We start from the raw sequence: 57,671 nt of genomic DNA, 5'->3' as shown, positions 1-57,671 counted from the left end.
CTGCTCGGCGCCTACTGCCTCTCCGAGCCCTCGTCCGGTTCGGACGCGGCCTCGCTGCGCACCAGGGCGGTCCGGGAGGGCGACGGCTGGGTGATCACCGGCACCAAGGCCTGGATCACGCACGGCGGCGTCGCCGACTTCTACACCGTCATGGCGCGCACCGGTGAGGAGGGGCCGCGCGGGATCACCGCCTTCCTGGTGCCCGCGGACGCGGAGGGCGTGAGCGCCGCGGCGCCGGAGAAGAAGATGGGCATGAAGGGCTCGCCCACCGCCCAGGTCCACTTCGACGGTGTGCGGATCCCGGACGGCCGACGCATCGGCGACGAAGGGCAGGGCTTCGCGATCGCCCTGTCCGCGCTCGACTCGGGTCGGCTCGGCATCGCGGCCTGCGCGATCGGCGTGGCTCAGGCGGCCCTCGACGAGGCGGTGGGCTATGCCACCGGGCGGCAGCAGTTCGGGCGGCCGATCGCCGACTTCCAGGGGCTGCGCTTCATGCTCGCCGACATGGCGACCCAGATCGAGGCGGGCCGGGCGCTGTACCTCGCGGCGGCGCGACTGCGCGACGCCGGACGCCCCTTCGCCAAACAGGCGGCCATGGCCAAACTGCACTGCACCGACACCGCGATGAAGGTCACCATCGACGCCGTCCAGGTCCTCGGCGGCTATGGCTACACCGCGGACTTCCCGGCCGAGCGGTACATGCGCGAGGCCAAGGTCCTGCAGATCGTCGAGGGCACCAACCAGATCCAGCGGATGGTCATCGCCCGTCACCTAGCGGGTCCGGAGACCCGCTGAACTGACCCGGTCTGACCTGCGGCGCCGCGAGCCGGACCCACTCCGGGTCGTGGCGCCCCGGAAGGGTCCGGCCGCGGTTGGCCCAGGTGCGCATCAGGTCACGGTAGATGGGCGGGTCCTGGGGCGGCGGCGGTGCCGGACGGAAGGCGGACGGAGCCGACGGAACCGATTCTGCGACCGGTGCATACGTACGGGTCATACCGGGGCAACGCGGAGGCCGGTGGCCGGGTCACCGCTCCCCGCAATCGAGAGTGAGTTCGCGGACGTCCGGCCGGACATCTGGCCAGTCGCAGCGGTCTGACATACCGTCAGCCAACTGCCGACAGGGAGGTTGGCCATGACCGACGACCGCCCCGTACCGCTCGACGAGTACCCCGTGCACCAGGTGCCCCTGTCCATGAAGTACGTCGCGACGGGGGACCGCAACGCTTACGACCGCTGCATCTTCCACGTCCTCGACCACGACGGACGCGCCCTGCTGATCCTCGGGATCGGCGTGTACCCCAACCTCGGGGTGATCGACGCCTACGCGACCCTGCGCCTCGGCGACACCCTGCACGCGGTGCGCGCCTCGGACGCCCTGCGGGACGACTCGCGGACGAACCTGGCCGTCGGCCCGCTGCGCATCCTCGTCGAACGCCCCCTGCGCGACTTCGTGTTGAGCTGCGCGGCGGCCTCCGACGACCCGGACGGGCTGTCGTACGAGATCACCTGGAGTGCCGACTTCCCGGCGCTCTGGGAACCGCACCACCTCCAGCGGCGGGGCGGCCGGCTCACCCTGGAGGGAAGGCGTTTCGTGCAGGCCGGTCACTGCGACGGCTGGATCCGGGTGGGCGGGCGCGAGCTGCGCGTGCGGGGCTGGACCGGGACCCGGGACCGCAGCTGGGGTGTGCGGCCGGTGCCGGGGGAGGAGGGCGGCCGGTTCGCCGAGGAGCATGGGACCGCGGGCTTTCACTGGATCTGGTGTCCGGTCCGCTTCGAGGACCGCTTCCTCATGGTGATCGTCCAGGAGGACGCCGACGGCCACCGCTCGCTCAACGACGCGACCGTGGTCCGCCCGGGCCACCGCGACCGCCAACTCGGCTGGCCCCAGCCCGAGATCACCTACCGCCCCGGCACCCGCCACCCGGAACGCGCCCTGGTCCACCTCGGCGACATCCGCAAGCCCATGGAGCTGGAGGTGGAGATCCTCACCTCCTCACCGCTCGCGCTCGGCGCCGGCTACCCGCCTGCCGACGACTGGCAGCACGGCACCTGGCAGGGCCGCGACTGGACCGACCGCCGCACCTACGACCTCGCCGAGCCGCACCCCCTGGCCGCGTTCGGCGTCACCGACCACGCGGCCCGATTCCGGCTGGACGGCCGGATCGGCCACGGCATCTTCGAGCACGGATCGTTCGGACGGCACGACCCGAGCGGCTTCACCGGCTTCGACTCGGTGGCTCCGTAAGACGGCCCGGAGACAAGGGAGTTGACGACGTGGCCACGGCACCCCGCCCCCGCACCACCACCCGCGACCCGGAGGAGCTCGCCCGCCGCCTCACCGCCTGGCTCGGCACCCGACTGCCCGGCGCGAAGGCCGTCGGCGTGACGGTCCCCGCCTCGAACGGCCTGTCCAGCGAGACCCTGCTCTTCGACATCGAGCACCCGGAACCGCCCCTGCGTTCCTGCGCGTTGAGGCTCGCAGCGGATCCGTCGGCGTACACGGTCTTCCCGGTCTACGACATGGTCCGCCAGTACCGCACGATGGAAGTGGTGGGCCGCTTCTCGGACCTTCCCGTTCCGAAGGTGCAGTGGCTGGAGGAGGATCCGGGCCCGCTCGGGGCACCGTTCTTCGTCATGGAGCGCGTGCAGGGGCGCGTACCGCCGGATGTCATGCCCTACACCTACGAGGGCAACTGGCTGCACGCCGCGAGCGACACCGAGCGCGAACACCTCGAGAGCGCCACGGTCGGGCTGTTGGCACGCCTGCACGACCAAGTCCCGGTGCGGGAAGCGGCGTTCCTGGAACTGCCCGGTAAGGGCGACGCGCTGCGCCGCCATGTCACCGCCCAACGCGCGTACTACGCCTGGGTGGTGGACGGACTCGCCCGCTCACCCCTCATCGAGCAGGCCTTCGACCGGCTGGAGCAGCTCTGGCCGGCCGACCCGGGCGCGCCCGTCCTCAACTGGGGCGACGCACGCATCGGGAACGTGATCTACGACGGCTTCGACCCGGTCGCCGTCCTGGACTGGGAGATGGCGGCCCTTGCCCCGCGCGAGGTCGACCTCGGCTGGACCGTCTATCTGCACCGCTTCTTCCAGGACCTGACGGTCGCCTTCGGTCAGCGCGGACTTCCCGACTTCCTGCGCCGGGACCGGGTCGAGGCCCGCTATGCCCGACTCACCGGCCACACACCGCGCGACATGGACTTCTTCACGCTGTACGCCGCGCTGCGGCACGCGATCGTCATGCTGCGTATCGCTTACCGCCAGGCGTTCTTCGGCGAGGTGGACCTCCCGGCGGACCCGGACACACTGATCCTGCACCACGGCAGCCTGCGAGCCATGGTGCAGGGCAGCTAGGGGGACTGAGCGGGACGGCTCAGGCGGCCTGACGGCGCATCACCGGCACGCGCATGGGGCGCGAAGCCGGGCCACCGACGTGCGAGAACGGCTGGGTCCGCCAGTCGAGTCCCTGAGGGAGCGTCAACAGGAGGGCGGTCTCCTGCTCCTGGGGCTCCGCCGACTCGTCCGCCGACCGGGCCTCGGAGGCCTTGCGGCCCGTACCGGCGCAGACGGTGAGGCCGAAGGGGTTCCACGGCGAGGCGCACAGCGCGTGCTCCGGCAGCACCTCCTCGTCCGCCAGCAGGGCGATGGGCTGCGCGCAGTCCGGGCAGATCACCCGGTACATCTCGAAGGTGTCGTACGCGTCGAAGTCGTCGTCGAGGGCGTCGGGTTCGACGCCCTCCGGCTCGGACTCGGCAACCGCCTGGAGGCGCTTGGGCGCGGTACGACCAGGACGCTGAAGACTCTGCATTGGGTTCTCCCCCTCGGACTGGGCCGTGACGGCGCTGCGGCCTCGACCACAGCAAGCACTTCCCGTCACGTCATCGCGGTAATCACGAGAACATCACGGAGGCCGTTCGGTGGGTGTGGCCTTCGTCACATGCCGCTCGCAGATGCCCGTGGCGGTCGTTTTGTCCCTCAGGCCGCTCACAGGCACCTCTCGGTCACATCACGAACCGGGCATGACCTGGGGCGCTCAGGTATCCGGGGAGATCAGGTGCACTGTAGGTTCTTGCGCCATGGAGGAGCTGGACCGACAAATCGTGCAGCTGCTCGTCAAGGACGGGCGGATGAGTTACACGGACCTGGGCAAGGCCACGGGCCTGTCCACCTCGGCCGTGCACCAGCGGGTGCGACGCCTGGAGCAGCGTGGTGTCATCCGCGGGTACGCCGCGGTGGTCGACCCCGAGGCGGTGGGCCTGCCCATGACCGCCTTCATCTCGGTGAAACCGTTCGACCCCAGCGCCCCCGACGACATCGCGGACCGCCTGGCCGGCGTCCCCGAGATCGAGGCGTGCCACAGCGTGGCGGGCGACGAGAACTACATCCTGAAGGTTCGGGTGGCGACCCCGCACGAACTGGAGGAGCTGCTGGCGAGGCTCAGGAGCCTGGCGGGGGTCTCGACGCGTACGACGGTGGTGCTGTCGACCCCGTACGAGGCGCGCCCGCCGCGCATCTGAACGAAGGGGGACCGCGTCCACCCGCACTCCGACGGCGCGCGGCCCCCTGCGAAACTGTCCCCATGAGCGAACCGAAGACCGTCCTCCTCCGCCGCGGCGAGGTCCACAGCCCCGCCGACCCGTTCGCGACAGCGATGGTCGTGGAGCGAGGGCAGGTCGCCTGGGTCGGTTCGGAAGGGGCCGCGGACGCCTTCGCGGACGGCGTCGACGAGATCGTCGACCTGGACGGCGCCCTGGTCACCCCCGCGTTCACCGACGCCCACGTGCACACCACCGCCACGGGCCTCGCCCTGACCGGCCTCGACCTCACCGGCGCCTCGTCCCTGGACGCGGCCCTCACGCTCGTACGGGACTTCGCGGCCGCCCGCCCGAACGACCGCGTCCTGCTCGGTCACGGCTGGGACGCCGCCCGCTGGCCCGTCGGACGCCCGCCCACGCGCGCGGAGCTCGACGAGGCGACAGGTGGCCGCCCCCTGTATCTGAGCCGCATCGACGTCCACTCGGCGGTCGTGACGACGGCACTCCTCGACATGACGTCCCTGGGGCTCCTGGACGGCCCTCTCACGGGCGACGCCCACCACGCCGTGCGCGCCGCGGCACTCGGCTCCGTCACGCCCGCTCAGCGCACCGAGGCGCAGCGCGCCGCCCTCGCCCACGCCGCCTCCCTCGGCATCGGCACGCTTCACGAATGCGCAGGCCCCGAGATCTCCTCCGAGGACGACTTCACCGGGCTGCTGCGGCTTGCGAGCCAGGAGCCGGGCCCCAGGGTGGTCGGCTACTGGGCCGAGCAGGGCGATGAAGGCGTTGCCAAGGCACGGCAGCTCGGTGCGCTGGGCGCCGCCGGAGACCTCTTCGTCGACGGCGCCCTCGGTTCCCACACGGCGTGCCTGCACGAGCCGTACGCCGATGCCGACCACACCGGGATCCCCTACCTGGACGCCGCCGCCGTGGCCGACCATGTCACCGCCTGCACCGAGGCGGGCCTGCAGGCCGGCTTCCACGCGATCGGCGACGCGGCGGTGGGCGCCGTGGTCGAGGGCGTCCGCGCCGCCGCGGAGAAGCTCGGCCTCGCCCGCGTGCGTGCCGCCCGGCACCGCGTCGAGCACGTCGAGATGCTCACGCCCGAAGCCGTCGCCGCCTTCGCCGAGCTCGGTCTGACCGCCTCCGTCCAGCCCGCCTTCGACGCCCTGTGGGGCGGCGAGGACGGCATGTACGCCCGGCGCCTGGGCCGGGAGCGGGCGAGCCGTCTGAACCCCTTCGCGGCCCTCCTGCGCGCCGGTGTGCCGCTCGCCTTCGGCTCCGACAGCCCCGTCACCCCCCTCGACCCGTGGGGCACACTCCGCGCGGCCGCCTTCCACCGCACCCCGGAGCACCGCGTCTCCGTACGCGCCGCCTTCACCGCGCACACCCGCGGCGGCTGGCGGGCGATCGGCCGGGACGACGCGGGAGTCCTGGTGCCCGGCGCCCCCGCGGACTACGCCGTGTGGCGCACCGACGAACTGGTCGTGCAAGCCCCCGACGACCGGGTCGCCCGCTGGTCCACCGACCCCCGCTCCGGCACCCCCGGTCTGCCCGACCTGACGCCGGGCCGTGACCTCCCGGTCTGCCTGCGGACCGTGGTCGGCGGACGGACGGTCTTCGTACGGCCGGGCGAGTGATCTCCGGGGGTGGCGCGGTACGGATGGCCCGCCGCCACGCTGTCGCGCGACCTGCGCATCCTCCGCTCTGACCAGGGCGTTGGCGACAGACGTGCAGGTCAAACGACTGTTGACAGCCGACGGCAGGGGGCCGGTAGGTTCGGCCGGGTCCACCACCGGACGCCCGACCGGGGAATCTCCGCCCAGTCGTCGCAGCGCCGCTGGGTCAGGGACGGTGTGCCGCACCGGGGCACCGTCACTGGGAGCCAGGCCCAGCGCTCGCGCCACGGCGAGGGGACGTTCCGTCCGGCCGGGGAGGTGTGACCCGGGTGGGGCCCGGGCGCTCAGTAGACAACGGCTTTCGGTCGACCCGCAGCCAGCGGGCCCCAGGTCGGCCCGAAGGGCGCCGGGCCCCCATCCGCAGCGGGGGCGGCGATTCCGCCATGATGGCCGAAAATATGAGTCTTACCCCACTCTTGAGAAAACAACACCAGCATACGAACGCCTTGTCACGTCGTCGCAGGCCGTGCGCACTATGGTGGACGTCTGCGCAATGACTCAAAGGGGCAGCAGTGAACGACGGCGACGGGACCCTCACGGGCCAGGAGAGGCGATTCGGCCCGCTCGGGACGGCGTTGGTGATCATTCCGACCTTCAACGAGGCGGAGAACATCAAGGCCATCGTCGGCCGGGTGCGCAAGGCCGTCCCGGAGGCCCATGTCCTCGTGGCCGACGACAACAGCCCCGACGGCACCGGCAAGCTCGCCGACGAACTGGCCGTCGGGGACGACCACGTCCAGGTGCTGCACCGCAAGGGCAAGGAGGGCCTCGGCGCGGCCTATCTCGCGGGCTTCCACTGGGGCCTGGAGCACGGCTACGGCGTCCTGGTCGAGATGGACGCCGACGGCTCCCACCAGCCCGAGGAACTGCCCCGCCTGCTGACCGCCCTGAAGAACGCCGACCTGGTCCTCGGCTCCCGCTGGGTGCCCGGCGGCCGGGTCGTGAACTGGCCCAAGTCGCGCGAGTTCATCTCACGCGGCGGCAGCCTCTACTCACGCGTGGCACTCGACCTTCCGCTGCGTGACATCACCGGCGGCTACCGCGCCTTCCGCCGCGAGACCCTCGAAGGCCTCGGTCTCGACGACGTCGCCTCCCAGGGCTACTGCTTTCAGGTCGACCTCGCCCGCCGCGCGGTCAAGGCCGGTTACCACGTCGTCGAGGTGCCGATCACCTTCGTGGAGCGCGAACTCGGCGACTCCAAGATGAGTCGCGACATCCTCGTGGAGGCCCTGTGGCGGGTCACCACCTGGGGTGTGGGCGAGCGGGTCGGCAGGATCACCGCGCGGGGAAAGCGCGCACAGCCGTAGGCCTACGGCCGCACAGCCGCGGCTGATCGTCCCCTTATCCCGTGCTGAGCCGCACCCAGGCACACTGGACGTATGACGACAGGCGCTCCGACCCCCACGTACCCCGTCCGGCCCCGCCGTTCCCGTATGCGCACCTTCCTGCCGCTGGGCGTCGCCGCCTGGCTGGTGCTGGAGATCTGGCTGCTGACCGTGGTCGCGGGCGCGGCGAGCGGATTCGCGGTGTTCCTGCTGCTGGTCGCGGGCTTCGTGCTCGGCTCGGTGGTCATCAAGCGGGCCGGCCGCCGCGCCTTCCAGAACCTGAACGAGGCGCTCCAGCGGGGCGGGGCCCCTTCGAGTTCGGGCAGCAGTGGCAACGGCCTGATGATGCTGGGCGGCCTGCTCCTGATGATCCCCGGCCTGATCTCCGACGCCGTGGGCCTTCTCCTGCTGATCCCGCCGGTCCAGAAGGCCATCGGCCGGTATGCCGAGCGCACCTTCGACCGCAAGCTGCGCGAGGCCGCTCCGGGCACCCTGGGCGATGCCTTCCAGCAGGCCCGTATGCAGCGTCCCGACGGCAAGGTGGTCCAGGGCGAGGTCATCGTCCGGGACGAGCCGGGCGACGACACCCCGCAGGAGCCACGACCGCCGCTCACCCGCTGAGGCAGCCGCGGGCTGCCGTGGGCAGCACAAACCGCGGGCGCGGTACGTGAATCACGTACCGCGCCCGCGGTTACTTGTATGCGCTGTGTTCCCGCTCAGGCCGACTTGCGGCTGTCCCGGGGATGAACAGCGATGTTCATCGCCCCGGAACGCAGTACCGCCAGACGTTCCTCGAGGACCTCTTCGAGTTCCTCTCGGGTACGTCGTTCCATCAGCATGTCCCAGTGCGTACGCGCGGGCTTGGCCTTCTTCTCTTCAGGGCCGTCGCCGTCCACGAGGAGTGCCTGGGCCCCGCAGACCTTGCACTCCCACTCCGGCGGGATCTCCGCCTCGACCGAGAAGGGCATCTCAAAACGATGTCCCTTCTCGCATGCGTACTCCACGGCCTGGCGCGGGGCCAGGTCGATGCCGCGGTCCGTCTCGTAGCTGGTCACCACGAGGCGCGTGCCGCGAAGAGCTCGCTCACTCATGAATCGTGCCTCCCGGGCTTGTCGCCCACAGGACAGGTGTCGCTGTCGTCGTCATCCGGTCAACGTCCGGTCGGCGGTAAAGATTCCCGTTCCGGGTCCCGTCCCGGGCAATGCATCGCCGTCGTAGCCGCCCCTTGTTGTACCCACCAGCGCCCGGTTTGTCACATCTGCTAACAGATGTCACCCAGCGTTTCGGCATCTTTGACGCGCAGTAACGGTACGCCTGGCAGGCCAAACGCGTACACTACAGCGCTTTGGTGTTGAACGCTAAATCCTTTCGGGTACGGGGTTGCCCGCGTCGCTGATCGCCCGCCGTACCGGGACCCGTGCGAGCAGGGCGAATCCGATGACGAAGAAGGCCACCAGCGAGATGATCGCGTCCCGATAACTTCCGGTTACCTGGTACGTGATCCCGAACAGGAGCGGGCCCAGCCAGCTCATGCCGCGGTCGCTCATCTCGTACGCCGAGAAGTATTCGGCCTCCTTGCCGGGCGGGACGAGATGCGAGAACAGGGAGCGGGACAGGGCCTGGCTGCCGCCGAGGACGAGTCCGATGCCGGACGCCAGGACGAAGAACCACACGGGTGCGCCGGCGGGCAGGAAGTATCCCGCGCCCAGGACTGCCGCCCAGGCGACCAGGGATCCGAGGATCGTGCGTTTGGCCCCGTGCACGCGGGCGATCCGGCCGAGCGCCAGCGCCCCCGCCACTGCGAGCACCTGGACCAGGAGCACGGCCGCGATGAGCGTCGACTGCCCGAGACCCAGCTCTTCCGAGCCGTAGATCGACGCCTGGGAGATCACGGTCTGGATGCCGTCGTTGTAGACGAGGTAGGCGAGCAGGAAGGCGAGGGTGAGCGGGTGGCGGCGCATGCCGCGCACGGTGGCCGCGAGCTGCCGGAAGCCGGGAGCCGTCGCTTCCTTCGGTCCTTCTTCGAGGGAGCGGCGATCCCGCAGCCGGCGTAGCGGAATCAACGCGAAGGCGCCCCACCACAGCCCGGCCGAGGCCAGACAGATGCGGACCGCGGCGCTCTCGGAGAGGCCGAAGGATTCGTGGCCCGTGTAGAGGACGAGGTTCGCGACCAGGACCAGGGCGCCCGCCGCGTAGCCGAAGGCCCAGCCCTTGGAGGAGACGGCGTCGCGTTCCTCGGGCGGGGCGATCTGCGGGAGGTAGGAGTTGTAGAGCATGGTGCCGACGGCCGCCGCGGCGTTCGCGACGACCAGCAGGACCCCGCCGAGGAGATACCGCTCGCCGCCCAGGAAGAACATGCCGGTCGTCGCCGCGGCCCCGGTGTAGGCGGCGGCCGCCAGGAGGGGCTTCTTACGGCCGCTGCGGTCGGCGGCGGCCCCCACCAGGGGCATCACCAGCACGGCCACGATCACCGACAGGGACACCGAGTAGGCGAAGAAGGAGCCGGCCCGCACCGGGATGCCCAGGGGGTGGACGTATCCGTCCGCGTCCGCCGCGTGTTTCGCGACCGACGTCAGATAAGGACCCAGGAACACGGTGAGCACGCTCGTCGAGTAGACGGAGCACGCCCAGTCGTAGAAGTACCAGCCGCGCTGCTCGCGCCGCCGGTCGGCGGCCTCGTCCGCCGAGCCCGCCCGCACGGTGTCGGTGCCCACCCGTGCCCTCGCTTCCCCGTGAAGGTGCCGTGCGCGGCCCGGGGACGGGACGGGTCAGACCCAGACGCCCCGCTCCTCCATGACCTTGCGCAGTGTGTCGATGTGATCGGTCATGATGCCATCGACGCCCAGGTCCAGAAGCCGGTGCATGCGCTCGGGTTCGTTGATGGTCCACACGTGCACCTGCAGCCCGCGCGCGTGGGCGGCGCGCACGAAGCGGTGGTCGACCACCTGGATGCCGGACTGGGTCTCGGGCACCTGTGCGGCGACGGCCGAGCGGCGCAGTGCCGCCGGGAACCCCCACGAGCGCAGCCGCAGGTTCAGCACACCCCGGGTGCCGTACGACGTCGCCAGGCGCGGCCCGGCCAGCCGCTGGGCGCGCATCACCCGCGCCTCGGAGAACGAGCCGACGCAGACGCGGTCCCAGGTGTCGGTGCGCTCGATGAGGTCCAGGAGCGGCTGGAGGGCGGGCCCGGCCTTGATGTCGACGTTCCAGCGGGCCTCGGGGAAGGTCTCCAGGAGCTCTTCGAACAGCGGCACCGGTTCCTTGCCCGCCACACGCGCGTGCCGTACGTCCGCCCAGGACAGGTCGGCTATCCGGCCCGCCCCGTCGGTCACCCGGTCCAGGGTCGCGTCGTGGAAGGCGACCAGCTTGCCGTCCGCGGTGGAATGGACGTCGGTCTCCAGATACCGGTAGCCCGCCTCGACCGCCCGCCGGAACTGGAACGCGGTGTTCTCCAGGCCGTCCGCCGCCCCGCCCCGGTGGGCGAAGGGGATGGGGCCGGGATGGTCGAGGTAGGGGTGGCGTATCCGCGAGGTCACGGACGCAGTATCGCTCCCCGCGGTTGCCCGGTGGCAACGACCGTGCTGCCGTCGGATGCCGGAAGGACGGCGAACACGCGCAGGAAGAGCTGGGCGAGGGGGCCGATGGACACCGCGTAGAGGACGGTTCCGATTCCGATGGTGCCGCCGAGGGCGAATCCGGTGACCACGACGGCCACTTCGACCGCGGTCCGCATCAGCCGGATCGAGCGTCCCGTCCGCCGGTGCAGCCCGGTCATGAGGCCGTCCCTGGGGCCCGGACCGAAGGCTGCGGCGATGTAGAGGCCGGTGGCCACGCCGTTGAGGAGGATGCCGGCCAGCAGGAGGGGGATCCGTACGGCGAGACCGTGCACCTCGGGCACCGCGGCGAGGGTGGCGTCCATGGCGATGCCGACCACGAAGACGTTGGAGACCGTGCCGAGGCCCGGCCGCTGACGCAACGGGATCCACAGGAGCAGCACCGCCGCGCCCACGATGATCGACACGACACCGATGGACAGGCCCGTCAGCTCGGCGAGGCCCTGGTGCAGCACGCCCCAGGGCTCCAGGCCCAGGCCCGCCTCGACGAGCAGCGCCGAGCTGGCCCCGTAGAGGGCGAGTCCGACGTACAGCTGGATCAACCGTCGTCCGAGACGGCTCTGCGTGAACAAGGCGGGTCCCCCTGTGGTGGTAGTGGCCTGATGCATGACACCCTGTGGCTTGGGATGGCACGCCATCCATGGCCAATTCGGGGAAGGTGGACTGATTTCAGTGGCGCAGTGGACCTCGGCGGTGGGTGCGGCGCAGCTCGCCCGGCTGCTCAACTCCCAGCAGGACCGTCCGGCGGGCCCCGGCACGCGCCGCCCGCCGGCCTATCGCGCGCTCGCCGACGGCATCCGCCTGCTGGTCCTGGAGGGCCGTGTTCCGGTGGCCGCCCGCCTGCCCGCGGAACGCGAACTGGCCCTCTCCCTGTCCGTCAGCCGTACGACCGTGGCGGCGGCCTACGAGGCGCTGCGGGCCGAGGGTTTCCTGGAGTCCCGGCGCGGCGCGGGCAGCTGGACGGCGGTCCCGGCCGGCAATCCCCTCCCGGCGCGCGGACTCGAACCCCTCCCGCCCGAGGCCCTCGGTTCGATGATCGACCTGGGCTGCGCGGCACTGCCCGCGCCGGAGCCGTGGCTGACGCGGGCGGTGCAGGGGGCCCTGGAGGAACTGCCGCCGTACGCCCACACGCACGGCGACTACCCGGCGGGTCTGCCGGCCCTGCGGACGATGATCGCCGAGCGGTACACCGCGCGCGGCATCCCGACGATGCCCGAGCAGATCATGGTCACGACCGGGGCGATGGGCGCGATCGACGCGATCTGCCATCTGTTCGGGGGCCGGGGCGAGCGCATCGCCGTGGAGTCCCCGTCCTACGCGAACATCCTTCAGCTGATGCGGGAGGCGGGCGCCCGGCTCGTGCCCGTCGCGATGGCGGAGGGGCTGACGGGCTGGGACGTGGACCGCTGGCGGCAGGTGCTGCGGGACGCGGCGCCGCGGATCGCCTACGTCGTCGCCGACTTCCACAATCCGACCGGTGCGCTGGCCGACGAGGACCAGCGGCGGCGGCTGGTGGAGGCGGCACGGTCCGCGGGGACCGTGCTGGTGGCCGACGAGACGATGACCGAGCTGTGGCTGGACGAGGACGTCTCGATGCCGCGGCAGGTGTGCGCGTTCGACCCGGCCGGCTCGACCGTGGTCACCGTCGGCTCGGCCAGCAAGGCGTTCTGGGCGGGGATGCGGATCGGGTGGGTGCGGGCGGCGCCGGACGTGATCCGCAGCCTGGTCGCCGCGCGAGCCTATGCCGACCTGGGCACGCCGGTGCTGGAGCAGCTGGCCGTGAACTGGCTGTTCAGCACCGGGGGGTGGGAGCAGGCCGTGGAACTGCGGCGGAGCCAGGCCCGGGAGAACCGGGACGCGCTGGTCGCGGCGCTGCGCAAGGAACTGCCGTCGTGGGAGTTCGAGGTACCGCAGGGAGGCCTGACGCTGTGGGTGCGGGCCGGGGGGTTGTCCGGCTCGCGGCTGGCGGAAGTGGGCGAGCGGGTGGGCGTACGCGTGCCGTCGGGACCGCGGTTCGGGGTCGACGGCGCCTTCGAGGGCTATGTACGACTGCCCTTCACCGTCGGAGGAGCGGTGGCCGACGAGGCCGCGGCGCGACTGGCCGCGGCGGCGCGGGCGGTGGAGAGCGGCGGTTCCGGGGGCGGGGAGGCACCGCGTACGTTCGTCGCCTGACCGGAGCGGCCGGCGGGCACTGTGCGACGGACGGCAACTGCGCCTACTCAGGGGCGCGGGGAACTGTGCGATGAGCCCCCACGCAGCCGCGGCCGCATGACTACCGCGGGAACGGAGCGGGCGGCGGGCACTGTGCGAGGGACGGCAACTGCACCTACCCAGGGGCGCGGGGAACTGCGCGATCAGCCCCCACGCAGCCGCAGCCGCATGACTACCGCGGGAACGGAGCGGGCGGCGGGCACTGTGCGAGGGACGGCAACTGCCCCTACCCAGGGGCGCGGGGAACTGCGCGATCAGCCCCCACGCAGCCGCAGCCGCACGACTACCGCTGAGGGTCACGGCGCTTCCGCGGCCACCGCTTCCGGCTCTGCTTTCGACAGGACCGGCTCTGCTTCCGCGGGGGCCGATTCCAGTTCCGCCTCCGAGGGGACCGCCTCCGCATCGGCAGGAGTCGTCCGGACCGGCAACAGCGCCAGCACCGCCTGCCGGTCCGCCTCGCTCGTCGCGTCGTCGTACGGATCCGGAGTCGCCGGCACCTGGAGACGGTGAACCGGCCCCGTCCCAAGCCGGGCGTATCCGCGTCCGGGCGGGACCTGCGCCGCCGGGGTCGTGTGCGGGGGCGCACCCAGAAACGCCTCCAGCTGGTCCGGCGTCGCCGGGCCCAGCACGACACGCGCGCGCGTGTGCTGCCGTACCGGATCGCTCAACGTCTCCGCGCCGTCGAACTGATCGGCCACCACCACCGTGACATTCGCCGCACGACCGTGCCGGAGGGGGACCTGGAGGAGGGACTGCGGATCCTTGCGGCCGTCCGCGGCGGCCAGGTGGGTGAAGGCGCTCGGGCGGTCGAGGAGGATCCACAGCGGGCGCGCGGTGTCGTCCGGCGATGGCCGGCCGGCCTGACGGGCCTGGTTGGTCGCGATGAGACGGCGCTCCGTCTCGGTCGCCGCCCACTCCAGGCTCGCCAGTGCTCCCGCCAGTCCGCACTCGACCGAGAGGACCCCGTCCCGCCCGGTCAGGCATGCGTACTCGCCGGTGCCGCCGCCGTCGACGATGACGACATCGCCGTACTGAAGGGCCTGGAGCGCGATCGAGCGCAGCAGCGTCGAGGTGCCGCTGCCCGGCTGGCCCATGACCAGCAGGTGCGGCTCGGTGGAGCGGATACCGGTGCGCCAGACCACCGGCGGGACGTCGCGCTGTCCGTCGCCGAAGCCCAGCGGCAGGGTGCGCTGGACCTGGGTGGGATCGGTGAAGCCGAGGACCGTCTCGCCAGGGGCGGTGACGAAACGCTGGGCGGCGATGTCGGTGGGCAGCGGGCCGAGGACGGTGACCGTGAGCTGGTTGCCCTCCTCGTCCCAGGTGAAGTGGTACTCGCGGCCGCGGCCCGACTTGGCGTGCAGCAGCTGCTCGACGCGGGCCCGGGCCTCGGCCTCGCCGTCGGCGAAGTACGCCGGGTAGCGGATCAGCAGATGGGTGATGCGACCGGTGCCGTCGAAGTCGTACGCCGGGAAGGCCTTCTCCCACTCGCCGCCGTGCGCGTACAGCGGGGCCGGGTCCTCGGCCGCCGAGAAGTACGGGACGAGCGCTTCGTACAGCGACTGGAGGCGCTGAGTCTGCGACTCGTCGGGTCCTTCCGGCTCCGGCGGCTTGCGGTCCCGGCCCTGCCAGGCCGCCGCCGCCATCAGGCTGATGACGGCGAGCAGCGGACCGTACGGAACGAGCGCCACGACCAGGACCACCGAGGCCACCAGGAAAAGCAGCGGCCCGCGCTTGTCCTTGGGGGACTCGGCCCACTTGCGCCGGCCGACCGAGGCCAGCCGGCGCAGACCGCGTGTCATCGTGATCAGCGGGTGGAGGACGTCGGTGGCGCTGTCGGCCGCCGTCCGGGCCAGCTCCCGGCTCCGGGCGATCTGCGCGCTGCCAGTGCTCAGGATGCGGGGGAGGGGGCGGCGGGCCACTGCTGTCTCCTGGAGGTGCGTACGGACGGGAGGGGCGGCGTCAGAACTTGATGCCGCCAAGGAGGCTCGCCAGGCTCTCGCCGCCGGCCTTGATGCTCGGGGCGATGGCGGTGCTGGCCAGGTAGAAGCCGAACAGCGCCGAGATCAGGGCGTGCGAGGCCTTGAGCCCGTCCTTGCGGAAGAAGATGAAGACGACGATGCCGAGCAGTACGACGCCCGAGATGGAGAGGATCATGTGGTGCTCCTGGTTCGTGGGGACAGTCACCATGAGTACTTCCAGGATCACAGCATGTATCCATACGACAAAAGGTGCAAATGGTTGAATTTCCTGGGATTTCACTTGGTTGGCAGAGTCGTGGTGTCCTTACGTCCGGCACTTCGGGTCATGTGCGGCGCGAGCCAGTACCCTTGCGATTCACCTGAACGGTTGTATGAGAGGCGGACCGGCCGATGACTGAAGCCCCCGACCCCGAGGTCGTGGAGCTGGCGACCAAGATCTTCGATCTGGCCCGGCAGGGACAGACCGAGGCGCTCGTGGCGTACGTCGACGCGGGTGTTCCGGCGGGCCTCACCAACGACCGCGGGGACTCACTCGTGATGCTCGCCGCCTACCACGGTCACGCTAACGCGGTACGTGCACTCGTCGCCCGCGGTGCGGCGGCCGGCGGCGTCAACGACCGGGGGCAGACGCCCCTCGCCGGGGCTGTCTTCAAGGGCTCCACGGACGTCATCAAGGCCCTGTTGGAGGGCGGCGCCGATCCGGCCGAGGGCACCCCCTCGGCCCTCGACACGGCCCGGATGTTCGGCAGGGCGGAACTGCTCGAATTGTTCGGCGCACACTGATCCGTATGTTCTGACCAGCGAAAACACTAATAACGGGGGAGGCGGTACAGGGCCGCCGAAATTTCGGTCGCGGCAGATGGAAGTGCCGAGTCATCATGACGTCGTGGTTCACGGACGTGATGGCAGGGCAGGTGATGCCGCACCGCGCGGACCGTGATGCGGTCCGCATGGGCCACCGACGAGAGGCAGAGGAAGATGGCTTGCAGCAAGCAGGAAACGGCGGGCGCCCCGACGTGTCGTCACGCGGCCAGGTAATGCACGTCCCCGGTTGCGTCGACGCTTGATGTGAGGCTGTTTCCCATGTTCGATCCGGTCATAGCGCCCAGCGGTACGCTGCTCGGCCTGCTCCAGAGGGGCCGCGGCGACGGCACACTGCACGCGCTCACCGCCCCGCGCGCCGAGGCGCTCGCGGCCCTGAACCACTGCGTGCTGCGCGATCCCCGCCACGACTGGCAGGTGGAGAACCGCTCGCTGTACTACGCCCGTCTTTTCCTCGACCTCAATGGCGAGCTGGACGAGATCGAGGCGCACCTCTTCGAGGTGGACGACGTCTTCGACACCGAGGAGTCGCGCACGGGCCTCGCCCTCGCCGTCCTCGGCCACCTCGCCTCCTACGGCAGGCGCGACGCGCTGGAACTGCTGCGCAGGTACGCCGCCTCGGGCTCCAACTGGGCCTGGGCCCTGGACGAACTGGCGCTGCGGGACGACGACGCCGGTCTGCGTGCCCTCGCCGCACCCGTGCTCGCGCGTTTCGCCACCGATCCCGAGGGCGAGGCCGAGCTGGCCGCCGTCGTCCGCGATGCCTTCGAACCGAGGCCGTGGCGGCTGTGGGCCGACGATCCCCGCGAATCCGTCTCCACGCGTGTGCGTGCCGCTCAGGAGGCCGGCTGTTTCGACCGCTGGCAACGCCAGATGCGACCCGCCGGACCCCGACCCGGGTGGAGCGTGCAGGCCGTCTTCGAGTGGGCCCAGCAGGGCGTCGAGCGGGGCGCCGCGCTGTATGTGCCCGCCGCCCGCTGTCTGTCCGCCGTCGCCGGCCCCGAGGACCGGGCCGAGATTCTCGCGGCGGCCAAGGACGGCAGCGACGGCGCCCGGGCCACCGCTCTGCGCTATCTCACCGACAGCAATGATCCCGACGCCTTCGATCTGATCGAGCTGGCCGTCGTCACCGGCTCACCGGTCGTCGTGGAGGCCGCTCTCGACTCGTTCGAACGTATGCGCAGTATCGCGGCCGTCGACCGCGCGCGTGGCTGGGCCCGACGGCCCGATCCGCTGGGCGCCGCCGCCGGACGCATGCTCGCCTGCCTGGGCGGCGCCCAGGACCGGGATTTGGTGCTCGCGGCCCTCCGGGAGGCCGTACGGGGCGAGGGCCCCGACGCCCCCACCCTGTGGACCCTCGTCGACGGCACCGGACGCCTCGGCATCGCCTGTGCCGCGCCCGTGCTGCGCCACATCTACCGGGAGACGGCCTCCTCCCATCTCCGTGGCCGCGCCGCCCGCGCGCTCGCCGCTACCGACCCGTCCTTCGCCACCGGCTTCGCCGTCGAATGCCTCTGGGACTGCGAGGAGACCACCCGCGAGATCGCCGCCCGGCACGCCGAGACCGGAGACGCCCGGGTCGTGGAGCGACTGCGTCGGCTGGCCGCCGATCCGGCCGAGGAGGCCGAGGTCCAGACGGCCGTCCGCAGCCGTATCGGACCGGACACCCCGGCCATGTGACACCACCCTCGGGTGTGGACCTCCGAGCCCTGCCGACCCGCCCGGTGAACTCGGGGTGACTCGCGGGTCAGGCCGGCATGGACACGGTCTGACCTGCTCGGGTGCGCAGCGGAACGCTCACGGGACGTTCATCGCTCGCAAAGATCCACGTTGACGCGGCCACGCCCAGTGCGGCGAGAACACCCGTATGCGTGTCGTCATAGTGACCGAATCCTTTCCCCCCGATGTGAACGGCGTGGCCCACTGCGCGCTCCAGACCGCCCGGCACCTCGTAGATCGCGGTCACCTTCCGCTCGTCGTCGCGCCGGCCACCGCGTCCGGCCCCGGGCCCGGCGTGGACGCCCTCGCGCCGTGCCCCGTCGTCCGTGTCCCCTCCCTCCCCCTCCCGGGCTACCCCCAGGTCCGCGTCGCCCTCCCCAGCAGGCGCGTGGCCGCGGCGATCGTCGAGCACCGTGCCGACGTCGTCCACCTGGCCAGCCCCTTCGTCCTCGGCGTCCGCGGCATGGCCGCCGCCGCCCGGCTCGGCATCCCCGCCGTGGCCGTCTACCAGACCGACCTCGCCGGATACGCCCGCACCTACGTGCACGCGGGAGAAGCCGCCGCCTGGCGCCGTATCCGCTCCGTCCACGCCGCCGCCGACCTCACCCTCGCCCCGTCCAGCGCATCCCTGCACGACCTCGAGACGCACGGTGTTCCCCGGGTCAAGCTGTGGCCGCGGGGCGTGGACACCGTCCGCTTCCGCCCCGACCTGCGCGACGAGGCGCTGCGTCGGCAACTCGCCCCGAACGGCGAGATGATCGTCGGCTACGTCGGGCGGCTGGCGCCCGAGAAGCACATCGAGCTGCTGGCCGACGCGTGCCGTCTGGAGGGCGTCAAGGTCGTCGTGGTCGGCGACGGGCCGAGCCGGCCGAACCTGGAGCAGGCCCTGCCCGGCGCGGTCTTCCTCGGCCGCCGCATGGGCGACGAACTGGCCCGGATCTTCGCCTCCTTCGACGTCTTCGCGCACACCGGCCCCTTCGAGACCTTCTGCCAGACCGTGCAGGAGGCCATGGCGAGCGGCGTGCCCGTCGTCGCGCCCGCCGCCGGCGGTCCGCTGGACCTGGTCGCCCACGGGCGCACCGGGTTCCTCGTCCCGCCGCGCGACCCGGCCGCCGTACGGGACGCGGTGTGGTCCCTGGCCGCCGCCCCCGAGATGCGCGCCTCGTTCGGAGCCGCCGCGCGGGCCATGGTCGAGGGGCGCACCTGGGCGGCCGTCGGCGACCAGCTGATCGGCCACTACGCCGCCGTCCTCACCGGCCGGAAGACGGCGGTGGCGGCATGAGCGGAAAGTCGCTGCGGATCGTCCGCCTCGCCAACTTCGTCGCTCCCGCCTCCGGCGGCCTGCGCACCGCCCTGCGCGAGCTCGGCAAGGGCTACCGGGCGGCCGGACACGAGTCCGTGCTCATCGTGCCGGGCGACCGCGCGAGCGACCGCCTGACCGAACAGGGACGGATCATCACCCTGCCAGGCCCGCTGCTGCCCGGCACCGGCGGTTACCGCGTCCTCGCCGACAAGCGGCGCGTGGCCCGGATCCTGGAGGAGCTCGCCCCCGACCGCCTGGAGGTCTGCGACCGTACGACCCTCAGGTGGACCGGCAAATGGGCCCGGCGCGCCCGCGTCCCCGCCGTGATGGTCTCCCACGAGACCGCCGACGGCGTGCTCCGCACCTGGGGCCTGCCGGAAGGAGCGGCCCGGCGTGCCGCCGATGCCCTCAACGTCCGTACGGCGCACACGTACGCGCGCGTGGTGTGCACCACGGAGTTCGCCGAGCGGGAGTTCGTGCGGATCGGCGCGCGCAACGTCGTACGGGCCCCCTTGGGCGTCGATCTGGTCGAGCGCCGCCCGGCGCTGCACGACGAGGGACTGCGGGCCCGCTACGCGCGCGAGGCCGAGACGCTCCTCGTGACCTGCACCCGGCTGTCCGTGGAGAAGCGGCCCGGCACCGCGCTGGACGCCGTGGAGGCGCTCGTACGGCGCGGTCGGCGGGCGGTGCTCGTGGTGGCCGGGGACGGGCCGCTGCGGCCGCGCCTGGAGCAGCGGGCCCGGGAGCGCGGGCTGCCGGTCACCTTCCTCGGACACGTCTCCGACCGCGGGCTGCTCGGCGCGCTCCAGGCCTCCGCCGACGTGTGCCTGGCCCCGGGGCCGGCCGAGACCTTCGGGCTCGCCGCCCTGGAGGCCATGGCGTGCGGTACGCCGGTGGTGGTGAGCGCCTCCTCCGCGCTGCCGGAGGTCATCGGTTCGGCCGGGGCCGTCGCCGCCGACCGCGGGGAGGCCTTCGCGGACGCCGTGGACATGCTGCTCGAACGTTCCGAGGCCGAACGCCGCGGGATCGCACGCGCGCGTGCGGAGTGCTTCGGCTGGGACACGGCGGTGCGGGCGTTCCTCGCCGCGCACGACGCGGAGGTCTTCCTGCGGCGCTCCGTACCCGGAGGCGTGGCATGAGCGGGGGCGCGTCATGAGAGGCCCGCGCTTCGTCGCCCTCGGTGACTCCCTCACCGAGGGCGTGGGGGACCCGGTGGGGGACGGGTGGCGCGGCTGGGCCGCGCTGCTCGCCGACGGGCTCTCCACGGCGGACGTGGACTTCACCAACCTCGCGGTGAGCGGAGCGCAGACCCGGGACGTGCTGGAACGGCAACTGCCCGCGGCGCTCGCGCTGCGGCCGGACGTCGTGTCCGTGGTCGTGGGCGTCAACGACACGCTGCGCTGCACCTTCGACATCCACGCCGTGGCCGCCCGGCTCGACACGATCTACGCGGCCGTGCGCGCCCAGGGAGCGGTGCTGCTCACGGCCTGTCTGCCGGATCCGGGCACGATGCTCGGTCTGCCCGGGGCGTTGGCGCGGCCGCTGGCTCGGCGGCAGCGGGCGGTGAACGCCGTGGTGCACGCCCTGTCCGACCGTTACGGAGCCCTGCACCTGCACGCCGCTGAGGGGGCCTGGACCACCGAGCGTGCGATGTGGAGCGCGGACCGGTTGCACCCCAGCGAGCGAGGGCACCGGCAACTGGCCGTGCGGTTCCATGAGGTGCTGGTGGAGCGGGCGGTCGCGTCCGGAGCGGCACCCTCGCCCGAGCCGGAGTTTCCCGTGCCCACCAAGTCGGCGAGTCTGTGGTGGCTGGCCACGGCGGGGACCGGGTGGGTGGTGCGGCGGTGTACGGATCTGCTGCCGCAGTTGGTGACGTTGGCCGTGGACGAGATGCGGCACCGCGCGCGGGGGACGAGTGGGCGGCTCGACCTGCGGGCCGCGCACGCGGTGTCCGTGGCGTTGGCCGCGTTGTCGGTGGCGTCGGGGGAGCAGCAGGTGGAGGCGGCTTGAGCGGTGCGGTGGGTGCGGGCGCGTCGTGGCCGGCACCCGCGGTTCCCCGCGGCCCCGAGGGTCAATACGTCCGGCGCCTGCGAACCTCTGTGAAGCGCACCGGAGTCCCCGGCACCGCCTGGGCTGCCGCCGGGAGGTCTGTCCCGCGGACCACTCCGATCACCGGGTAGCCGCCGGTGGTCGGGTGGTCGGCCAGGAAGACCACCGGTCTGCCGTCGGGTGGGACCTGGACGGCGCCCAGGACCATGCCCTCGCTGGGGAGTTCCCCTTTGAGTCTCCTCTCCAGGGCGGGTCCCTCCGTGCGCAGGCCGATGCGGTTGCTCGCCGAGGACACCCGGAACGTGCGAGAGGTGAAGGCCCGCACCGCTTCCGGGGTGAACCAGTCGTCCCGTGGGCCCAGCGTGACGTGCAGGACCAGTTCTGCGGGGGGTGCCGGCTGCGGCGCCGTGTCCACGCACGTGTGGAGGGAGTTCGGGGCGCCCAGGGGCAGTACCGCACCGTCCGTGAGAGGGGTCGGGCCCAGGCCCGACAGGAGGTCCGTGGAGCGGCTGCCCAGGACCGGCTCCACGGTGATTCCGCCGGAGACGGCCACATAGCTGCGCAGTCCTGAGACGGCCGTTCCGACGGTCAGCAGTGCTCCGGCCGGCACGTGTACGGGTGCGCCCCAGGCTGCCGGGCGGTCGTCCACCGACACCCGGCAGGGGGCTCCCGTGACGGCCACGGTGACCGTCGAACGGGGGCGCACCGCACAGCCGTTGAGGGTGGTCTCCAGGACGGCCGCCTCGGGGCGGTTGCCGACCAGACGGTTGGCGAGCGCCGCGGCGGGGCCGTCGAGGGCGCCCGACCGGGGCACGCCGAGGTGGGCGTGGCCCGGGCGGCCCCGGTCCTGGACCGTGGTCAGGGCTCCGGACCGGACGACGAAGAGGGCGCGGTCCGTCATGTCGCACCCACGAAGCGCACCCGCGTACCCGGTGACAGCAGCGCGGCCGGCACGCGCGTGTGGTCCCACAGCACGGCGTCCGTGGTCCCGATGAGCTGCCAGCCACCGGGTGACGAACGCGGGTAGACGCCGGTGTACGGGCCCGCGAGCGCCACCGAGCCCGCCGGGACGGCCGTACGGGGGGTGGCCCGGCGTGGCACGTCGTAGCGGGCGGGCAGGCCGGTGAGGTAGGCGAAGCCGGGGGCGAATCCGCAGAAGGCGACGGTGAATTCGGTGCCGGCGTGGATGCGTGCCGCCTCCTCGGGGGAGACACCCCAGTGCGCGGCCACGTCGGCCAGGTCGGGACCGTCGTAGCGGACCGGGAGTTCGATGACCGCACCCGCGCGCGGGGGAGCGGGAGGTACCTCGGAGGCGGTGAGTTCGGCGGCCAGGCGGGCCGGGTCGGTGAGGCCGTCGAGGAGGACCGTGCGGGCCGCGGGGACGATCTCGCGGACGGACAGCGAGCCCTCCGCGCGGCGCCGCACCAGCTCCGCGTGCAGCGCCTGGGCCTCGTCGCCCGAGGACACCTCGACGAGCAGGGCGGCGTCTCCGACCGGCAGTGCCCTCATAGGAACGCCTCCACCCGGACGCCCGACGTCTCCAGCCGCTCCCGGACCCGGCGGGCCAGCTCCACCGCGCCCGGGGTGTCCCCGTGCAGGCACAGGGAACGGGCTTCGACCGCGATGCGGGCGCCGGAGCGGGTGGTGACCACGCGGTCCCGTGCCAGGCCGACCGAGCGTGCCACGACCGCCTCCGGATCAGTGACCACCGCGCCCTCCTGGCCGCGAGGGACCAGCGTGCCCTCCTCGGTGTACGCGCGGTCCGCGAAGGCCTCCGTGACGCCCTCCAGGCCCGCCTTGCCGGCCGCCCCCAGGAGGCGTGAGCCGGGCAGGCCGAGCACGGCCAGCGTGGCGTCCGCGAGGAGCACGCCGTCGACGACCGCGGCGGCCTGCTCCTCGTCGTGGACGACCCGGTTGTAGAGGGCGCCGTGCGGCTTGACGTACGACACGCGCGTGCCCGCCGCCCGGGCGAAGACCTCCAGAGCGCCGATCTGGTAGGCCACCTCGGCCGTCAGTTCGGCGGACGGCACGTCCATCGCCCGCCGCCCGAACCCCGCCAGGTCCCGATAGGAGACCTGGGCGCCGATCCGGACCCCCCGCGCGGCCGCCAGCTCGCACACCCGCCGCATGGTGGCCGCGTCCCCGGCGTGGAACCCGCAGGCCACATTGGCGCTGGTGACGACCGACAGCAGTTGCTCGTCGTCGGTCAGCTGCCAGCGGCCAAAGCCCTCGCCGAGGTCGGCGTTCAGATCGATCGTCGTCATGGAAGCCTCGTGTCTCCATTCTCAGGCCACTCGGTACTGCTCGTCGCGGGCGTCCGTCAGGAACATCTGGCCGGGTGCGTGGGTGAGGGCGAACGGCGGGCGCGAGGCCATCACCGCGGCCTGCGGGGTCACTCCGCAGGCCCAGAACACCGGGATGTCGTCCGGTTCGGCGGTCACCGGATCGCCGAAGTCGGGACGGTCGAGGTCGTCGATGCCGAGCGCCGAGGGATCGCCGCAGTGCACGGGGCTTCCGTGTACCGCCGGGAGCAGACTGCTCTCTCTCAGCGCGGCCGCCAGGTGCTGCGGAGGCACCGGACGCATGGACACCACCATGGGGCCGTGCAGCCGCCCCGCGGGTCGGCACTGTCGACTGGTCACATACATGGGAACGTTCCGGCCCTGCTCAATGTGCCGGATCGGGACGCCCGCCTCCGAAAGTGCCCACTCGAAGGTGAAACTGCACCCGATCAGGAACGAAACGAGGTCGTCGCGCCAGTGCGCGCGCACGTCCGTCGGCTCGTCCACCAGTTCGCCGTTCTCCCACACCCGGTAGCGCGGGAGATCGGTGCGCAGATCGGCGCCCTCCGCGAGGACGGTGGTCCAGTCACCGGCGTCCGTGACGTCGAGGACCGGGCAGGGCTTGGGGTTGCGCTGACAGAACAGCAGCATGTCGTACGCCCAGTCGGCGGGCACCGAGATCAGGTTGGCCTGGGTGTGGCCGGCCGCGACTCCGGCGGTGGGGCCCGTCAGGCCCGCGCGGAAGCGGGTACGCGCCTGGGCCGGGCTCCACGCGTGCGCGTGCTCGTCCACAAGGGTCAGGGGGCGGTCTTCCGTACGGTTCACGCGAGTTCCTTCCCACGGGTCTCCGGCAGCCCGAGCAGGGCCAGTGCGGCGATGCCGTAGCCGATGGCGCCGAAGACCAGCGCCCCGCCCACGCCCCAGCTGTCGGCGAGGAAACCGACGGTGGTGGGGAAGACCGCACCGACCGCGCGGCCCGCGTTGTACGTGAAGCCCTGTCCCGAACCGCGCACCGCCGTCGGGTAGAGCTCGCTCAGATAGGACCCGAAGCCGCTGAAGATCGCCGACATGCAGAACCCGAGGGGGAACCCGAGGACCAGGAGCCAGGTGTCGGCTCCGCTGGGGATGTTGCCGTACGCCACGATGCAGACGGCCGACAGCAGGGCGAAGAGCCAGATGTTGCGCCGCCGGCCCAGGCGGTCGGTGAGGTAGCCGCCGGTCAGATAGCCGAGGAAGGCGCCGGAGATCAGGAACGTCAGATAGCCGCCGGTGCCGACGACCGACAGTCCGCGGTCGCTCTTGAGGTACGTCGGTACCCAGGTGGCGAGGGTGTAGTAGCCGCCCTGGACTCCGGTGGAGAGCAGCCCCGCGAAGATCGTCGTACGCAGCAGGTCGGGCTTGAAGATCGCTGCGAACGAGCCCTTCCCGGCACTCTTCTCGCGCACCGCGATCGCCTCGGGGGCGTCCTGGACCTGGCGCCGCATCCAGACGACCAGCAGCGCGGGCAGCGCGCCGGTCCAGAACATCACGCGCCAGGCCGTGTCGGCGTCGAAGACCGAGAAGACCAGCGTGTACACGATCGCCGCAAGCGCCCAGCCCACGGCCCAGGAGCTCTGGATCGCGCCGAGGGTTCGGCCCCGGTGCTTGGCGCTCGCGTACTCGGCGACCAGGATCGCGCCCACCGCCCATTCACCGCCGAAACCGAGGCCCTGGAGGGCGCGGAACACCAGCAGGGACTCGAAGTTGGGCGCGAAGCCGCAGGCCACGGTGAAGATCGCGTAGGTGACCACCGTGATCATCAGCGCCCGGACCCGGCCGGCCCGGTCGGCCAGCACCCCCGCCAGGGCTCCGCCGATACCGGAGGCCAGCAGGGTGACGGTGGTGAAGAGACCGGTCTGGCCGCTGTCCAGGCCGAAGTAGGCGGCCAGCGCGACCATGCTCAGCGGGAGCGTGAAGTAGTCGTAGGAGTCGAGGGCGTAGCCGCCGAACGCGCCGGCGAAGGCGCGGCGGCCGCGTGGACCGAGAGCGCGGTACCAGCCCAACGCTCCGTCTTCGGCGGGGCGTTCGGTCGGTGTGGAGTGGTCGGTCAGGGCCTGTGGGGGCGGGGTCGTGCTCATGGGCACCTCGCAGAAGGGGGACGGAGGATGCGGAGTTGAGCCGTGCGATGGAGAGAACCGTAGAGGATCGTTCAACGATCCTTCAATACCCGTGTTGTTTCGTTCTCGTGTCTGCGGTTGAATTCCGGGCATGGCAGAGCAGCTGAGCGGACTGGCCGACGATCGCGCCCTCCTGGGCCGCACCAGCACGGCCGAGCGAGTCTCGGACATCCTCAGAAGTCGCATCGCCGAGGGGTACTTCCCGCCGGGGACCCGGCTGTCGGAGGACAGCATCGGAGGAGCGCTGGGTGTGTCCCGCAACACACTGCGCGAAGCTTTCCGCCTGCTCACGCATGAGCGCCTGCTCGTCCACGAGTTGAACCGAGGCGTGTTCGTCCGGGTCCTGGCCGTCGAGGACGTGGAGGACATCTACCGGACCCGCTCCCTCGTGGAGTGCGCCGTCGTCCGCGGGCTGGGCGCGCCTCCGTATGCCCTGGACGCGCTGGCCGAGGCCGTCGTGGAGGGGCAGCGGGCGATACGCGAGGGTGACTGGAAAGCGCTGGGCACGGCCAACATCCACTTCCACCGGGAACTCGTCGCCCTCGCGGGCAGCGAACGCACCGACGAACTGATGCGCAGCGTCTTCGCCGAACTGCGGCTGGCCTTCCACGTCGTGGACGATCCCAAGGCCCTCCACGAGCCGTACCTGGCCCGCAACCAGCAGATCCTCGGGGCGCTCCAGGCGGGCGACCGGGAAGAGGCGGAACGACTGCTCGCCGTGTACCTCAAGGACTCGTTGGAGCGAGTCGTCGAGGTGTACAGACGAAGGGTCGGCGACGACATCTAGGGGCGCGAGGAACTGCGCGACCAGCCCCCACTGACCCGCAGACAAATCTCAAGCCTGGTTCCCCGTCCGACCGCCGGAGGCGATCCGCACGGTTTGGGGAGTTGTCAGACCGAGGACCTAGTCTGTGCACCGTGACTTCGCCTGCGACGACGGACAGCGTTCCGCCCCAGTTCAGCGCGGGGCCGCGCCCCGCACCGGGCCCGGCCGCCGACGAGGGACTGGCGCGGCGGCTGCGCGCGCTCGCCTGCACCGCGCCGCTGCACGACCTCGACACCCGCAAGGCAAATCTCGCGGGTGAGTACTCGGTGTACGGCATGGCGGAGGTGGCCCTCTCGGCCATCGACCTGGTCACCCTGAACATGGACTTCGACACCGGCGCCGACCACGACCAGATAGTCGCCCGCCTCATCCCTCGCATCGCCGCCCAGGCCCCGCAGCGGCCCGTCGCCGAGCATGAGCGCGTGGCTCGCTGGGTCCTGGAGAACCTGATCAACGTCGGCAGCGTCGACCGCGGTTTCCGCGCGGTCTACGGCACTTTCGCGCCGGACGGGACCTATGTCCGGCGTGACTACGACTTCAAGCTGATCGAGGAGGTGCCGGGGCCCGGCGGCTCGGTGTATCTCCGGACCACGGACGAAGCGGTCAACGTCCTCGTCGGTGCCCTCGACACCGACGTCACCAGCGCCCAGATCGCCGCCGAGGTCAAGCTGGAGGTGCTGATCAGCCGCGGTCGCCTCGCCGACGCCCAGCTCGCCGCGGAGCAGGCCCGGTACCGGACCGTGCAGTACTCCGAGACCCTGCGCAGGGCACTGGACGCCACCCGCCGCAATGTCCGGGCCGTCGACTGGCTCAACTCCGTGCCCGACATGGTCGCCGAGGCCCTCGACCACGTCGCCGACCGGTACCGCCACGAGAACGCGATCCTGACCAACATCCGCAAGGCGCGGGACGAGTCCGAGGACGCCGAGCAGAAGCGGCGGGCCGCCGAGCTCGTGGACATCGTCAAGGACTGCATCCGGCGCCACACCCAGCTCCAGTCCCGGCTCCTCGAAGCGGGGCCGCTGTTCCGCGCCGAACAGGACCGGCAGGCCTTCGCGACGCCGATGACCACGTCGGGGATCGATCTGTACGGCCACCTCGTCGCGCCGGTGCTGCCGCTGCCGTTGGAGCAGGCCGCCCGGGTCACCGACGCGTTCTTCGCGCGCGGGACCGGCCTGCGCACGCCGGTGTCGGTCCGGGTGGGCGATCTCGTCGACATCCTGCTGACACCGCCGATGGAGCGGGAGCACCTGGGCGCGGAGATGCCGGAGCCGGACCTCATCGCCACGCCGGACGACAGCCGGTTCAGCGAGGAGCAACTCGCGTCCGCGAAGGAGCTGCTCGACCTGCCGGCCGACGCCCCGCGACGACTCTCGGGACTGCTCGCGGAGGCCCGCCGGACCGGCGGCTTCGATCTGGCCTACCTGGTCGCCCTGTTGGCGGTCCACGCGGCGAGCCCCGCCGTCGGCACCGCCTACCGCCAGGGCGAGCAGAAGCTGCTCTTCGCGGTGGACGACGGGACGGAACTGGACGATCCGGACTTCGGTGGCGCCGACCTCATCGTCGGCACCGCCCTGCTGGACGCCGTGGGGATGGCGGCGGACCGGACGGAAGCAGCATGAGTGAGCAAGAGCGTGACAAGGAGCACCAGCCGTGAGTGAGCATGTCGAGTGGAGCGACACGGAGGCCCCGACCCCGTCGGCGCCCGCCGCCGTCACCCCGGCCGACGCCGCCGACGCCGCTCGGCTCGTCGCCTTCGGACTGCAGCCCAAACTGCAGCCCGCTCGGGACCAGGAGTACGCCGAACTGCTGCGGCGCCACCGGGAGGACCCCCCGTTCGCGCGGCTCGCCGACGCCGTCGCCGCCGGACTGGGACTGGTCGTCCTCGAAGTGTCCCCGCGCGCGGGCATGGCCGTGACCGCCGCCGAGGACTCCGTGTTCGCCGTCCGCATGGGGGACTACGCGCGTCGTACGTCCGCCGACGGTGGCGACCGGTTCCTGCACGGCCTCGCCCATCTCGCCGTGGCCGCCATGGCGTTCCCCCGGCCCGAGGACCTCGCCGACGACGGTTACATCGGGCGCGTCTCGGTCAACGGCGTCGACGCCTTCGTACGGCAGGCCTGCCGACGCCTTGAGGAGCGGGCCGAGGAGGTCGGCGAGAACACCGACCCGGCCACGGACGCGCCGGGCCTCGAGGCGGCCTGGCGGATCTGGGCCAGACGGAGCGCGGCCGGCGCGACCAAGGACGCGCGCCGGCTCGCCGGGTCCACGACCGGCATCGTGGGCAAGGCCGCCGCCTTCCTCACCGACTCCGGGTTCCTGCAGCGCACCGGGGACGACAACGGCGGCACCTACCGGACCACGGCTCGTTACCAGCTCCAGGTCCGGGACATGGCCGGAAGCGCCGCCATGGCCGAACTCCTGGAGCTGGGAGTCGTCCCGGTCACCGACGGCACACCGACCCTGCTGCCGCCCGAGGACGGCGACGACGTGGAGCTGGCGGCCGATGCCGGGCTGCCGTTCCACTCCTGAACTTCCCTGACCTGCCGAAGACTTACGAGAGTCCGCCATGTACGAGCTGTCCCGGGTCCGCCTCTACTCCATCGGTCCTGCCGGTGCGCGCTACGCCGACACCGTGCTTGACCTGCGGGGCGTCGGCGCAGAAGTGCCCGACCCCGCGCCCACCCAGGCGGAGTTCTTCGAGGAGGAGCCCGTCGGCCCGCCCCGCAGGCCCGCCCCGGCCGGAGTGCTCTTCCTCGAGAACGGCGGCGGCAAGTCGGTGCTGCTCAAGCTGATCTTCTCGGTGATGCTGCCGGGCCACCGGAACACGCTCGGCGGTGCCAGCTCCGGAGTCCTGCGGAAGTTCCTGCTGGCGGACGACTGCGGACATGTGGCCCTGGAGTGGCAGCACACCCTCACCGGAGAGTGCGTCGTCGTCGGCAAGGTGAGCGAGTGGCGGGGGCGCCAGGTCTCCAACGACCCGCGGAAGTTCGCCGAGGCCTGGTACTCGTTCCGGCCCGGACCGGGGCTCAGCCTCGACAACCTGCCCGTCGCCGAGTCGACCGCCGTACGGCCGCCCGCCGAGGGCCAGTCGGCCGCACAGGGCCGTCGCCGGACCATGAAGGGCTTCCGGGACGCCATCACCGAGGCGGGCAAGGCGTATCCGCATCTGGAGGTGCACTGGGAGGAGATCCACGACCGGTGGATCGAGCACCTGGGCGACCTCGGCCTGGACCCCGAACTCTTCCGCTACCAGCGGGAGATGAACGCCGACGAGGGCGAGGCCGCCGGCCTCTTCGCGGTGAAGAAGGACTCCGACTTCACCGACCTGCTGCTGCGTGCCGTGACCGACACCCGCGACACCGACGGACTCGCCGACCTGGTCGGCGGATTCGGCAACAAGCTGGGGCGACGCGCCGAACTGATCGCCGAACGGGACTTCACCGCAGGGTCCGTGGACCTGCTGGGCCGGATCGTCGAGGCCGCCGAGGCGCGCACACGCGCGCGTGACATCCACGCGGGCGCCGAACGCCGTACCCGGACCCTGGCCCGACGGCTGTCCGCGCGGGGCGTCCAGGAGCGGGTGCGGGCCGCCGACCTCGCCCAGCGGGTCACCGCCGCCGCGTACGCCGTCACACACGCCGAGGGTGGCCGGGAGCGCAGTGCGCTGATCGCCGCCGAACTCGCCTACCGGCACGCCTCCCTGGCGCTCGCCGCCGCCGAGAAGTCGGCCGCCGCCCAGAAGCGCGAACTCGCCGAGGCGCGCACGCTGCACTCCGCGTGGCAGGCCGCCGAGGCCGTCCTGCGCCACCGTGCCGCAGCCGACCGGATCGCGCGCGTGGCCGCCGCCATCCAGGAGGCCGAGCGGGACGCGGCCCCCGCGCTCGCCGCCCGGGCCAAGGCCGCCGTCGATCTTGTCCGGGCCCTGCACGCGGCCGCCGAGAGCGCCGAGGCCCTCGCCAACGAGGAGGAGGAGCGGTCCGCCGCCCTTCAGGAGGTCGGCGAGTCCGCGTACCGGGACTCCACCTCGGCCGCGACCGAGGCACAGCGCGCCCGCAGTGAGATCGGGCATTTGCGCCAGCGGCTGAGCGAGGTCGAGCAGGAGACCGCCGAGGCGGTCCGCGCGGGCTGGCTCGACGACAGCGCCCCCGACGCCGACCCCGCGCGCGCGGCCCTCGCCGCGAGCGACGCCGAGAAGACCGCGGTCGCCGCCTGGGACACCGCCCGTGAGGCCTCCCACCGAGCCGCCGAGCACGCGCGCGAGGCAGCCTCCGCCGAATCCCGCGCGGAGCTCACGGCCGCCCGCGCGGAGGACGCGGCCACCGCGGCCGCACGGTCCTACGAGGCCGAGCGGCGGCTCGCCGAGGGGCTGGCCCGCGAGGAGCGGCTCGCGGAGCTGCTGAGTCTTACCGGGACCTCCGGCGGTGTGCCGGGACCGCGCGCGGCGGCCGAGGGCACGAAGACGAACGACACGGCCAGGCGCGACAGTTCCGGAGCCGATCCGCACGCCGGCTCCATGGGTGCTCAAACCGACGGCGGCCTGACCCCCGAGGACCTCGACCGTTTCGCCGACGAACTGCGTGAACTGCTCGACGACTCCGTCTCCTCCGCCGAACGCCAGCTCTTCGAGCTGCGTACGGCCGCCGCCGACGATGCAAGGATCCTCGGCGCGCTCGGTGACGGCGGGCTGCTGCCGCCGGGACCGGACGTGCTGGCCACGGTCGAGTTCCTCGGCGAGAACGGCATCCCCGCCCTGCCCGGCTGGCGCTATCTCGCCCAGGCCGTCGACCCCGCCGACCACGCGCGCGTGCTGGCCGCAAGGCCGGAACTGGTCGACGGCGTGATCATCACCGATCCCGACACGCACGCACGCGCCCGCGAGGTCCTGAACGACGCGGCACTGCTTCCCCGGTCCGCCGTCGCCGTGGGGACGGCGGCTGCCCTCCTCGCACCCACTCCGGCCCCCGAGTCGGACAGCGGGAACGTCTTCCTCGTACCCCCGAACCCGGCCATGCACGACGAGCATGCCGCCGACGAGGAGCGCCAGGCGCTGCGCGCGCGGGCAGGCGAGCGGGACGAGGAGATCCGGTCGCTAGCGGCCCGCCTCGCCAAGGACCGTGAACTGTCCGCCCGGCTCGCCTCCTGGCGTACCGGCTGTCCGGCCGGCCGGCTCGTCGAGCTGGCGCAGGCCGCCCGGGACACACGCGCCTTCGCCGAGGAGGCGGAGGCCGAACTGGCGGAGGCGCGCACCGTGCGGGCCGAGGCCGACGAAGCCGCCGCCGAGGCCGCGCGGACGCGCGACGAGCGGCAGGAGGCCGCACAGAAGGCCCGGCGCGCCGCCGACGCCCTCGCCGGCCTGGCCTACCGACTGCGCGAACGGGCCGGCTGGCAGGTCAAGCTGCGCGAACTGGCCGACGAGGCCACCGAGTCGGAGGCCCGCGCCCAGACCTGTCTGGAGCGCGCCCGCGCCGCCGACGAGGACCGGCGCGGTGCCCAGCGGGCCGCAGACGACGCCCGCCGTACCGCCCGTGCGCTGCGCGCCGAGCGCGCCGAGATCGCGGGCGCCCCCGACGACGTACCGGACAGTGACCCGGATGCCTCCAAGGCGTCCCTGCCTGCGCTCCGCGAGGCCTATCGGGCCGCCTCCCAGCTGTACGAGAAGGTGGGTGTAGGTGCGGACCTGCGGGCCGAACAGGCTCGGGCGGAGAGCGACGACAGCGCGGCCCTGGCCGAACTGGACCGGCTGAGCAACAAGGTCCGCACGCGCGCGGCGCAGTTGCTCCAGTCGCCCGACGGGTCCGACGGGCCCTCCCGGCAGGCCGCCGCCGCCCGTGCGGAGGAGCTGGTGCAGCTCCTGGAGACCCGTGTGTCGACCGCGAGCGAGCAGCTTGGGCGGTTGCGCGGCGAGGCCGAGCGGCACGCCCCCGAGGACGGCGAGGCGCACACCGAACTGTCGCCGGAGCTGGAGCCGCGCGACGCCGAGCACGCACAGGCGCTGTTGCGCACGGCCACCGCCGAACTCGCCTCTCGCACCGAGGCGTTGGCGCAGGCCCGGGAGGCACACGCGGAGCTGCTCGGCTCCCACCGGGCCGCCGAGGACGCGGCGGGCGGCTTCGACGAGATCGCCGCGATGCTCCGCGACCTGCTGCGCGAGCACCCCATGGAGGACGAGCAGGAGGAATCGGAGCCGTATCCGGGCAGCCCCGAGGAGGCCCGTCAGGCCGCCGCCGAGGCCCGCCGGTCGCTGCGTGGCTGCGCCGCCGACCTCTCCGCCGCCGAGGCCGCCGTGCGCGAGGCGAGCGACGTACTCGTCCGGCACGCCAACTCCACGCGCTACGAGCAGGTCCGCACCCCCGCGCGGCAGCAGATCCGGGAGCTGCCCGCGTCCGCGCTGCCCGAGCACGCACAGAAGTGGGCGGACGCCTTCGCGCCCCGACTCCGGGTGCTGACCGACGAGTTGGCCCAGCTGGAGCGGAACCGGGACTCGATCGTGGACCGGCTGCGGGGGCTCGTGGAGTCCGCCCTGGCCACGCTCAGGTCGGCCCAGCGGCTGTCCCGGCTGCCCGAGGGGCTCGGCGAGTGGTCCGGTCAGGAGTTCCTGCGGATCCGCTTCGAGGAACCCGACCAGGCGACACTGACGGAGCGGCTCGGCGAGGTCATCGACGAGGCGACCCGGGCCGCGGTGAAGAAGAACTCCGACCTGCGGCGGGACGGAATGTCCCTGCTGCTGCGGGGAGTCGCGGCAGCGCTGCAGCCCAAGGGCGTGGCCGTGGAGATCCTCAAGCCCGACGCCGTGCTGCGCGCCGAGCGCGTGCCCGTCGGGCAGATGGGCGACGTGTTCTCCGGCGGCCAGCTCCTCACCGCGGCCATCGCGCTGTACTGCACGATGGCGGCCCTGCGCTCCAACGACCGGGGCCGGGACAAGCACCGGCACGCCGGCACGCTGTTCCTGGACAACCCGATCGGCCGCGCCAACGCGACGTATCTGCTGGAACTCCAGCGGGCGGTGTCGGACGCGCTGGGTGTCCAACTCCTCTACACCACGGGTCTGTTCGATACGACGGCACTCGCGGAGTTCCCGCTGGTCATCCGCCTGCGCAACGACGCGGACCTCAGGGCCGGCCTGAAGTACATCAGCGTGGAGGAACACCTCCGCCCGGGCCTGCCTCAGCAGCCTCAGGCGGGCGAGGCGGTACGCAGCGAGATCACGGCGACCCGGATGTTCAAGCGTCCGGCACCGGTCACTCCGTAAGGAGACTCAGCCGCTCAGGAGTGGGACAGCTGCCCTGCGCCGCCTTGTCGCCGTATCCGCTCCTGCGTCCGCTCGGCGACCCGCGCCTGCCGCCGGGCCTTGCGCCGCTCACGCCGCAGTGCCCGCGCCGTGCTGCTCGGGGTCGACACCACGCCGTGGCGCTGGTTCCACACCTGGCGGGTCACCCAGACGTCCAGGGCGCCCCAGGTGGCCACCACCGTGCTGGCGACACTGCTGAGCACCATCGGGAACGCCAGCCAGGAACCGGCCAGGGTGCACAGGAAGGCCACCATCGCCTGAAGCAGGGTCACGGCGATGATGAGCACCGCACGCACCGCGGAGTTCCGCACCGGATCCGGCAGCCGACGCCTGCGGGCGGGTTCCTCGACCCACAATGGCTGGTACGGCTCCTCCCGGGCGGTGCCGCGCCTGCTCGGCATGTCCGACCCCGCCGGTATGTCGTGAACCCGCGACTCCCGGCGCCGAGGCGCCGTCGAACCCGCCGTCCCCACGCCGCTTTCCGGCGCCTCCTGCCGTTCCGCCGTGCCCATCACCGTGTCACTCCCCACCGCCGGCAGACCCCTTGTCCCGGTGTCCGTGGACCGGGCTTCAAGGTGACTGCCCGGCTTGCGCTGTTTTACGCCGCCCAGTTGCAGATGCGGCTCCTGTGGCCGAATCCACCGCCATTTCCCGAAGAGAAGGACGAACAAGACCTCTTCAAGATTCCCGCTCCACGTCAAAGAAACGAAAAATTCCAGCCAACCACCCGTCCTGGCCGATCAGTTCCGGTCGCACGCGGACCGCCTGATCGCAGGGGGCAATCTCCCGCAATGGGGGGACAACTCCCCATGTCGGGACACCAGAGCGGAAGTTCAGGTTCCGGACGCAACTTCGAGTTACGCGTGCGTCGGTAGTAGGCTCGCGCCGTTTGTTGACGTACATGTGTACCCCCGGCCGGCGGGGGTCCAGCTGGGGGAGGCCATGCGCTTTCGCGGGAAGTCGATCCGCCGGAAGATCGTGGCGCTGCTTCTCGTGCCGCTGGTGTCCCTGATCGCGGTGTGGGGCTTCGCCACGGTGCTGACGGGACGTGAGGTCGCCCAGCTGTTCCAGGTGTCGACCGTCACGGAGAAGCTCGGTTATCCCATCGAGGACACCGTGCGGGTGCTCCAGCAGGAACGCCGCCAGACGCTTGTCTATCTGGCTGATCCGCGCGCGTCGGACGCCCTGTCCGCGCTGCGCAGCACGAGGAACGCCTCCGACGACGCCATCGCCAAGTTCCGTCAGAACGCGCGCGATCCCGATGTCCGCGACGGACTGGACCAGGACGACGACGAACGCCTCACCGCCATCCTGGACGCGTTCGACGGCATCGACTCACTGCGCCGAAGCGTCGAGGAGGGTACGGTCACCCGGCTCCAGGCCTTCGACCAGTACAACCGCCTCGTCGACCCCGCTTACGCCCTGCTCGCCACCCTCGACGGCGTCGACAGCGTCGAGTTGGACAAGCAGGCACGGGCTCTGGTCAACATCACCCGGGCCCGCGAACTGCTCTCCCGCGAGGACGCCCTGCTCGGCTCCGCCCTGGTGGTGGGCAAGCTCACCCGCGACGAGATCCGTGACGTCTCCGACCTCGTCGCCCAGCGGACCCTGCTGTACGACATCAACCTGGGAGTGCTGCCGACGTCGGAACGCGAGCGGTACGAGCGCTTCTGGAAGAACGCCGGCACCGCCCCACTGCGCTCCGCGGAGCAGTCCGTCGCCGGTGCTGATCCCGGCACCGACGGCAAGGTCAGCGCCAAGAGCTGGGACGCCGCCGCGGGCAGTGTGCTCGACGAACTCGCCAAGCTCGACGACCAGGCGGGCGACCGCCTCCAGGACCGCGTCCGCCCTGACGCGATGGGCGTGATCATCAAGGCGGCCGTCGTCGGCGTCCTCGGCCTGGTCGCCCTGCTCTTCTCGCTCGTGCTGTCCGTGCGCGTCGGCCGCGGCCTCATCCGCGACCTGCGGCAACTGCGCCTGGAGGCCCACGAGGCCTCCGGCGTACGGCTGCCCAGCGTGATGCGCCGGCTCTCCGTGGGCGAACAGGTGGACGTCGAGACCGAGGTCCCGCGTCTGGAGTACGACAAGAACGAGATGGGTGAGGTCGGCCAGGCCCTCAACACCCTCCAGCGCGCGGCCGTCGAAGCCGCCGTCAAGCAGGCGGAGTTGCGCGCCGGGGTCTCCGAGGTCTTCGTCAACCTCGCCCGCCGCAGCCAGGTCCTGCTGCACAAGCAACTCACGCTGCTCGACACCATGGAGCGCCGCACCGAGGACACCGACGAGCTTGCCGACCTCTTCCGCCTCGACCACCTGACCACCCGTATGCGCCGCCATGCCGAGGGCCTGGTGATCCTCTCCGGCGCGGCCCCCTCCCGGCAGTGGCGCAAACCCGTCCAGCTCATGGACGTCGTCCGCGCCGCCGTCGCCGAGGTCGAGGACTATGAGCGCATCGAGGTCCGCCGGCTGCCCAGGGTGGCCGTGACCGGCCCGGCCGTCGCGGACCTCACGCATCTGGTGGCCGAACTCCTGGAGAACGCCACGGTGTTCTCCCCGCCGCACACCGCCGTCCAGGTCCTGGGCGAGCGCGTCGCCAACGGCTTCACCCTGGAGATCCACGACCGCGGACTCGGCATGGCCGCCGACGCCCTGCTGGACGCCAACCTCCGGCTCGCCGAGACACCGGAGTTCGAGCTGTCCGACACCGACCGACTGGGTCTGTTCGTGGTCAGCCGGCTCGCCCAGCGGCAGAACGTCAGGGTCTCGCTGCAGCCCTCGCCGTACGGCGGTACGACGGCCGTCGTCTTCATTCCCGACGCGCTGCTGACCGACGACGTCCCGGACACCAACGGCATCGGCTTCCGTCTGGACCGCCCCCGGCCGTCGAAGGAGGCCGAACTGGAGGAGGCCCAGCGTGTCTCGCTCACCCGGGGACCGGCCCAGCTGACGGGCAGGAAGCCCGCGATCCTGGACGGCCCGGTCGAACTGGAGGCTCCTGTCGACCTGGACGCCCTGAACGACTTCCCGGGTGTGCTCGACTCCGAGGACAGCGAGCGTGGCGGCCTGTTCCGCCCGCGCCGCTCCCTGGCCCAGGTCGACGACGAAGCCCCCGGAACCGACGGGGCGGACATCGGCGACGGCGGCCCGGACGCCCCGGTGTCACTGTCCCGCCGCAGAACTCCCAAGCTGGTCACCTCCCACGGACGCCCGGTCACCGACGAGCGGACGGGACGCGAGGAGACGGACGAACCACCGGCGATCGGCCCGGGCGCGTCCCGGCCGCAGACAAGCCCCTCGGCGGGGCAGGGGCCCGCCCGTTCCGAACCTCCCACGCTGCCGAGCCGCCGCCGCGCCGCGGCCCTGCGCCGGGGCACCGGCGTGGCCGACCGCCTCGACGAGCTGACGCAAGCACCGACCTCCTCGGCATCCCCGAGCCGTGAACCCGGCGGGCCGTCCGGCGCTCCGGTCCTGCCCCGACGCACCCGGCGTGCCGAAATCGCGTCCAGCGGCACGGGACCGGACTCGGGCGACTCCGCCACCGGCGCCGCCGGCAGGCCGGACGCGCCCGCTCTCGGCCCCGTCGCGTCCGCTCCGGGCGCCCTCGGCGGGGGCGGCCCTGCCGACTCCGCCCCGGACAGCGCCGTACGGCCCGGCTGGGGCGAGTCCGCACGCGGCGCCTCCGGCTCGGGCAGGCCGCCCCTCGGCGCCGCACGCGGGCCCCAGGACGCCGCCCCCGGCACCGCTCCGCTGCCCCGCCGCGTACGACAGGCCAACCTGGCCCCGCAGCTCAAGCAGACCCCGGAGCGGCGCCCCCAGAACCAGGCGGAGCCCGCCGAACGGGACGCCGACGAGGTCCGCAGCCGCATGGCCTCGCTCCAGCGCGGCTGGCAGCGTGGCCGTGAGGAGAACGCCGTGGGCGACGACCCGCCAGGCGGCACAGCACCACAACGAACGACTAAGGGGGACGGTCGATGACCGCACCGAAGGCGACCGACAAGTCCGGCGAGCTGAACTGGCTCCTCGACGACCTGGTGGACCGCGTCGCGAGCATCCGCAAGGCCCTGGTGCTCTCCAGCGACGGCCTCCCGACCGGCGTGTCCAAGGACCTGACCCGCGAGGACAGCGAGCACCTCGCCGCCGTGGCGTCCGGGTTCCACAGCCTTGCCAAGGGCGTGGGCCGGCACTTCGAGGCCGGCAACGTCCGGCAGACGGTCGTGGAACTGGACGACGCCTTCCTGTTCGTGACGGCGGCCGGCGACGGCAGCTGCCTCGCCGTCCTCTCGGACGCCGACTCGGACGTGGGCCTCGTCGCGTACGAGATGACGCTCCTGGTCAAGCGGGTCGGTGTGCATCTCGGTGCCGCCCCGCGCACCGATCTGCCTCAGGGCGGGTAGTGAGATGGCATGAGCACAGACGGTCAGGGAAGAAGCCACTGGTTCGACGACGAGGCCGGGCCGGTGGTCCGTCCGTACGCCATGACACGCGGCCGCACCACGAGTGCCGGTCAACACCGTCTCGACCTCATCGCGGTCGTCGTGGCCGAATCCGTTACGGACGACCCCGAAGGGGACCACTCGCTGTCCCCCGAGCACGTGGACATCGTCGACCTGTGCCGGGACACCCCCCAGTCGGTCGCCGAGCTGTCCTCCGAACTCGACCTGCCCATCGGGGTCGTACGGGTCCTCATAGGCGACCTCGTGGCCTCGGAGTGGGTCCACGTGAACCGGCCGGTGCCGCCCGCCGAACTCCCGGACGAGAGCATCCTGCGCGACGTGATCAACGGCCTCAGAGCCCTGTGACCGACCGACCGGCCCGCCCGCCCGCCCGCCCCGGGGGCCGCTCCGTCAATGCCGGCCCTCGGTGAACACCGAGGACGTGCCACGGACCCACGCCTAGGGTCCCCACCGGTCCGCGGCGGGCACCGGCTCACCCCTGCCGATATGATCTGACTGATCGTCGACGACCATCCGCGGACGGCCGCCCACCTGTCCGCGGACACGGTCGCGAGCAGTGCGATCGGGGAGACGGACGTGAGGACAGGCCGGCAGTTGTGGGTCGACCGGGGCGGCACCTTCAAGGACGCCACCCTCTCCGGCCCCGCCGGCGGCATCGTCGGGATGGCCTGTATGTCCCAACTGGCCGGTTCCGACCGGGTCATCGGCTTCGACATGGGCCCCGCCTGCTACCGGGGCGGCGGCCCGCTCGCCGTCACCGACGCCGACGTGATGCTCGGTCGCACCCAATCCGCCCCCTTCCCCAGGGTGTTCGGCCCGGACGGCGACCAGTCCCTCGGCGCCGAACTCGTCCGCGACCGCTTCACCGCCCTCGCGCGCGAGATCCGCGAGCGGACCGGTGCCTCCGGGTCCGGCGCCGGCGGCGGCTTCCCCGGCGCGCCCGCGCTCCAGACCCACATGACCAACTCGCGGCTCACGGGCCCCGAAGTCCTGGAGCGGCGGCCGCCCGTACAGCTCGACGAGTGCGCGCTGCGGACAGGCAGCGGCGGCGCAGGAAAGGGGCACGGCGGAGACGGTGCCGTACGCCGCATCCGGTTCCACGAGCCCATGACGGTCTCCATCCTGTCCCAGCACCGTAGGGTGCCCCCGTACGGCACGGCGGGCGGCGAGCCCGGTGTACTCGTCATCGAGACCCCCGGCGGAGGCTATGGCCCGCCGTCGACCCAACACCCCCAGCAAGCAGGAGAAGAGACCAATGATCTTCGGGCGTTCTGAGCGCGGCAAGCCCCCGGTCGAGCCCGTCACGCTCAAGATCCTGGTGGCCGGTGGCTTCGGCGTGGGCAAGACCACGTTCGTGGGCGCGGTCAGCGAGATCAGGCCGCTGCGCACCGAGGAACTGCTGACCGAAGCAGGGCGCCCGGTCGACGACACGAGCGGTGTCGAGGGCAAGCGCACCACCACCGTCGCCATGGACTTCGGGCGTATCACCCTGCGCGAGGACCTGGTGCTGTACCTGTTCGGCACACCCGGGCAGGAACGGTTCTGGTTCATGTGGGACGAGCTCTCCGAAGGTGCCCTCGGAGCCGTCGTGCTCGCCGACACCCGCCGCCTGGAGGACTGCTTCGCGGCAGTCGACTACTTCGAGCGGCGCTCCATACCCTTCCTCGTCGGCGTCAACTGCTTCGAGGGAGCGATCCGTTACCCGGAGGAGGACGTACGCCAGGCCCTCGACCTCGACGAGGACGTACCGATCGTGCTGTGCGACGCCCGGCACAAGCAGTCGGTCAAGGACGTCCTGGTAGGCGTCGTCCAGCACGCCATGGCGTACTCGGCGCGGCGCCGTCAGACCGTCACCACCTGAGAAGGGTGCGGCCCGTACCCCCGCCGACAGGGGTACGGGCCGCGGCTTTTCGGCGTCACACGCGCGCGTGCCTAGTGCTCGCCGTCCTCTTCCCAGCCGAAGCTCTTCTCCACGGCCTTGCGCCAGTTGTGGTACTGACGGTCCCGGACGGACGCCTCCATGTTCGGCGTCCACTCGACGTCCTTCTGCCAGTGGGACTTCAGCTCGTCGAGGTCGTTCCACACGCCGGTGGCGAGCCCGGCGGCGTACGCGGCACCCAGGCACGTGGTCTCGGAGACCTTCGGCCGGACCACCGGCACGTCGAGCACATCCGCCTGGTGCTGCATGAGCAGGTTGTTCTTGGTCATGCCGCCGTCCACCTTCAGGGTGGTGATCTGCACCCCGGAGTCCTGGTACATGGCGTCCACGACCTCGCGCGTCTGCCAGCTCGTCGCTTCGAGCACCGCGCGCGCGAGGTGTGCCTTGGTGACGTACCGCGTGAGACCCGTGACGACACCGCGCGCGTCGGAGCGCCAATAGGGCGCGAACAGACCGGAGAAGGCGGGCACGATGTACGCGCCGCCGTTGTCCTCGACACTCGCCGCCAGGGGTTCGATCTCGTCGGCGGTACGGATGATGCCGAGCTGATCGCGGAACCACTGGACCAGGGCGCCCGTGATGGCGATCGACCCCTCCAGGCAGTACACCGGCGCCTCACTGCCGATCTTGTAACCCATCGTCGTGAGCAGCCCGTTCTTCGAAGGGACCGGCCGATTACCCGTGTTGAGCAGCAGGAAGGAGCCCGTGCCGTAGGTGTTCTTCGCCGTGCCCACGTCGTAGCAGGCCTGCCCGAACACGGCGGCCTGCTGGTCGCCCAGCGCGGACGCCACGGGCACGCCCGCCAGTTGGCCGACCGCGGTGCCGTAGACCTCGGCGGACGACTTGATCTCGGGCAGGACGGCGTCCGGCACGTTCATCGCGGACAGGATGGACTGATCCCACTGGAGGGTCTCCAGGTTCATCAGCATGGTCCGCCCGGCGTTCGTCACGTCGGTGACGTGCTGCCCGCCGTCCGTGCCGCCAGTGAGGTTCCAGATCAGCCAGGAGTCGATGGTGCCGAAGGCGATCTCACCGTTCTCGGCGCGTGCGCGCAGCCCCGGCACGCTGTCCAGCAGCCAGGCCGCCTTCGGTCCCGAGAAGTAGGTGGCCAGCGGCAGCCCGGTCTGCTCACGGAAACGGTCCTGCCCGTCGGCGCCGCCGAGCTGCTTGGTCAGCGCCGCGGTGCGGGTGTCCTGCCACACGATCGCGTTGTGCACGGGCTTGCCCGTCGCGCGGTCCCACAGGACCGTCGTCTCGCGCTGGTTGGTGATGCCGAGCGCGCTGAGCTGGTCCGCCCGCAGCCCGGCCTTGGCGATGGCCCCGGCGACGACGGCCTGCACCTTGGACCAGATCTCGGTGGCGTCGTGCTCCACCCAGCCGGGCTTGGGGAAGATCTGGCGGTGCTCGCGCTGGTCGACGGCCACGATCGCACCGTCCTGGTTGAAGATGATGCAGCGGCTGGAGGTGGTGCCCTGGTCGATTGCGGCGACGAACTTGTCCGTCATGACGTCCCCTTCGTCGGTTCCTGCACAAGGCTGCGTTTCACGGGCTGCGTTTCACGAGGGCTGCTTGTCACAAGTGCTGTGTTCAGAAGGCCGCGTTGAAGATCACCCCGGACAGCGCCCCGCCGATCAGCGGTCCCACCACCGGGATCCACGCGTAACTCCAGTCCGAGGTGCCCTTGTGGGGAATCGGCAGCAGGGCGTGGACGATGCGCGGGCCCAGGTCACGGGCCGGGTTGATGGCATAGCCGGTGGGCCCGCCGAGCGACAGACCGATGCCGACGACCAGGAAGGCGACGACGAGGACCGCGGTGCCGGACTCGCCGAGACCCTTGGTGAGGCCGAAGGCCAGGATGGGCAGGACCAGTCCGACAGTCGCGATGATCTCGGTGATCAGGTTCGCCACGGGATTGCGGATCGCGGGCGCGGTGGAGAAGATCCCGAGCGTCGGCTGGGCGATCTCCTCCTCGGCGTTGGCCTGGAACTGCGCGAAGTAGACCAGCCAGCACAGGACCGCCCCGAGCATCGCGCCGACCATCTGACCGGCGATGTAGAGGGGAACCTGGTCCCAGTCCCCGGTGTCGACGGCGATCCCGAGGGTCACGGCGGGGTTGAGATGCCCGCCGGACAGCGGTGCGGCGGTGTACGCCCCGGCGAGCACGCCGAAACCCCAGCCGAACGCGATGACGACCCAGCCGGAGTCCTTCGCCTTGGAATAGTTGAGTACGACGGCAGCGACCACACCGGCGCCGAAGAGGATCAGAATCGCCGTACCGATGACCTCGCCGAGGAATACGTCTCCGTTGCTCATGGCGGCTCCTAGGCCCTGGCCCGGGACGTTCCCGCCCCGGTCCTCCGTGCAGGGTTGCGGTTTCCCTTGGCGAACTGCCGAGGGCAGGGAGAATCCCGCGCCCCGCCCGGCGTCCGCGACGAGCGTGCCGTCGCAGCCGAATCGCCCGTGGGGGAATGGGCCTGAGCTCGTGGGGGCCCGCGCGGCGTGGTGCCTGGATACGCCGAGAATGTACGGCGATGTCGACTGACACCGGAAGTGTTCACCGGGCCCCGGGGGGCGTCAAGGTCGCCGACGGCAACGGTTGGGACGGGCGGCCGAAGCGCCTCCGCCAACGGGCAGGACCGGTCGGAGCCCGAACGGCGCCCGCCGGCCGTGCCTTCAGCCCCTTCCCGGCTCCGCCACCGCATACCCCGTCGAAGCGGCCTCCGCGCCCGCTGCGCGCCTGATCTCGTGCCCGGGCAGCCCTGCCCGCCCCACGACCCAACTCGCCCCGCTGAGCGCCTTCGCGGCTTTCTTCAGCGGCGCCAGACACGCGGCCGCCTCCCTGTGGTCCGCCACACTGCCGGGCGGGCACTCCACGGTGGCCAGGGACAGTGTCACGGGCCGCCCGCCCGCGGCCCAGGGTGCGTCGAGCACGGCGGCGGCCAGCGGAGCCAGCTCCTCCGGGTCCGCCAGCACCAGGAAGTCGTCCCCGCCGATGTGCCCCACGCGCGCGGTGCCGGTCGCCGCGTGCTGCAGCAACCGTCCCACCGCGCGGATGAGCTCGTCGCCCGCCGCGAACCCGGCCCCGTCGTTGACCTGCTTGAAGTGGTCGACGTCCAGCCAGCTCAGCGCGAACGTCCGCCCGGCCGCGATACGCCGGTCCACCTCACCCGTGATCGCGTCCGAACCCGGCAGCCGCGTCAGCGGATTGAGCCCGGCCGCCTCCTCCACCCGGGTCTCGCTCAGCGCCCGTACGAGATCCGCGAGCCGTACGACCCCCACGCAGCGGCCCTGCCGGTCGACCACGGCTACGTCGTCCGACGTACGGTCCCGATCGCCCACGGCGACCACGTCCAGGACCTCCCACGCGGTGGCGTCGATCCCCACCGTCCGAGGGGGATCGCCGAGCTTCGCCGCGGGGCGTTCGGCGTACAGGGCGTGTCCGTAGCGGCCCGACATCGACAGCAGGAAACGTGACCGGTGCACTGAACGGAACGGCACCCCGTTCCTGTCCACGAGCAGCACCCCCGACACGTCGGGCGCCCCGGTCAGCAGCGCCCGCACCTGACCCGCGGAAGCGGTGGCCGGCAACAGCGCGGCGGGGCGCACGAACTCCCGCACCGAAGGACCCGACCGCGGTGGCGGTGCGTCAGCGGGGGAGGGGGGCGGAACGTACACCTCCGCCGCCGGAAGCCGGGAGGGCGGCGCGAACAGCGTGCCCTGCGCCAGTTGCGCGCCGGCCGACAGCGCGGCCCCGTACTGCAGTTCCGTCTCCACTCCCTCGACACAGAGGAGCGCCCCGAGTTCGTCGCACAGCGTCCGCATCGCCCGCACCGCCGAGGGCCGGACCAGCAGCGACGCGTCGAGCTTCACGAGATCGGGCGACATGTCGACAAGCAGTCTCAGCGGTACGTCCCCGTCCCCCACGCCGTCCGCGCTGATCCGGAAGCCCTGCCCCCGCAGTTCGGCGAGTGCCTCCAGCAGCCCCTGATGCGGCACATGCGTGTACGGCGGACCCACGTCGATCGTGACCTCCCACGGCAGCCGCCCCGCCTCACGTACCGCGTGGTGCAGCGGGGTGAGGCCGCCGAGGTCGGCGAGCGTGCCCGCGAACACGTTGACGTGCAGCGGCAGCAGGGTTTCCCTGCGCACCGCCGCCCGTAGCGCCAACACGACGAGCTGACCGTCGAGTTCGGGGTCGCGGCGGGCCTCCGCCAGGATGTCGCCGGTCTCCGGACGGGCGAGTATCTCCAGCCCCGCGACTCCGCCGGTGGCCAGATTGACCACCGGTTGGAAGGCGAAGCGGAGAGTGTCCGTCCAGGAGCGCACGGGAGCATGATGGCGTCATTCGTGCACGCCCAAGCGCAGTTCATGTGACGTTCACGCAGGATTCCGGGTCGCTCACACAGCGTAGGAGAAACCCCTTTCCCCGCGCTCACCTCACGGCGATCACCGCCGACCCGTGTCCGAACAGCCCCTGGTTGGCGGTGATCCCCACGCGCGCGTGTTCGACCTGCCGGGCACCCGCGTCGCCCCGCAACTGCCAGGTGAGCTCGCAGACCTGGGCGATCGCCTGGGCCGGGACCGCCTCGCCGAAGGAGGCGAGTCCGCCGCTCGCGTTGACGGGTATGCGTCCGCCCGGCGCCGTCGCCCCCTCGCGCAGGAGCTTCGCGCCCTCGCCCTCCCCGCACAGTCCGAGGTCCTCGTACCACTGCAACTCCAGGGCGGTGGACAGGTCGTAGACCTCGGCGAGGGAGAGATCCTCCGGCCCGACGCCCGCCTCCTCGTAGGCCGTGCGCGCGATCGACGCGCGGAACGTCCCGGCGGCGGGCTCGACCGCGGCGGCGGAGTCCGTAGCGATGTCCGGCAGGTCCAGCACCGTGTTCGGATACGTCGGCGTCACCGTCGACACCGCCCTGATCCGCACGGGCTCGGCCACGTCCCTCCGACGCGCGAACTCCATGCTGGAGAGCACGAGCGCCGCACCGCCGTCCGAGGTGGCGCATATGTCGAGCAGCCGCAGCGGATCCGCCACGACGGCGGAGGCCGCGACCTCTTCCGCGCTCACCCGCTTGCGGTACCGCGCATACGGATTCAGCGCCCCCAGCGCCGCGTTCTTCACCTTGACCTGAGCGAAGTCCTCCAACGTGTCCCCGTGCACGGTCATGCGCCGCCGCGCGTACAGCCCGAAGTAGGTCGGGTTGGTCGCGCCGAGGACCCGGAAGCGAAGCCAGTCCGGATCGTCGGGCCGGTCGCCGCCCGCGGGGCGGAAGAACCCCTTCGGCGCGGCGTCGGCACCCACCACGAGCACCACGTCGGCCAGTCCCGCGAGGATCTGTGCCCGCGCGGCGGCCACCGCCTGCGCCCCGGACGCGCACGCCGCGTACACGCTGGCGACACGGGCCCCCTGCCAGCCGAGCGCCTTGGCGAAGGTCGCCCCTGCCACATAGCCTGGATAACCGCCCCGTACGGTGTCCGCGCCGACGATCGAGCCGACGTCCCGCCACTCGAGGCCCGCGTCGGCCAGTGCCGCGCGGGCGGCCGCCACGCCGTACTCGACGAACCCGCGCCCCCATTTGCCCCACGGGTGCATGCCCGCGCCGAGCACCGCCACCTCTCCCGTCATGCCGTCACCCCCGTCGGCCGCCAGTGCCATGTCGTCCAGACCGTCTCGCCGTCCTCATGGAGCACACCGGGGACGACCTCCACCTCCGCGCCCACCGCCAGATCGGCGACGGTGATCCCGGGGACCGCCTGCCCCAGCACCACCATCCGCTCGGCGGCCAGCTCCACAGCGATCAACGTGTACGGCTCCCATGGAAGTTCCGGATCGGTCACATACGGTGACGGAGGTCGGTACCTGCTGTCCGTGTACGACCAGATACGACCGCGCCGCGAAAGGGGAATCTCCGCCAGATCTCCACTGTCGCAGCCGGGGTTGCGGCAGTGGCTGTCCTCGCGCGGGAAGAAGACCGACGCGCAGGCGGAGCAGCGGGTCCCGAGAAGCGTGAAGTCGTCTCCCTCACCGGCGAACCACCCGGTGACCACAGGTGTGCGTGTGCGCGGCAAGACCCCTCCCCGGGCCGAATCTGACGGGACGTCAGAAGTGTCGCACGGGCGGCCGCAAAGAGGCAGAGGGCCCAACCGAACCGGAGCACCCGATGATCAGATACAGTCCGCCGCGTGTCCGAAACTCAGCACTCCACTCCCAACTCCGCGCCCGGCTCCCACTGTTCGAGCTGCGGAGCGCCCTACGGAGAGGGCGTCGCGGGCTGGCCCCGCACCTGTCCCGCCTGCAACACGGTGGCCTACCGCAACCCCCTGCCGGTCGCCGTCGCACTCCAGCCCGTGTACGACACACAGGGCACCGCCCTGGTCGTCATCACCCGAACCATCGCCCCCGCGCGCGGAGGCATCGCGCTGCCCGGCGGTTACCTCGACGACCGGGAGGACTGGCGGCACGCCCTGGTCCGCGAACTCAAGGAAGAGACCGGCATCGACGCGGCGAGCCGCGACGTACGGCTCGTCGACGCGCTGAGCTCGCCCGACGGGCACCTGCTGCTGTTCGGGGTGCTGCCGGAGCGTCCCGCCGACGGCCTCCCGCAGCCCGCCGCCACCGACGAGACGGAGGGCTGGCACCTCCTGCGCAGGCCGGAGGAGCTCGCCTTCCCGCTGCACACGCTGGCCGTACGGGCCTGGTTCGAGGGCCGCTACGTCTGATCCTCAGCGCGCTCCCAGCCCGCGCAGCCGCACCGGGAGGGACGGTTCGCTCACGCCGTCCTCGCCCTCCCGCTGAACGACCACCTTCCGGCCCTCCCAGCGGGCGACGTAGCGTTCGATCTCCGGTTCGTCCCAACCGTCGCCCGCGTCCGCAACGACCAGTCCACCCCCGCTCCGCCCCCGGGCGGGCGCCCACACCTCCAGTTCGAGACCGCCGTCGTCTCCCTGCACCGGAATGACGGCGCCCGCGCGCGCGAGTACCGGGATCCGCGACAGCGGGGCGTCGACGAGTACCTGTCCCGGCCCCTCGTAGACCCGTTCCGTAGCCGTGTCGTACCAGCGCCCCCGCGGTAGCTGAACCGCACGCCGGTCGCTGCCCGGATCGAGAACCGGTGCCACGAGCAGGCAGTCACCCAGCAGAAAGGCGTCCTCGCAGTCCCGCAGGGCACGGTCCTCGGGCGCGGACCACCACACAGGCCGGACGTAAGGCGCACCGGTACGCCGGGCCAACTGCGCGAGCGTCATGAAGTACGGCAGCAGCCGCCGGCGTTCCACGAGCGCCACGCGCGCGTGCTCCAGCACGTCGGCTCCGAACTCCCACGGCTCCCTGCGCCCTGCCCGCACACTCGCGTGGGTACGGAACAACGGCAGGTAGGCGCCGAGTTGGAACCAGCGCAGATACAGCTCGGGCGAGGGGTGCCCGTCGTAGCCGCCCACGTCGGGCCCCGAGTACGGCACCCCGCACAGCCCGAGCCCCATCACGAGCGACAGCGAAGCCCGCAGGCCCGGCCAACCCGTGGCCACGTCACCGGACCAGGTGCCGCCGTGTCGCTGCATGCCGGCCCATCCGGAACGCGACAAGAGGAAGGGCCGCTCGTCGGGCAACAGGTCGCGCAGACCCTCGTATCCGGCCTGGGCCATGCACAGCGCGTAGACGTTGTGCGCCTCCCGGTGGTCACCGCCGCGACCCTCCAGGGAGTGCCTGGCCGATCGCGGCAGGGTGGACTCACCGAACGCGTTGAAGGACGTCGGCTCGTTCATGTCGTGCCAGAAGCCCGTGAACCCCGCCGTGAGCCTCTCCTGGTAGAGGCGACCCCACCAGGCCCGCACGCGCGCGTGCGTGAAGTCCGGATAGACCGCCTCACCGGGCCACACGACCCCTTCCACGAGCCGCCCCGACGCGTCCCGCACGAAGGCGTCCTCGGCCGTCCCGCTGTCATGGACGGCGTTGCCGGGCGCGGCCTTGACCGCCGGGTTGACGATCGACACCAGCCGGATCCCCTCCCGCAGCAGTTCCTCGGCCAGTTGGGGCAGCTTGGGAAACCGCCCCTGGTCGACCGTGAACACCTGGTGCTCGTCGTAGTGGTCGATGTCCAGATGGACGGCATCGAGGGGCAGCGCGCGCTCCTGGTACCCGGCGACGATCCGCCGTACCTCCTGCTCACTGCCGAAGCCCCAGCGGGCGTGATGATGGCCGAGCGCCCAGGACGGCGGCAGCGCGGGCGCACCGGTCAGCGAGGCCCAGGCGAGCAGCACGCGCGCGGGAGTGCCCACCATCACCCAGCAGCGCAGCGGACCGCCGGCCATCCGCAGCTCGGACATCCCCACCTGGTCGTGCCCGGAACCGGCGCCCTCCTCGCCCTCCCGCAGGGTCACGGTGCCGTCCCACGAGGTGTCGTGGAACACGAGATGGGTGGCGGCGTCGGCCACCACCAGCTGAACCGGCATCGTGACGTACAGCGGATCGTCCCCCCGTCCGAACGCCCGGCCGGGGTCGGTGTTCCACAGCCGGTAGGTCCCCTCGCGCAACCGAGGCCCCGAAGCCCGCCCACCCAGCCCGAAGAAGCGTGCGTCGGCGGCCACCTCCGACCGCTGCATCCAGCGCGCCTCGCCGCCGCCCACCGGCTCCCACCAGCGGGGCGGCAGATCCCGGCGCAGCGTCACCCCGCCGGGCGTACGCACCTCGACCGCTCCGTGCCGCGACACCACGACCGTCGCCCGCTCGGCCACGACCCGCCAGCCGCCGTCCTTGTCCGGCTCCAGGACCGCCCGGGGATCCGGCTCCGGGCAGCGGCCCGACAGCGCGTACGACGGCTCCGGCTCGGCCCCGTCCCAACCCCAGAAGACCACCCCGTTCACCGCGACGACGATCCGCAGTTGGGAGCGGCTGAACCGTATGACACCCCCACCGGGACCCGGCTCGACGTCCCGCATCGGCCCCGGCACCCGCGCCCGCTCGGCCCCCCGCGCCGACAACCCGACCGCGTCGGTGCGCCTCCTGCGCCACGCGGCGCGCACGGTACGCAACCCCTGGCGCGCCCCCGCCGAACCAACCGCCTTCACCGAACGCACCAGGTCACGACCGTTCATGCTGCTCACCCTGCCACTCACTGCCTCAACCGCGTGTGTCGTTCAACTGGCGTTCACCCGTGCCGGGGCCACATCTTCACGACACGGACTATGTGGGGCGCACCCTGGCGTAGAAGTTGATCACATGGCATCGTCCCTGTCAGCCGCGTCACGCGCACACCCCTGGCCCGTGCGCGGGAGACGCACACGACGCGCACAGTCCGGGAGCCCCCATGTCGACCGTGAATCCCCAGCCGCTCTGGCAGCCAGATCCGCAGCGCATCGCCCGGTCCCAGGTCACCAGGTTCCAGGCATGGGCGGCCGAACACCACGGCGCCCCGGCCGACGGAGGCTACGAGGCACTCCACCGCTGGTCGGTGGACGAGCTGGAGCCGTTCTGGGAAGCAGTCACCCAATGGTTCGACGTACGGTTCTCGACGCCCTACGCGCGCGTGCTGGGCGACCGCTCGATGCCCGGCGCCGAGTGGTTCCCCGGAGCCACCCTCAACTACGCCGAGCACGCCCTGCGCGCGGCAGAGACCCGCGCGGACGAACCCGCCCTCCTGTACGTCGACGAAACCCATGAGCCGCGCCCGGTGACCTGGTCCGAGCTGCGCCGCCAGGTCGGCTCCCTGGCCGCGGAGCTGCGCGCCCTCGGCCTCCGCCCCGGAGATCGGGTCAGCGGCTACCTCCCGAACATCCCCCAGGCCGTCGTCGCCCTGCTCGCCACGGCCGCGGTGGGCGCCGTCTGGACATCCTGCGCCCCCGACTTCGGCGCCCGCAGCGTCCTGGACCGCTTCCAACAGGTCGAACCGGTCGTCCTGTTCACCGTCGACGGCTACCGTTACGGCGGCAAGGAGCACGACCGCCGCGAGACGGTCGCCGAACTCCGCCGCGAACTGCCCTCCCTGCGCGCCGTCGTCCACATCCCGCTCCTCGGCACCGAGGCTCCCGCAGGCGCCCTGGAGTGGGATGCCCTCACGAGCGCGGCCACGGAGCCGGTCTTCGAACAGGTTCCCTTCGCGCACCCCCTGTGGGTGCTCTACTCCTCGGGCACGACAGGCCTGCCGAAGGCGATCGTCCAGTCCCAGGGCGGCATCCTCGTCGAGCACCTCAAGCAGCTCGGCCTGCACTGCGACCTCGGCCCCGAGGACCGTTTCTTCTGGTACACCTCCACGGGCTGGATGATGTGGAACTTCCTCGTCTCCGGCCTCCTCACGGGCACGACCGTCGTCCTGTACGACGGCAGCCCCGGCTACCCCGACACGGGCGCCCAGTGGCGGGTCGCCGAACGCACGGGCGCCACCCTCTACGGCACCTCGGCCGCCTACGTCATGGCCTGCCGCAAGGCCGACGTGCATCCAGGGCGCGACTTCGACCTCTCCAAGGTGCAGTGCGTGGCCACCACCGGCTCCCCGCTCCCGCCCGACGGCTTCCGCTGGCTGCACGATGAGGTCCGCGACGATCTATGGATCGCCTCCGTCAGCGGCGGCACGGACGTGTGCTCGTGCTTCGCTGGCGCCGTCCCGACCCTGCCCGTGTACATCGGCGAGCTCCAGGCACCGAGCCTGGGCACCGACCTGCAGTCCTGGGACCCGAGCGGCAAGCCACTGATCGACGAGGTGGGCGAGCTCGTCGTCACCAACCCCATGCCGTCGATGCCGATCCGCTTCTGGAACGACCCCGACGGAAGCCGCTATCACGACAGCTACTTCGATACCTATCCCGGAGTGTGGCGGCACGGCGACTGGATCACCGTCACCTCGCGCGGCTCGGTCGTCATCCACGGCCGCTCCGACTCGACGCTCAACCGCCAGGGCGTCCGCATGGGTTCGGCCGACATCTACGAGGCCGTGGAGCGACTTCCCGAGATCAAGGAGTCCCTGGTCATCGGCATCGAGCAGCCGGACGGCGGCTACTGGATGCCGCTGTTCGTGCAACTGGCTCCGGGACCCGTCCTCGACCAGGCGCTCCTCGATCGCATCAAGGCGACGATCCGCGAAAACCTCTCACCCCGCCACATCCCCGACGAGGTCATCGAGGTCCCCGGCATCCCGCACACCCTCACCGGGAAGCGCATCGAGGTCCCCGTCAAGCGCCTCCTCCAGGGCACCCCGCTGGAGAAGGCGGTCAACCCGGGCTCCATCGACAACCTCGAACTGCTCCACTTCTACGAGGATCTGGCCCGCAAACGCGCCTGACGGAGCGGGTCATCCACCGTAGGTGGCCTCGGACTCACCGAGCACGTCGGCGAAGTCCGAGGCCAGCCGCGCCGCATCGGCCGGCTCCAGCTCAGCGGCCGTGATCCGCACGCCCGGACCGGCCGACAGCCGGAACCTGGCCCCGCCCGCGACCCACCAGCCGTACGACCGCAGCCCGTTCACCACGGCCGACTCGTCCCGGACGGGCACCCACACATTCATCCCGCTCGCCCCGTGCGCCTCGATGCCCCGATCGCCGAGCGTCTGTACAAGAGAGTTCCGGCGCAGCGCATAGGTCTCCTGGGCACGGGAGACCAACGCGCGCGTGCTTTCGTCGCTGAGAAGCCCGTATGCCGTCTCCTGGAGCAGATGGCTGACCCAGCCGGACGTCAGCAACAGCCGCCCGTCGTGCCGACCCAGTGTGATCGGATCACACGCGGCGGCCGCCCACCTCAGGTCCGTCCCCAGGAACTTGCTCACCGTCCGCACATGCACCCAGCGCGGCAGCCCTGCGCCGGTCAGCGTCCGCAGGGCGGCGCCGGCGACGGCGGAAGCGTGATCGTTCTCCACGACCAGCACCTCAGGGTGTTCCCGGAGCACACCCAGGAGTGCCTCCTGACGCTCGGCGGAGAAGTGACCGCCGTACGGATTCTGCGCCCGCGGACTGCACACGAGCGCCCGCGCCCCAGCACGCAGCGCTTCGCGTACGGCCTCGGGCACCACTCCCTCGTCGTCGACGGCGACGGGGACCATGCGCAGCCCCAGCGCCGTGACCAGATCCAGCAGGTGGTGGTACCCGGGATCCTCCATGGCCACGGCGTCACCGGGCCGTAGCTCCACGGACAGCAACCGTCCGACCAGATCCAGCGCCCCGTGTGCGAAGGTCACGTGCTCCACGGGTACACCATCGGGCCGCAGCCACGCGCGTACGGCGTCCTCGAGTCGTGACAGCCGGGGCGTCGAACGGTGCGAACGAGCGCCGGGGGACAGCCGGGACGGTGGCACCAGCCCGGGGAGCAGGTGCGGATCGGGGTGGCCACCCGCCAAGTCCCGCAGGCCCTCGGGCACTTTGGGCGGCCGACGAGACGCCACCGCCGGGGCCGGCGCCACCACGGTCCCACCCCGGCCCCGGGTGACCACGATCCCGCGCTGGCGCAGTTCCTTGTACGCCGTGGCGACGGTTCCCGGGCTCACGCCGAGGTCGTCCGCGAGGCGCCGCACCGGAGGCAGTGCGGCTCCGGGCGCCAAGGAACCCTCAGCCACGGCTCGTTCGGCGGACGCCGCAATTCCCTTGGCCGTCGTCCCGCTGATCCCATATTGTGTTGCCACATTGCAGAGTATGTACCAGTACATAAATGAAAAGCAAGCAGGCAAGGGGGAGCAGTGCATCCGATACGGCGCGCGGCAGCATGGTCGAGAAGCGTTCCCGGAGGTCGCGACGGGCGCAGAATGCTCGCCATCGCCCTCGTCGACCGCATCGGCAGCGGACTGTGGGCTTCCGTCTCCGTCCTCTACTTCACCTACGTCTCCGAACTCGCCCTGGCCCAGGTCGGCACGCTCGCCGCTGCCGCAGGCGCCATCGGCATCGCAGGGGCACCGCTGGGCGGCAAGCTCGCCGACCGATTCCCGATCACCCGGGTCCTGCTGACTGTCCAGCTCATACGTGCCGTGGCCTCCTGCGCACTGCTGACCACCGACAACTACGCCCTGCTCATCGCCTTCTCGGCGGTGGGCGGCCTCGGCGATCGCGCCGCGAGCATTCTCACCAAGCTCTATGCCACCCGAGTCGCCGGGCCCGACCGCGTCCGCTACCAGGCGTTCCACCGAACCGTGGCCAACGCGGGCTGGGCGCTGGGCGGCCTTGCCGCCGCCGCAGCCCTGGCGCTCGGCACCACGGCCGCCTACCAATGGCTCCTCGCCGGAGACACCCTGTCCTTCGTCGCCTCGGCACTCCTCACCCTGCGCTGCGGAGAGCCCCCGTCCTCCTCCCGCACCGTCACCACCTCGAACCACTCGGCCCCCACGACCAGGCCGACGACCCCCTGGCGGGACCGCACCTATCTCGCCTACGTCGCCACCGAGACCGTCCTCTTCCTCGACGACGCGGTGTTCAAGGTCGGCCTGCCCCTCTGGATCGCACACGAGAGCAACGCCCCGAACGGACTGGCACCGCTCCTGATGGTCCTCAACAACGTCATGGTCGTGGCACTCCAAGTGCCCGTCGCACGATTCGGCACCACCACGGCGGCTGCCCGGAACCTCCTCCTCCCGCTCTCCGCCACCTTCGCCCTGGGAGGCCTCGCCATGGCACTAGCGGCCACGGGCGGAGCCGTCACCGCCACAGCGCTCCTCACCGCCGCGGCAGCGACTTTCACCATGGCCGAGATGCTGCACGCCACCATCTCCTGGGAACTCTCCGTCGCCCTCGCACCCGACACCGCCCAGGGCACCTACCTCGGCGTCCACGGCCTGGCCCAGTCCGTGCAGCGCACGTTCGGACCACTCGCCGTAACCGCAGCCATCGCCACCGGCCCGGCAGGATGGGCCGCCTTCGGCACGGTCATAGCCCTGACCTGCACAATCCAGCACCGGCTGGTCCGAGGGCGCCTCACTCGGACCTCATTGTCAGTGCCGTCGGTTACTGTGAGTGAGAATTGATCGACTGCGCACAGGGGGAAACATGGCGCACACCGACCACCAGACAATGCGACGCGTCCTGCGCCGCGAAATCGCCGGCACCATCGGGCTGCTCACCGACGAACACGACTTCCGCGCCATGCGGCGCTACCGCAGCTTCACCTTCGACGACCACGCGACCTACCTGAAACAGGTCGAAGACCTCCTGAGGACCCGCGCCTCACAGGGCAGCCACACAACCGTCGCCCTCTTCGACCCCCAGGAGTACGCCGAGTTCTGCGAGGAGACCGGCCTCAACCCTGACATCCCGTCGAGCCGAACACGCTTCACGGCAGAACTCGCCAACACCGGACCGACGCTCCCGTACGAGGGCCAGCCTCTCACCGACCTCGTGCCCGCCCTCGTGGACGAAGCCGTCCGCCAGGCCACCTGGGAATACGCGACCACCCTCCTCGCCCGCCTCGGCGCCTGCGGTTCCTGCGGGGAGGACATCGGCCGCGCGGCCTTCACCCGCGCCTCCGACCTCCTCGTCCGGATCCTCGACACAGCCCGGCCGGGCGAACACCACCTCGTCTGCAGCGTCTCCGGCACCCCGGAAACCCTCGTCGCCGTCCTCCACTCCGACGAGAACACCGAGGGAGCCGTCCAACTCGACGAGGCCGAGGCCCTCGAATTCACCACGGTCCTCGCACTCGGCATCGCCACCCAGAGCCCCGGCGGACTCGTCATGCGCACCAGCGCCCCGGGGACCACCGACCGTATCTACGGCTGGCGCCTGCGCGGCGACGGCCTCGAACCCCTCACCGCCGGAGAAGTCTTCGACGCCTACTGCACCGATATCGACTCCGGCGACCTGATCTCTCCGGAATCGGATGTCGACTACTGCGTGCCTCCCGACCTCGGACCGGAAGGACAGACGTCACACCACAGTCACTGAACACAAGGAGGGCGCCCCACCCACGGGTGGAGCGCCCTCCGGGAACCGTCAACCGGCCGATCCGGGTCCGACTACTCGCCCGACAGCACCGCCTGAGCCGCGGCACGCGCCTCTTCGGCACTGTCGGCGGCCCGCGCGGCTGCGGCAGCACGCTCGCACTGAGCCAGCGTGTACTTGGCCAGCGTCGCCCGGACATAAGGAAGGGACGCCGCGCCCATGGAAAGGGAGGTGACCCCAAGACCGGTCAGCACACAGGCCAGCAGCGGGTCGGACGCGGCCTCACCACAGACACCACAGCTCTTGCCCTCGGCCTTCGCCGCTTCGGCGGACAGCGCGACCAGGTCGAGCAGCGCGGGCTGCCACGGATCCTGCAGCCGCGACACCGCACCCACCTGACGGTCGGCGGCGAAGGTGTACTGCGCGAGATCGTTGGTCCCGAGCGACAGGAACTCGACCTCCTGCAGAATCGACCGCGCCCGCAGAGCGGCCGAGGGAATCTCCACCATCGCGCCGAACTTCGCCTGCAGCCCTGCCGCACGACACGCGTCGGCGAACGCCCTGGCATCGGCGCGGTCCGCCACCATCGGGGCCATGACCTCAAGGTAGACGGGCAGCCCCTCGGCGGCCTTCGCGAGCGCCGTCAACTGAGTCCGCAGCACGTCAGGGTGATCGAGCAGCGTCCGCAGTCCACGTACACCCAGCGCCGGGTTCGGCTCGTCGGACGGCGTCAGAAAGTCCAACGGCTTGTCCGCGCCCGCGTCCAGCACACGAACGACCACACGCCCCTCGGGGAACGCCTCGAGGACCTGGCGATAGGCCTCGACCTGCTTCTCCTCGGACGGAGCGTTCTTGCTGTCGTCGAGGAAGAGGAACTCGGTACGGAAGAGACCGACGCCCTCGGCTCCCGCTTCGACCGCGGCGGGCACGTCCGCCGGACCACCGACGTTGGCCAGTAGCGGCACCTTGTGGCCGTCGGCCGTGGCACCCGGACCCGTCGACGCGGCGAGCGCGGCCTTCCGCTCGGCGGCAGCGGCCTCCAACTGGGCCTTCTTCTCATCGTTCGGGTTCACGAAGATGTCACCGGTGCTGCCATCGACAGCGATGACCGTGCCCTCCGCCAGCTCACCTGCACCCGGCAGCGCCACAACGGCCGGCACACCCAGCGCCCGCGCCAGAATCGCGCTGTGGCTGGTCGGGCCGCCCTCCTCGGTGACGAAGCCCAGAACGAGCGTCGGGTCCAGCAGAGCCGTGTCGGCAGGGGCGAGATCACGCGCCACCAGGACGTACGGCTCGTCGCTGTCCGGAACGCCCGGCATGGGCACCCCGAGCAGACGGGCAACGATACGATTCCGCACGTCGTCGAGGTCGGCGACGCGACCGGCCAGGTACTCACCCGCGCCCGCCAGCAGCTCGCGGTACGCGGCGAACGCGTCGTACACGGCGCGCTCGGCCGTGCTGCCGACGGCGATACGCCGGTCCACATCTGCCATCAGCTCGGGGTCCTGGGCCATCATGGCCTGCGCTTCGAGCACCGCCTGGGCTTCACCCCCCGCCAGATTGCCGCGCGCCATCAGGTCGGCCGCCACAGCCTCCACGGCCTTGCGGGCGCGCCCCTGTTCACGCTCCGCGTCCTCCGCCGGAATCTGCTTGGCAGGCGGCTCCAGCACCGCCGTTCCCATGTGCCGAACCTCGCCGATCGCCACACCGTGGCTCACGCCGACGCCTCGCAGCGTTGTGTCCATCTCACCCGTCTCCGATAGTGCGGCGGGTCCCGCCGCCGCGGTGGTTGTCGTCTCTAGTTGCCGTCGTAGGACGGCACTGACGTCACTTCCAGACGAAGAGAGTGTCGCCGGACTTCACGTCGCCGTCCTCACGGAGTTCGGCGAGGGCCTCGGCCGTGGCCTCCAGAGCCACGACCGGGCAGACCGCGGACTTGCCGGCGGCCTCGACGGCGGCCGGGTTCCAGCGCACGATCGCTTGACCGCGCGTGACGGTGTCGCCCTTGTTCACCAGCAGCTCGAAACCCTCACCGTTGAGCTGCACGGTGTCGATGCCGAGGTGGACGAGCACGCCATGTCCCTGTTCGTCCACGACGACGAACGCGTGGGGGTGGAGAGAGACGATCACACCATCGACGGGCGCAACGGCCTCAGACGGTTCGCGCACGGGATCGATCGCCGTACCCGGGCCGACCATGGCCCCGGAAAAGACCGGATCGGGCACGGCGGCCAGTCCGATGGCGCGTCCAGCAAGAGGGGACGTCACGGTGGTCATGGGAAGCCTCCCAGGTGGAGCTGCGTACAGGTTCCGTATGGAAGATACCGCTAAGTGGTCTAGACCACCAGCCCAAGCGATTTGCACCCTCTTCGGGGGCCCATGTACAGTCGTACTCCTGCTTGAGGCCGAGCGGCGCCACCGAGCGTCCCAGCCTGGCAGCATCCAACTTGTCAGATCCTAACTCGGGATCATCTTCTGCATGCTTGCAGGGCGGTGGTCAGAGGGTCGGAAAAACACTGATAGAGTTTGGGAACACCGAAGGGAAGCGCCTGGAGGAAAGCCCGAGAGGGTGAGTACAAAGGAAGCGTCCGTTCCTTGAGAACTCAACAGCGTGCCAAAAATCAACGCCAGATATGTTGATACCCC

At 71.6% G+C, this 57,671-nt stretch carries 48 protein-coding genes and 1 pseudogene (1 of these 49 running past the window's edge); 27 read left to right on the top strand and 22 right to left on the bottom strand.

Annotation, left to right across the window (positions count from 1 at the left end; genetic code table 11):
* The 3 genes from ACIBJB_RS44095 to ACIBJB_RS44085 all read left to right on the top strand — a co-directional run.
* On the top strand, positions 1-795 hold the 3' portion of the coding sequence (locus ACIBJB_RS44095) for an acyl-CoA dehydrogenase family protein (protein WP_398939803.1). It extends 378 nt beyond the left edge of the window; only the last 795 of its 1,173 coding nucleotides appear in the window; the start codon falls outside the window, past its left edge; the stop codon is at positions 793-795.
* A 337-nt stretch (positions 796-1,132) separates the two neighbouring features.
* Complete coding sequence (locus ACIBJB_RS44090) at positions 1,133-2,245, top strand: hypothetical protein (RefSeq protein ID WP_398939802.1); 1,113 nt, start codon at positions 1,133-1,135, stop codon at positions 2,243-2,245.
* A 29-nt stretch (positions 2,246-2,274) separates the two neighbouring features.
* Entirely contained in the window at positions 2,275-3,360 is a 1,086-nt protein-coding gene (locus tag ACIBJB_RS44085) for a phosphotransferase family protein (RefSeq protein WP_398939801.1), read from the top strand.
* Positions 3,361-3,379: 19 nt separating this feature from the next.
* Here the strand turns inward: ACIBJB_RS44085 and ACIBJB_RS44080 are convergent, their stop codons facing one another.
* The gene (locus ACIBJB_RS44080; RefSeq protein ID WP_398939800.1) at positions 3,380-3,814 is read right to left on the bottom strand and encodes a hypothetical protein; all 435 of its coding nucleotides are present in this window, start codon (positions 3,812-3,814) and stop codon (positions 3,380-3,382) included.
* A gap of 268 nt (positions 3,815-4,082) precedes the next feature.
* On the opposite strand from ACIBJB_RS44080, the gene ACIBJB_RS44075 reads away from it, so the two are divergent.
* From ACIBJB_RS44075 to fxsA, 4 genes are all read left to right on the top strand, one after another.
* Positions 4,083-4,523 carry an Lrp/AsnC family transcriptional regulator gene (locus ACIBJB_RS44075; RefSeq protein ID WP_004002750.1) on the top strand — a complete coding sequence of 147 codons (441 nt, stop codon included), beginning with the start codon at positions 4,083-4,085 and terminating at the stop codon, positions 4,521-4,523.
* A 62-nt stretch (positions 4,524-4,585) separates the two neighbouring features.
* Positions 4,586-6,181, top strand: a complete 1,596-nt coding sequence (locus ACIBJB_RS44070) for an amidohydrolase (protein WP_398939799.1) — start codon at positions 4,586-4,588, stop codon at positions 6,179-6,181.
* Positions 6,182-6,732: 551 nt separating this feature from the next.
* The gene (locus ACIBJB_RS44065) at positions 6,733-7,527 is read left to right on the top strand and encodes a polyprenol monophosphomannose synthase (protein ID WP_398939798.1); all 795 of its coding nucleotides are present in this window, start codon (positions 6,733-6,735) and stop codon (positions 7,525-7,527) included.
* A gap of 72 nt (positions 7,528-7,599) precedes the next feature.
* Positions 7,600-8,166, top strand: a complete 567-nt coding sequence (gene fxsA, locus ACIBJB_RS44060; protein ID WP_398939797.1) for an FxsA family membrane protein — start codon at positions 7,600-7,602, stop codon at positions 8,164-8,166.
* A gap of 95 nt (positions 8,167-8,261) precedes the next feature.
* Here fxsA and ACIBJB_RS44055 read toward each other — a convergent pair whose 3' ends face one another.
* The 4 genes from ACIBJB_RS44055 to ACIBJB_RS44040 form a co-directional block, all read right to left on the bottom strand.
* On the bottom strand, positions 8,262-8,636 hold the full coding sequence (locus ACIBJB_RS44055) for an RNA polymerase-binding protein RbpA (protein WP_003977404.1): 375 nt from the start codon (positions 8,634-8,636) through the stop codon (positions 8,262-8,264).
* 267 nt (positions 8,637-8,903) lie between these two features.
* Positions 8,904-10,259, bottom strand: coding sequence for an MFS transporter (locus ACIBJB_RS44050; protein WP_398939796.1), 1,356 nt, complete (start codon positions 10,257-10,259; stop codon positions 8,904-8,906).
* A 54-nt stretch (positions 10,260-10,313) separates the two neighbouring features.
* Entirely contained in the window at positions 10,314-11,081 is a 768-nt protein-coding gene (locus ACIBJB_RS44045) for a glycerophosphodiester phosphodiesterase (protein ID WP_398939795.1), read from the bottom strand.
* Positions 11,078-11,767: a YitT family protein gene (locus ACIBJB_RS44040; RefSeq protein ID WP_398939794.1), complete on the bottom strand. Its 690-nt coding sequence runs from the start codon at positions 11,765-11,767 to the stop codon at positions 11,078-11,080. The genes ACIBJB_RS44045 and ACIBJB_RS44040 overlap by 4 nt, the downstream gene beginning before the upstream one ends.
* A 64-nt stretch (positions 11,768-11,831) precedes the next feature.
* On the opposite strand from ACIBJB_RS44040, the gene ACIBJB_RS44035 reads away from it, so the two are divergent.
* A complete protein-coding gene (locus ACIBJB_RS44035) occupies positions 11,832-13,331 on the top strand; it encodes a PLP-dependent aminotransferase family protein (protein WP_398939793.1) in 1,500 nt (499 codons plus the stop codon).
* A gap of 335 nt (positions 13,332-13,666) precedes the next feature.
* Here the strand turns inward: ACIBJB_RS44035 and ACIBJB_RS44030 are convergent, their stop codons facing one another.
* Both ACIBJB_RS44030 and ACIBJB_RS44025 read right to left on the bottom strand, forming a co-directional pair.
* Positions 13,667-15,289, bottom strand: a complete 1,623-nt coding sequence (locus ACIBJB_RS44030; protein ID WP_398939792.1) for a hypothetical protein — start codon at positions 15,287-15,289, stop codon at positions 13,667-13,669.
* 40 nt (positions 15,290-15,329) lie between these two features.
* Positions 15,330-15,524, bottom strand: coding sequence for a hypothetical protein (locus tag ACIBJB_RS44025; RefSeq protein ID WP_007380617.1), 195 nt, complete (start codon positions 15,522-15,524; stop codon positions 15,330-15,332).
* Positions 15,525-15,739: 215 nt separating this feature from the next.
* Between ACIBJB_RS44025 and ACIBJB_RS44020 the strand changes: the two genes are divergently transcribed.
* The 5 genes from ACIBJB_RS44020 (at position 15,740) to ACIBJB_RS44000 (ending at position 21,203) form a co-directional block, all read left to right on the top strand.
* A complete protein-coding gene (locus ACIBJB_RS44020; RefSeq protein WP_266567417.1) occupies positions 15,740-16,132 on the top strand; it encodes an ankyrin repeat domain-containing protein in 393 nt (130 codons plus the stop codon).
* 300 nt (positions 16,133-16,432) lie between these two features.
* Positions 16,433-17,851 carry a HEAT repeat domain-containing protein gene (locus ACIBJB_RS44015; protein WP_398939791.1) on the top strand — a complete coding sequence of 473 codons (1,419 nt, stop codon included), beginning with the start codon at positions 16,433-16,435 and terminating at the stop codon, positions 17,849-17,851.
* Between the two features lie 187 nt (positions 17,852-18,038).
* On the top strand, positions 18,039-19,172 hold the full coding sequence (locus tag ACIBJB_RS44010) for a glycosyltransferase family 4 protein (RefSeq protein WP_398939790.1): 1,134 nt from the start codon (positions 18,039-18,041) through the stop codon (positions 19,170-19,172).
* Complete coding sequence (locus ACIBJB_RS44005) at positions 19,169-20,332, top strand: glycosyltransferase (RefSeq protein WP_398939789.1); 1,164 nt, start codon at positions 19,169-19,171, stop codon at positions 20,330-20,332. Before ACIBJB_RS44010 ends, ACIBJB_RS44005 begins: the two co-directional genes overlap by 4 nt.
* A gap of 13 nt (positions 20,333-20,345) precedes the next feature.
* A complete protein-coding gene (locus ACIBJB_RS44000; RefSeq protein ID WP_398939788.1) occupies positions 20,346-21,203 on the top strand; it encodes an SGNH/GDSL hydrolase family protein in 858 nt (285 codons plus the stop codon).
* A 61-nt stretch (positions 21,204-21,264) separates the two neighbouring features.
* Here the strand turns inward: ACIBJB_RS44000 and ACIBJB_RS43995 are convergent, their stop codons facing one another.
* Genes ACIBJB_RS43995 through ACIBJB_RS43975 form a run of 5 tightly spaced genes read right to left on the bottom strand, consistent with a single transcriptional unit; the run spans position 21,265 to position 25,641 of the window.
* Positions 21,265-22,143, bottom strand: a complete 879-nt coding sequence (locus tag ACIBJB_RS43995) for a biotin-dependent carboxyltransferase family protein (protein ID WP_398939787.1) — start codon at positions 22,141-22,143, stop codon at positions 21,265-21,267.
* The gene (pxpB, locus tag ACIBJB_RS43990; RefSeq protein ID WP_398939786.1) at positions 22,140-22,751 is read right to left on the bottom strand and encodes a 5-oxoprolinase subunit PxpB; all 612 of its coding nucleotides are present in this window, start codon (positions 22,749-22,751) and stop codon (positions 22,140-22,142) included. Before pxpB ends, ACIBJB_RS43995 begins: the two co-directional genes overlap by 4 nt.
* On the bottom strand, positions 22,748-23,506 hold the full coding sequence (locus ACIBJB_RS43985) for a LamB/YcsF family protein (RefSeq protein WP_398939785.1): 759 nt from the start codon (positions 23,504-23,506) through the stop codon (positions 22,748-22,750). Before ACIBJB_RS43985 ends, pxpB begins: the two co-directional genes overlap by 4 nt.
* Before the next feature lie 21 nt (positions 23,507-23,527).
* Positions 23,528-24,349 carry a putative hydro-lyase gene (locus ACIBJB_RS43980; RefSeq protein ID WP_398939784.1) on the bottom strand — a complete coding sequence of 274 codons (822 nt, stop codon included), beginning with the start codon at positions 24,347-24,349 and terminating at the stop codon, positions 23,528-23,530.
* A complete protein-coding gene (locus tag ACIBJB_RS43975; RefSeq protein WP_398939783.1) occupies positions 24,346-25,641 on the bottom strand; it encodes an MFS transporter in 1,296 nt (431 codons plus the stop codon). Before ACIBJB_RS43975 ends, ACIBJB_RS43980 begins: the two co-directional genes overlap by 4 nt.
* Positions 25,642-25,771: 130 nt before the next feature.
* On the opposite strand from ACIBJB_RS43975, the gene ACIBJB_RS43970 reads away from it, so the two are divergent.
* The 4 genes from ACIBJB_RS43970 to ACIBJB_RS43955 all read left to right on the top strand — a co-directional run bounded on the left by ACIBJB_RS43970 (position 25,772) and on the right by ACIBJB_RS43955 (position 33,758).
* A complete protein-coding gene (locus ACIBJB_RS43970) occupies positions 25,772-26,467 on the top strand; it encodes a GntR family transcriptional regulator (RefSeq protein WP_398939782.1) in 696 nt (231 codons plus the stop codon).
* A gap of 131 nt (positions 26,468-26,598) precedes the next feature.
* Entirely contained in the window at positions 26,599-28,128 is a 1,530-nt protein-coding gene (locus ACIBJB_RS43965) for a hypothetical protein (protein ID WP_398939781.1), read from the top strand.
* A 31-nt stretch (positions 28,129-28,159) separates the two neighbouring features.
* Entirely contained in the window at positions 28,160-29,038 is an 879-nt protein-coding gene (locus ACIBJB_RS43960; RefSeq protein WP_398939780.1) for a hypothetical protein, read from the top strand.
* A gap of 37 nt (positions 29,039-29,075) precedes the next feature.
* Entirely contained in the window at positions 29,076-33,758 is a 4,683-nt protein-coding gene (locus ACIBJB_RS43955; RefSeq protein WP_398939779.1) for a hypothetical protein, read from the top strand.
* Positions 33,759-33,772: 14 nt separating this feature from the next.
* Here ACIBJB_RS43955 and ACIBJB_RS43950 read toward each other — a convergent pair whose 3' ends face one another.
* Positions 33,773-34,309: a hypothetical protein gene (locus tag ACIBJB_RS43950; protein WP_398939843.1), complete on the bottom strand. Its 537-nt coding sequence runs from the start codon at positions 34,307-34,309 to the stop codon at positions 33,773-33,775.
* A 430-nt stretch (positions 34,310-34,739) separates the two neighbouring features.
* On the opposite strand from ACIBJB_RS43950, the gene ACIBJB_RS43945 reads away from it, so the two are divergent.
* The 6 genes and pseudogenes from ACIBJB_RS43945 to ACIBJB_RS43920 all read left to right on the top strand — a co-directional run bounded on the left by ACIBJB_RS43945 (position 34,740) and on the right by ACIBJB_RS43920 (position 40,109).
* Positions 34,740-37,769, top strand: a complete 3,030-nt coding sequence (locus ACIBJB_RS43945; protein ID WP_398939778.1) for a nitrate- and nitrite sensing domain-containing protein — start codon at positions 34,740-34,742, stop codon at positions 37,767-37,769.
* Positions 37,766-38,188 carry a roadblock/LC7 domain-containing protein gene (locus tag ACIBJB_RS43940; protein ID WP_057614086.1) on the top strand — a complete coding sequence of 141 codons (423 nt, stop codon included), beginning with the start codon at positions 37,766-37,768 and terminating at the stop codon, positions 38,186-38,188. The genes ACIBJB_RS43945 and ACIBJB_RS43940 overlap by 4 nt, the downstream gene beginning before the upstream one ends.
* Positions 38,189-38,197: 9 nt before the next feature.
* Positions 38,198-38,593: a DUF742 domain-containing protein gene (locus ACIBJB_RS43935; protein ID WP_062044901.1), complete on the top strand. Its 396-nt coding sequence runs from the start codon at positions 38,198-38,200 to the stop codon at positions 38,591-38,593.
* A gap of 231 nt (positions 38,594-38,824) precedes the next feature.
* A pseudogene (locus ACIBJB_RS43930) lies at positions 38,825-38,956 on the top strand (hypothetical protein); the annotation flags it as partial.
* Positions 38,930-39,523: a hydantoinase B/oxoprolinase family protein gene (locus tag ACIBJB_RS43925; RefSeq protein WP_398939842.1), complete on the top strand. Its 594-nt coding sequence runs from the start codon at positions 38,930-38,932 to the stop codon at positions 39,521-39,523. The pseudogene ACIBJB_RS43930 and the gene ACIBJB_RS43925, both read left to right, overlap by 27 nt.
* The gene (locus tag ACIBJB_RS43920; RefSeq protein ID WP_266525905.1) at positions 39,504-40,109 is read left to right on the top strand and encodes an ATP/GTP-binding protein; all 606 of its coding nucleotides are present in this window, start codon (positions 39,504-39,506) and stop codon (positions 40,107-40,109) included. Before ACIBJB_RS43925 ends, ACIBJB_RS43920 begins: the two co-directional genes overlap by 20 nt.
* Positions 40,110-40,180: 71 nt before the next feature.
* On the opposite strand, the gene glpK is transcribed toward ACIBJB_RS43920, so the two are convergent.
* The 5 genes from glpK to ACIBJB_RS43895 form a co-directional block, all read right to left on the bottom strand.
* The gene (gene glpK / locus ACIBJB_RS43915; RefSeq protein ID WP_398939777.1) at positions 40,181-41,692 is read right to left on the bottom strand and encodes a glycerol kinase GlpK; all 1,512 of its coding nucleotides are present in this window, start codon (positions 41,690-41,692) and stop codon (positions 40,181-40,183) included.
* Between the two features lie 82 nt (positions 41,693-41,774).
* Complete coding sequence (locus ACIBJB_RS43910; RefSeq protein ID WP_398939776.1) at positions 41,775-42,500, bottom strand: MIP/aquaporin family protein; 726 nt, start codon at positions 42,498-42,500, stop codon at positions 41,775-41,777.
* 360 nt (positions 42,501-42,860) lie between these two features.
* Positions 42,861-44,513 (bottom strand): GGDEF domain-containing protein, encoded by a 1,653-nt coding sequence (locus ACIBJB_RS43905; protein WP_398939775.1) that lies wholly within the window; start codon positions 44,511-44,513, stop codon positions 42,861-42,863.
* A gap of 106 nt (positions 44,514-44,619) precedes the next feature.
* A complete protein-coding gene (locus tag ACIBJB_RS43900; RefSeq protein ID WP_398939841.1) occupies positions 44,620-45,810 on the bottom strand; it encodes a lipid-transfer protein in 1,191 nt (396 codons plus the stop codon).
* Positions 45,807-46,232, bottom strand: a complete 426-nt coding sequence (locus ACIBJB_RS43895; protein WP_398939840.1) for a Zn-ribbon domain-containing OB-fold protein — start codon at positions 46,230-46,232, stop codon at positions 45,807-45,809. Before ACIBJB_RS43895 ends, ACIBJB_RS43900 begins: the two co-directional genes overlap by 4 nt.
* A gap of 135 nt (positions 46,233-46,367) precedes the next feature.
* Between ACIBJB_RS43895 and ACIBJB_RS43890 the strand changes: the two genes are divergently transcribed.
* Entirely contained in the window at positions 46,368-46,904 is a 537-nt protein-coding gene (locus tag ACIBJB_RS43890) for an NUDIX domain-containing protein (protein ID WP_326670420.1), read from the top strand.
* 3 nt (positions 46,905-46,907) lie between these two features.
* Here ACIBJB_RS43890 and ACIBJB_RS43885 read toward each other — a convergent pair whose 3' ends face one another.
* Positions 46,908-49,274, bottom strand: a complete 2,367-nt coding sequence (locus ACIBJB_RS43885; protein WP_398939774.1) for a TIM-barrel domain-containing protein — start codon at positions 49,272-49,274, stop codon at positions 46,908-46,910.
* 212 nt (positions 49,275-49,486) lie between these two features.
* On the opposite strand from ACIBJB_RS43885, the gene ACIBJB_RS43880 reads away from it, so the two are divergent.
* Positions 49,487-51,454, top strand: coding sequence for an acetoacetate--CoA ligase (locus ACIBJB_RS43880; RefSeq protein WP_398939773.1), 1,968 nt, complete (start codon positions 49,487-49,489; stop codon positions 51,452-51,454).
* 9 nt (positions 51,455-51,463) lie between these two features.
* Here the strand turns inward: ACIBJB_RS43880 and ACIBJB_RS43875 are convergent, their stop codons facing one another.
* Positions 51,464-52,783 (bottom strand): aminotransferase class I/II-fold pyridoxal phosphate-dependent enzyme, encoded by a 1,320-nt coding sequence (locus tag ACIBJB_RS43875; RefSeq protein WP_398939772.1) that lies wholly within the window; start codon positions 52,781-52,783, stop codon positions 51,464-51,466.
* 120 nt (positions 52,784-52,903) lie between these two features.
* Between ACIBJB_RS43875 and ACIBJB_RS43870 the strand changes: the two genes are divergently transcribed.
* Both ACIBJB_RS43870 and ACIBJB_RS43865 read left to right on the top strand, forming a co-directional pair.
* Positions 52,904-54,112, top strand: a complete 1,209-nt coding sequence (locus ACIBJB_RS43870) for an MFS transporter (protein WP_398939771.1) — start codon at positions 52,904-52,906, stop codon at positions 54,110-54,112.
* A gap of 22 nt (positions 54,113-54,134) precedes the next feature.
* Complete coding sequence (locus ACIBJB_RS43865; protein WP_398939770.1) at positions 54,135-55,028, top strand: hypothetical protein; 894 nt, start codon at positions 54,135-54,137, stop codon at positions 55,026-55,028.
* Positions 55,029-55,099: 71 nt separating this feature from the next.
* Here ACIBJB_RS43865 and ptsP read toward each other — a convergent pair whose 3' ends face one another.
* Together ptsP and ACIBJB_RS43855 are read right to left on the bottom strand one after the other, a co-directional pair.
* Positions 55,100-56,770, bottom strand: a complete 1,671-nt coding sequence (gene ptsP / locus ACIBJB_RS43860; RefSeq protein ID WP_398939769.1) for a phosphoenolpyruvate--protein phosphotransferase — start codon at positions 56,768-56,770, stop codon at positions 55,100-55,102.
* An 82-nt stretch (positions 56,771-56,852) separates the two neighbouring features.
* Positions 56,853-57,302 (bottom strand): PTS glucose transporter subunit IIA, encoded by a 450-nt coding sequence (locus ACIBJB_RS43855; RefSeq protein ID WP_398939768.1) that lies wholly within the window; start codon positions 57,300-57,302, stop codon positions 56,853-56,855.
* Positions 57,303-57,671 lie beyond the last annotated feature (369 nt).

Source organism: Streptomyces sp. NPDC050759, from assembly GCF_044456945.1.
Lineage (GTDB): Bacteria > Actinomycetota > Actinomycetes > Streptomycetales > Streptomycetaceae > Streptomyces.
Note: the sequence above shows the minus strand (reverse complement) of the source record. Positions and strands in the feature narration are given on the sequence as shown.

Excerpts from the sequence above, each read along its gene's own strand:
- ACIBJB_RS44090 (WP_398939802.1), top strand. The coding sequence starts at position 1,133 with ATGACCGACGACCGCCCCGTACCGCTCGACGAGTACCCCGTGCACCAG.
- ACIBJB_RS44080 (WP_398939800.1), bottom strand. The coding sequence starts at position 3,814 with ATGCAGAGTCTTCAGCGTCCTGGTCGTACCGCGCCCAAGCGCCTCCAG.
- ACIBJB_RS44075 (WP_004002750.1), top strand. The coding sequence starts at position 4,083 with ATGGAGGAGCTGGACCGACAAATCGTGCAGCTGCTCGTCAAGGACGGG.
- ACIBJB_RS44070 (WP_398939799.1), top strand. The coding sequence starts at position 4,586 with ATGAGCGAACCGAAGACCGTCCTCCTCCGCCGCGGCGAGGTCCACAGC.
- fxsA (WP_398939797.1), top strand. The coding sequence starts at position 7,600 with ATGACGACAGGCGCTCCGACCCCCACGTACCCCGTCCGGCCCCGCCGT.
- ACIBJB_RS44055 (WP_003977404.1), bottom strand. The coding sequence starts at position 8,636 with ATGAGTGAGCGAGCTCTTCGCGGCACGCGCCTCGTGGTGACCAGCTAC.
- ACIBJB_RS44040 (WP_398939794.1), bottom strand. The coding sequence starts at position 11,767 with ATGCATCAGGCCACTACCACCACAGGGGGACCCGCCTTGTTCACGCAG.
- ACIBJB_RS44025 (WP_007380617.1), bottom strand. The coding sequence starts at position 15,524 with ATGATCCTCTCCATCTCGGGCGTCGTACTGCTCGGCATCGTCGTCTTC.
- ACIBJB_RS44020 (WP_266567417.1), top strand. The coding sequence starts at position 15,740 with ATGACTGAAGCCCCCGACCCCGAGGTCGTGGAGCTGGCGACCAAGATC.
- ACIBJB_RS44015 (WP_398939791.1), top strand. The coding sequence starts at position 16,433 with ATGTTCGATCCGGTCATAGCGCCCAGCGGTACGCTGCTCGGCCTGCTC.
- ACIBJB_RS44010 (WP_398939790.1), top strand. The coding sequence starts at position 18,039 with ATGCGTGTCGTCATAGTGACCGAATCCTTTCCCCCCGATGTGAACGGC.
- ACIBJB_RS44005 (WP_398939789.1), top strand. The coding sequence starts at position 19,169 with ATGAGCGGAAAGTCGCTGCGGATCGTCCGCCTCGCCAACTTCGTCGCT.
- ACIBJB_RS44000 (WP_398939788.1), top strand. The coding sequence starts at position 20,346 with ATGAGAGGCCCGCGCTTCGTCGCCCTCGGTGACTCCCTCACCGAGGGC.
- ACIBJB_RS43995 (WP_398939787.1), bottom strand. The coding sequence starts at position 22,143 with ATGACGGACCGCGCCCTCTTCGTCGTCCGGTCCGGAGCCCTGACCACG.
- pxpB (WP_398939786.1), bottom strand. The coding sequence starts at position 22,751 with ATGAGGGCACTGCCGGTCGGAGACGCCGCCCTGCTCGTCGAGGTGTCC.
- ACIBJB_RS43985 (WP_398939785.1), bottom strand. The coding sequence starts at position 23,506 with ATGACGACGATCGATCTGAACGCCGACCTCGGCGAGGGCTTTGGCCGC.
- ACIBJB_RS43975 (WP_398939783.1), bottom strand. The coding sequence starts at position 25,641 with ATGAGCACGACCCCGCCCCCACAGGCCCTGACCGACCACTCCACACCG.
- ACIBJB_RS43970 (WP_398939782.1), top strand. The coding sequence starts at position 25,772 with ATGGCAGAGCAGCTGAGCGGACTGGCCGACGATCGCGCCCTCCTGGGC.
- ACIBJB_RS43955 (WP_398939779.1), top strand. The coding sequence starts at position 29,076 with ATGTACGAGCTGTCCCGGGTCCGCCTCTACTCCATCGGTCCTGCCGGT.
- ACIBJB_RS43950 (WP_398939843.1), bottom strand. The coding sequence starts at position 34,309 with ATGGGCACGGCGGAACGGCAGGAGGCGCCGGAAAGCGGCGTGGGGACG.
- ACIBJB_RS43945 (WP_398939778.1), top strand. The coding sequence starts at position 34,740 with ATGCGCTTTCGCGGGAAGTCGATCCGCCGGAAGATCGTGGCGCTGCTT.
- ACIBJB_RS43940 (WP_057614086.1), top strand. The coding sequence starts at position 37,766 with ATGACCGCACCGAAGGCGACCGACAAGTCCGGCGAGCTGAACTGGCTC.
- ACIBJB_RS43935 (WP_062044901.1), top strand. The coding sequence starts at position 38,198 with ATGAGCACAGACGGTCAGGGAAGAAGCCACTGGTTCGACGACGAGGCC.
- ACIBJB_RS43920 (WP_266525905.1), top strand. The coding sequence starts at position 39,504 with ATGATCTTCGGGCGTTCTGAGCGCGGCAAGCCCCCGGTCGAGCCCGTC.
- glpK (WP_398939777.1), bottom strand. The coding sequence starts at position 41,692 with ATGACGGACAAGTTCGTCGCCGCAATCGACCAGGGCACCACCTCCAGC.
- ACIBJB_RS43910 (WP_398939776.1), bottom strand. The coding sequence starts at position 42,500 with ATGAGCAACGGAGACGTATTCCTCGGCGAGGTCATCGGTACGGCGATT.
- ACIBJB_RS43900 (WP_398939841.1), bottom strand. The coding sequence starts at position 45,810 with ATGACGGGAGAGGTGGCGGTGCTCGGCGCGGGCATGCACCCGTGGGGC.
- ACIBJB_RS43885 (WP_398939774.1), bottom strand. The coding sequence starts at position 49,274 with ATGAACGGTCGTGACCTGGTGCGTTCGGTGAAGGCGGTTGGTTCGGCG.
- ACIBJB_RS43880 (WP_398939773.1), top strand. The coding sequence starts at position 49,487 with ATGTCGACCGTGAATCCCCAGCCGCTCTGGCAGCCAGATCCGCAGCGC.
- ACIBJB_RS43870 (WP_398939771.1), top strand. The coding sequence starts at position 52,904 with ATGCTCGCCATCGCCCTCGTCGACCGCATCGGCAGCGGACTGTGGGCT.
- ACIBJB_RS43865 (WP_398939770.1), top strand. The coding sequence starts at position 54,135 with ATGGCGCACACCGACCACCAGACAATGCGACGCGTCCTGCGCCGCGAA.
- ptsP (WP_398939769.1), bottom strand. The coding sequence starts at position 56,770 with ATGGACACAACGCTGCGAGGCGTCGGCGTGAGCCACGGTGTGGCGATC.
- ACIBJB_RS43855 (WP_398939768.1), bottom strand. The coding sequence starts at position 57,302 with ATGACCACCGTGACGTCCCCTCTTGCTGGACGCGCCATCGGACTGGCC.